The sequence below is a fragment of the Brevibacillus porteri genome (assembly GCF_003013475.1).
Classification (GTDB): Bacteria; Bacillota; Bacilli; order Brevibacillales; family Brevibacillaceae; genus Brevibacillus; species Brevibacillus porteri.
The window spans coordinates 1-40,624 of sequence record NZ_PXZO01000056.1 but is presented as its reverse complement, the minus strand read 5'-3'; the positions used below and the strand labels follow the sequence as shown (position 1 = coordinate 40,624).

The 40,624-nt window shown below is 45.7% G+C and carries 38 protein-coding genes and 2 pseudogenes; 28 read left to right on the top strand and 12 right to left on the bottom strand.

Translation table 11 applies throughout. The annotated features are described in order from the left end of the window. Window positions 1-21: 21 nt before the first annotated feature. Window positions 22-1,734: a methyl-accepting chemotaxis protein gene (locus C7R92_RS26195; protein WP_106836165.1), complete on the bottom strand. Its 1,713-nt coding sequence runs from the start codon at window positions 1,732-1,734 to the stop codon at window positions 22-24. Window positions 1,735-2,907: 1,173 nt separating this feature from the next. Here C7R92_RS26195 and C7R92_RS26185 point away from each other — a divergent pair. Beyond that, window positions 2,908-4,704 (top strand): FG-GAP-like repeat-containing protein, encoded by a 1,797-nt coding sequence (locus C7R92_RS26185; protein WP_244195833.1) that lies wholly within the window; start codon window positions 2,908-2,910, stop codon window positions 4,702-4,704. 60 nt (window positions 4,705-4,764) lie between these two features. Here C7R92_RS26185 and C7R92_RS26180 read toward each other — a convergent pair. Both C7R92_RS26180 and C7R92_RS26175 read right to left on the bottom strand, forming a co-directional pair. Continuing rightward, window positions 4,765-6,384 (bottom strand): annotated as a pseudogene (locus C7R92_RS26180) (APC family permease). Between the two features lie 210 nt (window positions 6,385-6,594). Next, window positions 6,595-7,485, bottom strand: coding sequence for a hypothetical protein (locus tag C7R92_RS26175; protein WP_244195832.1), 891 nt, complete (start codon window positions 7,483-7,485; stop codon window positions 6,595-6,597). Window positions 7,486-7,612: 127 nt separating this feature from the next. On the opposite strand from C7R92_RS26175, the gene C7R92_RS26170 reads away from it, so the two are divergent. Beyond that, entirely contained in the window at window positions 7,613-8,206 is a 594-nt protein-coding gene (locus C7R92_RS26170) for a YdeI/OmpD-associated family protein (protein WP_106836163.1), read from the top strand. 78 nt (window positions 8,207-8,284) lie between these two features. Here the strand turns inward: C7R92_RS26170 and C7R92_RS26165 are convergent, their stop codons facing one another. Then, on the bottom strand, window positions 8,285-8,884 hold the full coding sequence (locus tag C7R92_RS26165; RefSeq protein ID WP_244195831.1) for a DUF2785 domain-containing protein: 600 nt from the start codon (window positions 8,882-8,884) through the stop codon (window positions 8,285-8,287). A 351-nt stretch (window positions 8,885-9,235) separates the two neighbouring features. Between C7R92_RS26165 and C7R92_RS26160 the strand changes: the two genes are divergently transcribed. From C7R92_RS26160 to C7R92_RS26150, 3 genes are all read left to right on the top strand, one after another. After that, window positions 9,236-9,811, top strand: a complete 576-nt coding sequence (locus tag C7R92_RS26160) for a sigma-70 family RNA polymerase sigma factor (RefSeq protein ID WP_106836162.1) — start codon at window positions 9,236-9,238, stop codon at window positions 9,809-9,811. After that, window positions 9,801-10,862 carry a hypothetical protein gene (locus C7R92_RS26155; protein WP_106836161.1) on the top strand — a complete coding sequence of 354 codons (1,062 nt, stop codon included), beginning with the start codon at window positions 9,801-9,803 and terminating at the stop codon, window positions 10,860-10,862. The genes C7R92_RS26160 and C7R92_RS26155 overlap by 11 nt, the downstream gene beginning before the upstream one ends. A 169-nt stretch (window positions 10,863-11,031) precedes the next feature. Further along, entirely contained in the window at window positions 11,032-12,417 is a 1,386-nt protein-coding gene (locus C7R92_RS26150; RefSeq protein ID WP_106836160.1) for a YcdB/YcdC domain-containing protein, read from the top strand. Window positions 12,418-12,495: 78 nt separating this feature from the next. Here C7R92_RS26150 and hcp read toward each other — a convergent pair whose 3' ends face one another. Beyond that, window positions 12,496-13,791 (bottom strand): hydroxylamine reductase, encoded by a 1,296-nt coding sequence (gene hcp, locus C7R92_RS26145; RefSeq protein WP_106836159.1) that lies wholly within the window; start codon window positions 13,789-13,791, stop codon window positions 12,496-12,498. Between the two features lie 146 nt (window positions 13,792-13,937). On the opposite strand from hcp, the gene C7R92_RS26140 reads away from it, so the two are divergent. After that, window positions 13,938-15,437 (top strand): nitrate/nitrite transporter, encoded by a 1,500-nt coding sequence (locus C7R92_RS26140; protein ID WP_106836158.1) that lies wholly within the window; start codon window positions 13,938-13,940, stop codon window positions 15,435-15,437. A gap of 82 nt (window positions 15,438-15,519) precedes the next feature. Here C7R92_RS26140 and C7R92_RS26135 read toward each other — a convergent pair whose 3' ends face one another. Next, entirely contained in the window at window positions 15,520-16,227 is a 708-nt protein-coding gene (locus C7R92_RS26135) for a Crp/Fnr family transcriptional regulator (protein ID WP_017251308.1), read from the bottom strand. 185 nt (window positions 16,228-16,412) lie between these two features. Here C7R92_RS26135 and C7R92_RS26130 point away from each other — a divergent pair, with 185 nt between their 5' ends. From C7R92_RS26130 to C7R92_RS26085, 10 genes and pseudogenes are all read left to right on the top strand, one after another. Further along, the gene (locus tag C7R92_RS26130; protein ID WP_106836157.1) at window positions 16,413-17,453 is read left to right on the top strand and encodes a hypothetical protein; all 1,041 of its coding nucleotides are present in this window, start codon (window positions 16,413-16,415) and stop codon (window positions 17,451-17,453) included. Further along, window positions 17,440-19,614 (top strand): molybdopterin oxidoreductase family protein, encoded by a 2,175-nt coding sequence (locus C7R92_RS26125; protein ID WP_106836156.1) that lies wholly within the window; start codon window positions 17,440-17,442, stop codon window positions 19,612-19,614. The genes C7R92_RS26130 and C7R92_RS26125 overlap by 14 nt, the downstream gene beginning before the upstream one ends. Next, complete coding sequence (locus tag C7R92_RS26120; RefSeq protein WP_017251305.1) at window positions 19,607-20,176, top strand: 4Fe-4S dicluster domain-containing protein; 570 nt, start codon at window positions 19,607-19,609, stop codon at window positions 20,174-20,176. The genes C7R92_RS26125 and C7R92_RS26120 overlap by 8 nt, the downstream gene beginning before the upstream one ends. Before the next feature lie 16 nt (window positions 20,177-20,192). Next, entirely contained in the window at window positions 20,193-20,726 is a 534-nt protein-coding gene (locus C7R92_RS26115; RefSeq protein ID WP_069848604.1) for a Rieske (2Fe-2S) protein, read from the top strand. Next, complete coding sequence (locus C7R92_RS26110; RefSeq protein WP_069848601.1) at window positions 20,710-20,913, top strand: hypothetical protein; 204 nt, start codon at window positions 20,710-20,712, stop codon at window positions 20,911-20,913. The genes C7R92_RS26115 and C7R92_RS26110 overlap by 17 nt, the downstream gene beginning before the upstream one ends. 28 nt (window positions 20,914-20,941) lie before the next feature. Further along, complete coding sequence (locus tag C7R92_RS26105) at window positions 20,942-21,259, top strand: hypothetical protein (protein ID WP_069849126.1); 318 nt, start codon at window positions 20,942-20,944, stop codon at window positions 21,257-21,259. A gap of 57 nt (window positions 21,260-21,316) precedes the next feature. Then, window positions 21,317-21,829: a hemerythrin domain-containing protein gene (locus tag C7R92_RS26100; protein ID WP_244195830.1), complete on the top strand. Its 513-nt coding sequence runs from the start codon at window positions 21,317-21,319 to the stop codon at window positions 21,827-21,829. A gap of 164 nt (window positions 21,830-21,993) precedes the next feature. Further along, the gene (locus tag C7R92_RS26095; RefSeq protein WP_069848597.1) at window positions 21,994-22,278 is read left to right on the top strand and encodes a DUF4183 domain-containing protein; all 285 of its coding nucleotides are present in this window, start codon (window positions 21,994-21,996) and stop codon (window positions 22,276-22,278) included. Between the two features lie 107 nt (window positions 22,279-22,385). After that, a complete protein-coding gene (locus tag C7R92_RS33190) occupies window positions 22,386-22,787 on the top strand; it encodes a DUF4183 domain-containing protein (protein ID WP_069848595.1) in 402 nt (133 codons plus the stop codon). Window positions 22,788-22,949: 162 nt separating this feature from the next. Beyond that, a pseudogene (locus tag C7R92_RS26085) lies at window positions 22,950-23,847 on the top strand (SDR family oxidoreductase). Between the two features lie 7 nt (window positions 23,848-23,854). Here C7R92_RS26085 and C7R92_RS26080 read toward each other — a convergent pair. Together C7R92_RS26080 and C7R92_RS26075 are read right to left on the bottom strand one after the other, a co-directional pair. Continuing rightward, window positions 23,855-24,454, bottom strand: a complete 600-nt coding sequence (locus C7R92_RS26080) for an undecaprenyl-diphosphatase (RefSeq protein WP_017251298.1) — start codon at window positions 24,452-24,454, stop codon at window positions 23,855-23,857. A gap of 142 nt (window positions 24,455-24,596) precedes the next feature. After that, on the bottom strand, window positions 24,597-25,274 hold the full coding sequence (locus C7R92_RS26075; protein ID WP_244195828.1) for a hypothetical protein: 678 nt from the start codon (window positions 25,272-25,274) through the stop codon (window positions 24,597-24,599). Window positions 25,275-25,537: 263 nt separating this feature from the next. Between C7R92_RS26075 and C7R92_RS26070 the strand changes: the two genes are divergently transcribed. The 9 genes from C7R92_RS26070 (at window position 25,538) to C7R92_RS26030 (ending at window position 35,100) form a co-directional block, all read left to right on the top strand. Next, a complete protein-coding gene (locus C7R92_RS26070) occupies window positions 25,538-26,383 on the top strand; it encodes a MurR/RpiR family transcriptional regulator (protein WP_106836168.1) in 846 nt (281 codons plus the stop codon). A 129-nt stretch (window positions 26,384-26,512) separates the two neighbouring features. Beyond that, the gene (locus C7R92_RS26065) at window positions 26,513-27,844 is read left to right on the top strand and encodes an ABC transporter substrate-binding protein (RefSeq protein ID WP_069848587.1); all 1,332 of its coding nucleotides are present in this window, start codon (window positions 26,513-26,515) and stop codon (window positions 27,842-27,844) included. Window positions 27,845-27,873: 29 nt separating this feature from the next. After that, window positions 27,874-28,821, top strand: a complete 948-nt coding sequence (locus C7R92_RS26060; RefSeq protein WP_017251294.1) for a carbohydrate ABC transporter permease — start codon at window positions 27,874-27,876, stop codon at window positions 28,819-28,821. 17 nt (window positions 28,822-28,838) lie between these two features. After that, a complete protein-coding gene (locus C7R92_RS26055) occupies window positions 28,839-29,666 on the top strand; it encodes a carbohydrate ABC transporter permease (RefSeq protein WP_069848585.1) in 828 nt (275 codons plus the stop codon). A gap of 23 nt (window positions 29,667-29,689) precedes the next feature. Continuing rightward, a complete protein-coding gene (locus tag C7R92_RS26050; RefSeq protein WP_106836153.1) occupies window positions 29,690-30,652 on the top strand; it encodes a GNAT family N-acetyltransferase in 963 nt (320 codons plus the stop codon). 30 nt (window positions 30,653-30,682) lie between these two features. Then, a complete protein-coding gene (locus C7R92_RS26045; RefSeq protein ID WP_106836152.1) occupies window positions 30,683-32,296 on the top strand; it encodes a glycoside hydrolase family 3 protein in 1,614 nt (537 codons plus the stop codon). Between the two features lie 38 nt (window positions 32,297-32,334). Further along, a complete protein-coding gene (gene murQ / locus C7R92_RS26040; RefSeq protein ID WP_106836151.1) occupies window positions 32,335-33,249 on the top strand; it encodes an N-acetylmuramic acid 6-phosphate etherase in 915 nt (304 codons plus the stop codon). A gap of 174 nt (window positions 33,250-33,423) precedes the next feature. Continuing rightward, complete coding sequence (locus C7R92_RS26035) at window positions 33,424-34,359, top strand: cation diffusion facilitator family transporter (protein WP_069848577.1); 936 nt, start codon at window positions 33,424-33,426, stop codon at window positions 34,357-34,359. A 123-nt stretch (window positions 34,360-34,482) separates the two neighbouring features. Then, on the top strand, window positions 34,483-35,100 hold the full coding sequence (locus C7R92_RS26030) for a DUF3267 domain-containing protein (protein ID WP_069848575.1): 618 nt from the start codon (window positions 34,483-34,485) through the stop codon (window positions 35,098-35,100). Here the strand turns inward: C7R92_RS26030 and C7R92_RS26025 are convergent. After that, a complete protein-coding gene (locus tag C7R92_RS26025) occupies window positions 35,097-35,438 on the bottom strand; it encodes a DoxX family protein (protein WP_106836150.1) in 342 nt (113 codons plus the stop codon). The two genes, C7R92_RS26030 and C7R92_RS26025, sit on opposite strands and share 4 nt — an antisense overlap. 109 nt (window positions 35,439-35,547) lie before the next feature. On the opposite strand from C7R92_RS26025, the gene C7R92_RS26020 reads away from it, so the two are divergent. Then, on the top strand, window positions 35,548-36,252 hold the full coding sequence (locus tag C7R92_RS26020) for a Crp/Fnr family transcriptional regulator (RefSeq protein ID WP_106836149.1): 705 nt from the start codon (window positions 35,548-35,550) through the stop codon (window positions 36,250-36,252). Between the two features lie 103 nt (window positions 36,253-36,355). Here C7R92_RS26020 and C7R92_RS26015 read toward each other — a convergent pair whose 3' ends face one another. Further along, on the bottom strand, window positions 36,356-37,024 hold the full coding sequence (locus C7R92_RS26015) for a hypothetical protein (RefSeq protein WP_069848570.1): 669 nt from the start codon (window positions 37,022-37,024) through the stop codon (window positions 36,356-36,358). A gap of 174 nt (window positions 37,025-37,198) precedes the next feature. Further along, window positions 37,199-37,393, bottom strand: coding sequence for a YgaP family membrane protein (locus tag C7R92_RS26010; protein ID WP_069848568.1), 195 nt, complete (start codon window positions 37,391-37,393; stop codon window positions 37,199-37,201). Window positions 37,394-37,544: 151 nt separating this feature from the next. Between C7R92_RS26010 and cuyA the strand changes: the two genes are divergently transcribed. Beyond that, the gene (gene cuyA / locus C7R92_RS26005) at window positions 37,545-38,543 is read left to right on the top strand and encodes a D-cysteate sulfo-lyase (RefSeq protein ID WP_106836167.1); all 999 of its coding nucleotides are present in this window, start codon (window positions 37,545-37,547) and stop codon (window positions 38,541-38,543) included. Between the two features lie 63 nt (window positions 38,544-38,606). Here the strand turns inward: cuyA and C7R92_RS26000 are convergent, their stop codons facing one another. After that, window positions 38,607-39,131 (bottom strand): DinB family protein, encoded by a 525-nt coding sequence (locus C7R92_RS26000; RefSeq protein ID WP_106836148.1) that lies wholly within the window; start codon window positions 39,129-39,131, stop codon window positions 38,607-38,609. Window positions 39,132-39,290: 159 nt separating this feature from the next. Between C7R92_RS26000 and C7R92_RS25995 the strand changes: the two genes are divergently transcribed. After that, window positions 39,291-40,589, top strand: coding sequence for a hypothetical protein (locus C7R92_RS25995; protein ID WP_106836166.1), 1,299 nt, complete (start codon window positions 39,291-39,293; stop codon window positions 40,587-40,589). Window positions 40,590-40,624: the final 35 nt, after the last annotated feature.

Sequence of the window (40,624 nt, the reverse complement as noted above, 5' to 3'; positions counted from 1 at the left end):
GTTCTCTAGGGGGCTATAGAGCTATGCTAACTTAAATGTACCTGTAATTTCCTGAAGCTCCTGTGCCAGTATATTTAGAGATTGGGTTGAAGCTGAAATTTCCTCCATTGTAGCCAACTGCTCCTCAGAGGAAGCGGCAACCAACTGTGAGTTCCCAGCTGTTTCTTTGGAAATCCGCCCAAACTCAGAAACAGTAGCAGAGATCTCTTCGGAACTAGCTGACATCTCTTCTGCCAAAGCTGATACCTCTTGAATTTGATCGGTGACGTGCTGGATTTTGTTTACTATTTTCTGGAATGATTCACCTGCCTCGTGGACGACACTGATCCCAGATTGAACATTTTGGTTTACTTTACTCATCGTGCCTACGGCATGGTTCGTATTGTTTTGAATCTCGTGAACCAAGTGTGCAATCTGTTTTGCTGATTCCTCCGATTGTTCAGCAAGCTTTCTTACTTCATCAGCTACAACAGCAAAACCTCTTCCATTCTCTCCCGCTCTGGCAGCTTCAATCGCTGCGTTTAACGCCAATAAATTGGTCTGCGAGGCGATGCCGGTAATCACATCTACGATTTTGACAATCTCTTCAGAGCGTTCACCCAAGAATTTTATGACATTGGTTGAGGTATCTACAGCCTCCTTGATTGAGTCCATCTGCTCGACAGCTTCTCGAATCGAAGTATTCCCTTGGATCGCTTCCTCCGAAGCCTCTGTGGAGGAGACAGACACCGTATAGGCTGATTCAGCAACTTTTTGGATGCCTACTGCCATTTCTTCCACGGAATGCGCACTCTCCTCTGACCCGTGAAGCTGTTGCTCCGCGCCATTGGCTACTTCCTGAATCGCCGTTGTAATGACAGTAGTGGCTTCCGCTGTTTGTTCCGCGCTAGCTGCCAACTCTTCCGAGCTCCCTGCCAAGGAAAGGGCATTGTCGTTAATTTTGCTGACAACGGTACGCAGTCCAGCGATCATTTGATTAAAATCTTTGGTAAGTGTCCCAATTTCGTCCCTGGATTGATATTCTCCGAATACGGTTAGGTCGCCAGCTTGGGCCCGGCTCATCAGTTCCTGTATTTTTTTTACCGGTTTTGTAATCATATTGCTAATGACAACACCGATTACCGCTAGTAGAATAACAAACACGATGACAGCAACAAGCATGAAAGTAGCTTCAGTTTCGGCATTTTGCTTGTTTTCTGCATTGACCTTCCTTGTATCATCGCTCATGTAGTCCGAGAATTCCTTCATCACATCGAAGGTATCTTGCTGCACAGCGTGGACTTTTGTTAGGTAATACTGATACGCTTCCTCGTTCCTATTGGTTGTAGCAAGTTCTATTGTTTTATTTCGTTCAGTAACGTAAGCGTCATACAATCCCTTGAATTTCTTGAACAGCTCGCTTTTCTTCTGATCGAAAGCGATGTTGTCTAGATCGGCTATTACTTTTGCATTATCATTTTTCACTTGTTCAATATTGTCTATTAATTCTTTATTCCTTTTCTGGTCTGTGGTAACCATTAGTTCCATAAAATAAGAGGCATTGGTCTGCATATTGGTGCGGATCTTGCTAATCGACTCGACAGCATAAAAGTTTTCGTTATACAACGTTTCCGAGCTTTCGGCCACATCTCTTGTGGAAATGTACCCAACCCCTCCGACTGCGATCAACATCATTAATGCTAGGACAATAAGCGTAAAGATTTTGTAATACAACTTCAAATTTCGAAAGAACATTCGCTCTCACCTTTCTTATGAAAATACGATATGCTTGTTGTTTTCCGCTATTTTTGAAACTTTAAACATATTTCGTAGACTGCTAAAGTCGATAACACCGACGGATAGAAGCAAGGGCTGACCGAGGAGAGCACTTTTTTACCTGTTTAATGGTTACACAAGTATATGTACGGCAATCCCTGGAAAGAGCAGAGGTTTGCTTGGGATTGATTTGGGAAAAGAGGCGGTGATGATCCGCCTCTTTTTTGTTTTAAAGGATTTAATTTCACAAGCTACTCGTCTTATTCCATCTACGGATTCGCCATACGAGTCTATGACAAATAATAGCCGCCTAATCATACGGATATATGTAAGGTCATATGAAATATAGTATAGATTCACAAACGAAAAATCCGCCCAGAAATCTGAGCGGATTCGGCTGTCTAGAAAAACACAGTCAGGGGTGCTTTTTTATCATTTCTTGGACTTATCAATAGGTGAAATACCCCAATATATTTATTGGGAAAGATGAATTATTTATATACTTCACTGTGTATGTTCCAGGCTGAAGGCAAAAGTTTTTCTCATACGTGCCTATCCCAGTTATCCCGTCAAAGGAATAGATTTGCCCATTGTTCCCTAGCAGATTAACCGATGTGTTTAAAAACCCGCTATTTTGAAAATTTGCTGGAACTTGATTGACATTTAGCTTCCCACACACAGTTGAATTGATATTCACCTGAAAAGGGGCATCCTTCCAATAGCTGTTGGCTTCCAACCATTATGCCAAAAATTAAATAAATAATTTTGATTTGCCTGAACTTTATTTGGCTGATTAACCTTGTTTGCTTCATTTGATGCCGCTTGTGTTGAACTAGCTAGTGTAAATACCATCATTACTGCCATCAACTTTATAAATATATGTAGAAACGTTGTCCAGCTCGCTTCAAGTTTCGTAACTGGACAAAGAGTGGAATGTTACGCTCTCCCGTATTCGTCGATTTTATTTTAGATTGCTAGAAAATAACCCGTCCCTTTTTTGAGGAGACGGGTTTATTGAGTTGAAGAGGGGCGGGAAACCCCTCTTCATTTGTTTTATTAAATTCACATTCATGCCTAAACAGCCATATCATGATCAAAGGCATTTGCATAGTATGCACCACGTGCATTTTTTAGCCTTTATTGGTGTTTGGAGTGAAGCATTTCGATCAGGGAATGGCCGTCTGTATTCCTGTAAGAAAGGGTGAATCCAATTTGGCCTGCCCATTTTTTCAGCCATCAGTCGAATATAATACAGGAGGAACATCTCCTTCCAGCATTACTTCTGCTGATTTTAACAAAGACGGTCGCATAGACTTGGCCGTGGTGGATATTGGGTCCAATGATGTTTCCATTCTTCTGAACAATGGGTCCGGCGTATTTTCCGTATCACAAACGATACCCTTCAGTACTTTGTTTCCAGGGTCTGTACTAGGTCAAATTGCAGCAGCTGATTTCAATGGAGATGGTTCTAGCGATTTGGCTGTTACAGATCAATCTTCCAATAACCGCGTTTTTATCCTTTTCAATAACGGGGATGGCACTTTTGCTGCACCTGTAGCCTACAGTACTGGTGTGTTTCCTGTTGTTTCCGAATCCTTTGCTATTGCTATAGGTGACTTTGATGGGGTGAACGGTTTAGACTTAGCCATAGCAAATAGGGGCCAACTTGCAGGAACTAGTTTTATTACGGTCTTGTTGAATGATGGATCAGGTGTATTTAGCATGGCGCCAGGGAGTCCTTTTGACACGAACCCTGGATTGGCCCCAACTGATATTGTAGCTGCTGACTATAATGGAGATGGCAAGCTTGATCTGGCCACTGCCAATCGAGACACCAATGATGTAACCGTGTTTAGCGGGAATGGAAACGGCACGTTCCAAACTCCTGGTGTGAGTTTCTCTGTTCTTCCCGGTGGCTCATCCCCCAGTAGCCTTGTATCTGCTGACTTAAATGGTGATGGGGTTCCTGATATTGCTGTCGCAAATAACGCAACGAGTAATGTAACCGTCTTTCTAAACGATGGATTCGGTTCTTTTACAGAACCAATGGGAAGTCCCTTTTCCTTGGGAACGGATGCATTTCCTTTTGATATAGCAGCGGCTGACTTTAATTGTGATGGATTCATTGATTTAGCTACCCCGAATGAAGGCTCTGATAACGTTTCTGTCCTCATCAATGACGGGACGGGAGAGTTCTCGACTCCCTTTCAGTTCCCTACAGGAGCAGGTCCTTTCAGTATTACAGTAGCTGATTTTAACGGAGACGGAAGAGTTGACATCGCTACTGCAAACGAGGATTCGAGCAATGTTTCTGTTTTGCTCAATGGATGCGTGCAGCCACCAACCTGCCCACCTGACATGGTAGTACCCTGCCCTATCGTAAACTATCCAACACCTGTATCTCTTTGCCCGGGAGTTACCGTTACCTGTTTTCCGCCTTCAGGATCCCTTTTTCCTGTGGGAGATACTGATGTCACCTGTACGGCACAAGATATATTTGGCAATACGGAAGTATGTTCATTTACCATCACAGTTATGGACGAACCTCCCACCATCACTTGTCCTGAAGACATCACAGTCCTTGTTTTACCTGGGCAAACGTCCGCTACTGTTACCTATGAAGTCACTGCCACTGATATTTGTGGGGTAACCTCTATTACCTGTCATGGGATCACACGGTCCTTTTCTCCTCCTGCCCCAATTGCAGTTGCAACCTTTACCATGGACTTTCCTGTAGGAATGACGATGCTCACCTGCACAGCCAGAGATCAGTCAGGAAATATGGCCTCTTGCAGCTTTGTGGTTACCGTCACTTCTGGAGTCTCCAACAGTATTCAGCCAGAAATCATTCGAGTAAAAAAAGTGTATGATTGGGTAGTCTTTCAATCTAATTTTAGGCTCATACTGGATTTAAATCGTAGTCATGATGATCAAGGAAATCAAAAATGAACCCGTCTCCTTACAAAGGGACGGGTTTTCTTAGTTGTTTATGGCTTAATGGATACTGTTTCATTTCTTTAAGCGATATGGAACCGTAGCGATTTTTACATCTTGGCGGGCAAATAAATACGCGCGGATCAATAAACTTGTCTGGTTATGAAGTAAGTTATGCCACCAACGCTTGGTAATAAACTGCGGAATCATGACAGTAACATGATCCGTTTCTGCCTTTTTCCACTCAACCGTGTCAATAAACTTAAACAAAGGTCTTATGATACTGCGATAATGTGAACGCAGGACAATCAAACGTACTCCGGGATTCCAAAGATCCCATTTTTCCTCCATTTTTTCATGTCTTCATCACTGAACCCGACGTAGACAGCGATAATGTCATCTGAAAATGATTGCGCATAACTAATGGTGTTTTTCACCACCTGCGAAATCCCTGCCACAGGAATAACGATTACACTCCCTTTGGGTTCGGGTTTGTCTGTTTCCATATCAAGTCGTAACTCATTTGCTAAATCTCTATAATGCTGATTGATCTTCCTAAAGATGAAAATGACAATAGGAAGGAAAATAAAAATCGGCCAAACCTGAGAGAGTTTTGTAATCAAAAAGATGAGGCAAATGGTAAGGGGCGTTAGCATTCCTAACGTATTGATAACAAAAGGTAGTAGCCACAGGGATTAAGTTTTCCGTTTCTCCTTTAAAAACAATCACTAATAGTGCTGAAAGAATAGCCAAGAAAATAATTCCGTTTAAAACCCAAGACGATCTCCCCGAACCATGAACATATTTGGCATAAATCTGTCTCTGGCTAACATAAAGGCGAGTAAAGGAAAGGCTGCAAAAGCAGTATTAGCGGCCAGGAATAAAATAAGGGCTGTAACAGCCTGAATCGAGTAATACACGATTCCTCGTCCAAAAACAGCAGAAGCAATTTGAGATACCACCGTTTCCTTTGGATTCGGTGAAATACCAAACAAATAAGCCAACAGGCTAATGCCCATGAACATAACACCGAGGATAAGTCCCATTATGATTAGCGTTAATGCTGCATTTTTCGGTGCTGGGTCCCTGAAGTTGGGAATCGCATTGGATACGGCTTCTACCCCTGTTAATGCCGAACACCCTGAACTAAACGCTCTCAATAGCAGGAATAAAGTTATTCCCGGAACAACTGCCCCATATTCTGGGGGATGAGCTCGAACATTTCCAGCCAACCATTGAAAACCGCCGCCAATAATTAAGACGAGGATAGCGACAACAAACGAACGCAAATTTAATATCGTAACGATTGCAATCATGAACAAGGCAAGTAGAACGCGATGTTCATGAAGCACTGGAAATGCCGAAGTAATAGCGTCTGTAGAAGCAGACGTACTAACAGCAACCGTTAGAATGTAGTCCACGAGCAAAGAGCCACCTGCAACCAGTCCAGTAGTGGTTCCTACATTGTCCTTTGCGACAATGTATGCTCCACCACCTGTTGTATAAGCAAAGATGGTTTGACGGTAAGACAAAATGAGTATGGTTAAAAGACCAACAACCGCAATGGAAATGGGGATAGAAAAGAGCATCAGATGAAAGAACCGCCAAAGCTTTTACTTTATTTAACTTTTCTTCGGCAAGTTCACTTGATTTCATAGGTCTACCGAGTAAAAATCGCTTGAATTCTGAGATCATGTGTATTCCCCTATCTGACATTTCTCGTTAGTTTTCCCACAGCTACAAAAAAATGAGTCCATTTCTTTGTTTCCCATGGATTGGCAACTATGTAAGTGGGTAGGCTAAAAAAAACGGGTTCTTGTCCTTTAGCTTCATGCTTTTGGACAAAACCCGTTGCAATCATGTAATTAGAGTCTTTTACAGGAATGACTCCTCGGAACAAGTCATTCACAGAATACGTTGAAACAATCGAAAATCGGATGGACTGCACCCTGCCATACGGTAAAGTCTCAGATAACTGTACGCGTATTTATAAAAATGGCCATGTCTGCTTTCAGCTAACGCCTGTTCCCAGTAAGAAGGTTCTAATGGATTCAACTCGTTTGCCGTAATTGCCGACTCAGATTCAACCCGATTTTCCTCGAGTGTATTTGCATAAGCCAAGAGGTTGATTCTTGCGTAAAAGGCCGGATCGAGATTGTCGTGTACATCATGGCGATAAGCTTGTTTCATTTCTACAATGGCGTGACCATGCGTAAGGATATGCCCCAACTGCATATCGCCTTTCTCCATTTGCACCGGTCTCTGAAAGTTATGGAGTAAGTCAAGCACAGTCTCCGGAGTCAGCTGTAATCTTACACCAGTATATGGTACGCCGTCAGGATCAATGATGATATTCTCTCCATTCACAGTAACAAAACCAGGACCTGATGCTTCGAAGTTTCCAACAATTTTCCCCATGGCATCAAACAATTCGGCAGTTGCCGGAATAGCGGAACGAGAGAGCATGCTCAGCAAATAGAACGTGTAAATCACGTCATGACCAAGCGCATGGCATGTTTGGTTCTTTTGGACAAGCAGTCTCATCATTTGAGCAGGAAAGTCCTCGTATTCGTTGTTTGCCCGATACTGCTGTTCGTTTGCATGTTCTTCCACAATTTTATCAAGATTTTTACGAATCAACTCTTCCAACTTGGCAGGTACAAGTTTTTCTTCCAAGAGTTCAGTCAAGGCGATAACTGCACACGCCCAATGTCCTTCCCACATATTGCTTTGTGACGATTCGATCATTTTTTGGCAAGCCCATTTCCTATAGAAATCGATATCCAAATCAATCACCTCTCAATCTGATAGAGCTTATTCTTTAAAAGAAGGAACCTGAATACATGATGATAGAATAATACAAATACCATAATGTCAAAACTAAAAATTGACATGACACCAACTAGATGAGAGGTGTTCCTTGATGACAACAAGTAAAACGAATCCTAAGGTTGATGAATTTTTAAGCAAGGCGAAAATGTGGAAGGCTGAATACGAGAAGTTGAGAAGTATTGTCCTTGACTGTGAGCTGACTGAAGATTTTAAGTGGATGCATCCTTGTTACACGTTTGAGAAAAAAAACATCGTTTTAATACATGGATTTAAAGAATATTGTGCGCTACTGTTTCAAAAAGGTGCCTTGTTAAAAGATCCAAATGGGATTCTCATTCAACAAACGGAGAATGTACAGGCCGCGCGCCAAATCCGGTTCACCAATGTGGACGAAATCATGGAAATGGAAGCTATTTTGAAGGCCTATGTTCAGGAAGCCATTGAAGTTGAAAAAGCTGGCTTGGAAGTGAGCCTGAAAAAGCATGAAGAATACATCATTCCTGAAGAATTGCAAAAGAAAATGGATGAAATCCTTACCTTGAAAACTGCTTTTGAAGCATTGACTCCGGGACGGCAAAGAGCCTACATTCTTCATTTTTCAGCACCCAAACAAGCCAAAACGCGTGAATCAAGGGTTGAAAAATGCATGCAGCAAATTCTCGATGGAAAGGGATTAAATGATTAGTATATTTGATGAGGAAATGGTGAAGAAGAGGCGGGAGAACCGCCTCTTTTTTGTTTTTGTATTCGTTTCAGTCCTCTATCAGGAATAGTATACTTTTTCTATTTTATATAATGTCTGCTCGATGGTTAGGCAGAGATCGGCATCTTCTTTGTAAAATTTCAAACGAAAGTACAAGCTCTTCAAAAAATTCTTTATATTGATTTTTTGTTTAAAGGCAGGCAGAAATTCGGAACTCTTATCTACATCTCCAAAACTTTGAATCCATTGCTCTACATAACTTTGGCTAAGCATTTTTCTATTCAGAATACTAACAATGGCTGTTACCATTCTCTCATCTTCCCCATCGGAGTAAATTCGATCGGTTATGGTCATCTTTTCGTAAACCAAATCGAGGATGGTTATGAGGGCACTTTTATCCAACTCGGAACATTGAGCTAAATCATCTAATGCATCCGCTGCATGGGCTATGGCATGAGCCCAACCTTTTTCTTCATCATATCCTCGGTAATCTCGCTCTTCACGTACGTTGAAAAATACTTTCTCTTTTATCGCATGGATGTTCTCTCTGGAGAGAAAGGGTGATTCTCTATGCCGCATGAGGAGTAGGGGGATGACTAGCATAGAGAAAGAGCGGGTAAAGACAGAGTCTGTATTTGTTTCACCAAGCTTAAAAAGCAAATGGTTTTTATCTAGAATGATTGGTATCAGTTGTTCTAGTTCGTTTGCAGTTAGAGAATTACCAGGAATCCAATGTGATAAGGTTGTATAAATGTGCTCCCACTCTTTATTCTTCGAACTGACTTTGTGGCTTTACTTAGTGATTATTGTCATTTTAGATTTCGACATAAATAGGTTATCAACCTCCAAAACATGAGCAGTTCTGACTGTGGTGGGGTGAGATGTAGCAGTACGAGCACGCACAGGGATCCTAGGATACTCACCTTTTGCAAAAAAAATAAGAAGAGGACCGAACCTTTTTCCGAAAGAGAGACAATATAGTGTGTAAGCTTACTCAGGAGGGCCCTCTGAATGGAAAATGAAGAGATGTATCAATTACTTATAAAAATGAAAGAGGGTGATGAACAGGCATTTCATACGATGTATGATGCCACCTTTCAGGACGTATACCGGACCGTCTCCTTTCTGGTGGATCAAAAGCAGGATCGGGAAGATGTCATGAATGAAATCTATATGCAAATGTGGACCTCACTTGCTAATTACGATACGAACCGTCCTTTCCAGTTCTGGCTGCATGGCCTGGTAATCCGTCAAGTGCAGAGATTTCGGGTCAAGAGCTGGAGGAGATTCCGCATTTTTGAACGCGTCCGTGCCTACTCCCACGAAGAGTCTTATTGGGATGAACATACTGCGTTGATGGATGGTACAAACCAAATGATATCCCAGTCCATACGAAGACTGACCGACAAACAGCGGACAGTGATTATCTTCCGCTTTTATCACGACTATACTCTTGAGGAAATTGCGACTTTGCTCGATATTCCGCTGGGTACAGTCAAGTCCAGATATCATGCTGGCCTCCAGGCGCTTAGAAAAACCTTAGGGAGTCTCCCCCTGGAAAGGATGGAAAAGATCAATGACTATTGAACGCAAAATCCGTGAACATCTGCACGAAGAGGCAGAAACGATGGAGTGTCCGCCGGCCATTTCCAAACGTATAGAACAATCCTATTCTCACTATTTGCAACGAAAAAGGAGCGAAATAACGATGAAAAAACGTTTAATTGGTGGATTAGTTGCTGCTGCGATTTTGATTCCAACCGCAGCATTTGCGGCCCCTGTTGTGATTGACATGCTTACTCGAGCACCAATGACTTCTGAACAAGTCAAGCTGGATGAGGTTGGTAAGGCAACACTTGAGAAGCTGTATGCTGCAATTCCCGAAACAAAATCGTTTGAGATTATTGATGCAAGCTACCTTGGAGACCCCAATGATTCAACCAAAAAGGTCCAACTAAGCATCGTCTTGCAGGAAAAAGGGGGAACTGGCAAAAAGATTACCCTCCATACAAACGGTATTACGGATGAGATTCAAGACCTGACGCAAGAGAATTGGGAGCCTAAGGAGAAGCCACTCATTACTTTGCCCGATCAGGAAATCAAGGCGAAGGTGGATCATCTCATTGATAAATTGTATGGCAACATCAAAGATTATGAGGCTGCCATGGAGCAAATGGACAATCCAAATCAGAAAACATTTATCTTGAATTACACGAAGAAGGGATCAGAGGGAGAGGGTTACCAAGCATTTGTTCAAGGTAATACGATTAGTCTTTCTCCGTTAGCTCCTGCACCATCAAACAAGGAAGTAGAAGGGTTCTTCTCTTTAAATGGTAAGCCTGATTATACTGCTGATTACTTCTTAAACGATGAAAAACTGTTTTCTTTACTAAAAATGAGCCCGACAGAGTTAAAAGAAGAACTAGCAAAAGGGAAATCTGTTGTGGAGGTTGCAGCATCGAAAAATATCTCGAAACAACAAGTAATTGATGTGATTGCAAGAACACAGGCTGAAGGACAGCTTCAAGATGGAAAAAATAAAGTAACGATCAGCGATGATTTACTGAAACAAATGATGAAAGAAGTTGAACCAAAAGTCGTACACATAATTGAACACAAAACGGAAACGGAATGGTAGAAATAGCAAGTCAAGGTGGAGGAAAAAGAGGCGGGAAACCGTCTCTTTTTCTGTTTTACAAAATATGTATATTGATATAAAGTTAACAAAGAATGGAAAAATATCAATGTGATGAAATCCGTAATCATCCGATGAAATCAATGGGAATAGATAGAGGAGGAACATGTGTATGAAGCAAAGGAGTACAAAAGGATTTTGGAAACGATTGTCGATTCTCTTGCTTTCATCCTTACTCGTACTAGGCAATATTGCAGATGAGAGTACACTGGTACAGGCGGCAGCTGAACAAAAATCAGAAAAGATTCTTTCAGAACAAGAGGCTATTGAATACGCCAAGAAATGGGTGACTATTCCCGAAGGTTATGAGTATGGATATGGAGAATACATCGAACCGCATGATGACTTTACACCTTATGCGGGATGGGGCCTTGGTTGGCATCATTCAGATAAATCAAGTATCGGCTATAAAATTCATCCTGTCTCAGGGAACCTGTTAAAATATCTATATCATGACAATCACAGCGAAGCCCCAGGCCCTGCTACAATGAATAGAAAGCAGATCGCTCTTGAGGGAGTAATGCAGTTTCTCACAAAAGTCATTCCTCCTGAAGAACGTGCGAAGCTAACAGAGCCAGATGAAGTCGATTACAAGAGCGACGGTACGTACTATTTTAAATTTCAGAGAGTAGAGAATGGTATTCCTTTTATGGATAATTGGATCGCTGTAACCGCGCGAGGAGACGGAAAGGTTCTGCGATTCAATCGATTATGGTATGAGGGAGAGTTGCCTGACGCAAGCCAAATCATATCGGAAAAGGAAGCGCGCGAGCTGTTGGAACAAAAAACGGAGCCAACCATGTATTATAAGAGTTTTTACGGTGAAGATCATAAGCAGAAATACATGTTGGTCTACGATTACCTACCAACCGATCCGCAAATGGTAGATGCGATCTCAGGCGTGATGATCGATGGCAAAGGGGCGGTGGCGAAACCAAAGCAACCGATCAAGATTTTGAAGGAAATGCCCTCTGCTTCAGCTCCAAAGGCTGGGAGTCAGAAAGACGGAGGTTTTACCCGCGAGCAAGCGGAGGCAAGCGCAATCCATCTCCTGCAAACGACGCTCCGTGATCAGTTGGCAGATATTTATATGCTTGAACCACAGCCGTATGATGGAGGTCTGAGGGGGAAGGAGACGAATTGGCGGGACTATAAAGTGCATTTTGGATGGTTGAAAAATGGTCTTCTGATTAAGGACGCAAGATTTGAAGTAGCTGTCAACCCGTACTCAGGCAACAGTATTATAGGGGATGATGAGCTCCCCTCGCCAGTGATTCTTGACAATAACATGCAGCGAGTAGACCTCGCCTTTGCGAAAAAAACGGAGCAAGCCGCAAAAAAATCGCTCGAACTCTACTACTTGCTACCGGATATAGACTTTAACGAGGTAGAGCAACCAAAACCGCGGCTTGTTTACCGCCTCAGCGGAGATAAAGGAGTTGTCGACGCACACACAGGAAAATGGATCAGTTTTTTAAAACGTGAAGAAAGCAAATGAGCAATCGCGAATGAAAAAAACGGCTGTCAGAGGTTAGTCTTACAACTAACCTTCTGCCAGCCGTTTTTTCTATTTTGCCTACTGAGTGATTCCCAGCATTTGTTTCATATCTTCTTGGGCATCACCAATCAATTGGATATGGAACAAGTCTTGTAGTACTTGCAGAACACCGGGCTGAATGAACTCAGGCAATTTTGGACCGATCCGTATATCTTGTATCCCCAGGCTAAACAGACCGAGCAGGATGGCGACCGCTTTTTGTTCAAACCAGGAAAGAACGATACTTACCGGCAGCTCGTTCACTTCACATTCGAAGGCATCGGCTAATGCAGCTGCAATCGTAATGGTAGAAACCGAGTTATTGCACTGTCCCAAATCGATATACCTTGGGATGTCGGTACCTGGCACGATGCCGAAATCTACATCGTTAAAACGGAATTTTCCGCAGGAGGTAGTAAGAATGACTGCTTCTAGCGGTAAGGACGTAGCCAATTCACGATAATACTCGCCTCCCTTGCCAGGAGCGTCACAACCAGCGATGACGAAGAAGCGTTTGATCTTTCCTTCCTTGACTGCCTGAATGATTTCAGGGGCGATGCCGAGGACCGTTTTGTGATGATACCCGGTCGTCAATGTCAGTTCCGATTCGATGGAAGCCTCAGGAAGAGACAATGCTTTTTCAATGAGTGGCGCAAAATCGTTATCTACAATTTTCGTCACGTTCTCCAATCCGGTTATATCATACGAAAAGAAACGATCGGCGTAGCTGCCTCGAATGGGCATCACACAGTTTGTTGTAGCCAGTATGGCGCCGGGAAATTTCTCGAACAATTGACGTTGATCGTACCATGCTTTCCCGATGTTTCCTTTCAAATGAGGATATTTCTTCAGTTCGGGATAGCCATGTGCAGGCAGCATTTCGGAATGCGTATACACATTGATTCCTTTACCTTCTGTCTGTTTTAACAGCTCTTCGAGAGCAAACAGATTGTGCCCCGTAACAATGACGCACTTTCCTTCTATTTTATTTTGCGAGACTGTGATTGGCTGCGGGACTCCGAAATGATCCGTATGAGCCCGATCCAAAAGCTCCATGACTTTGATGGCGGCTTTGCCTACTTTCATGGCCATTTGCAAATGTTCATCCAAGTTAAAATTCACATTCGTCAATGTAAAATAGAGAGCTTCCTGTGTAATCCCATCTACTTCAGGATCGATATAGCCTAGTTGACGAGCATGTGTTGCATAAGCGGCAATTCCTTTTAAAGCAAAAATAATGGTATCCTGAATACTCGCAAGATCTTCATTCTTTCCGCAAACGCCGATGACCTTACAACCACCTGATGGAGTCTGTTCACATTGATAACAAAACATGTATAATCCACTCCTTCGATTCAAGATTTCGCTTTGATTATAAGCGGATTGCCTGGAAGGAGGCTGTGATTAAAATCACAACGGGAAAAAACATTGCCTCTTATCATAGTGGATGAAGAAGATTTCCCAAGTGAGGGGTGTTGTTTATGGTACGAAAATGGCAGTTGCCGTTACAGACGTTGAGTCTTACGGTCGGTTTCATGGTATGGGTCATTCTGTCATCGCTCATGCCTTTTATCAAAGAAACCGTACCCATGAGTGCAAGCGAGGTGGCGTGGGTGACAGCGATTCCAGTCTTGCTGGGATCGTTGCTGAGAATCCCCGTAGGATATTGGAGTAACCGATTTGGCGCGAGAATATTATTTAGCATAAGCTTTCTCTTGCTGCTGGCTCCTGTTTTTTATATTAGCCAGGCGACCACTTATACAGATTTGTTAATAGGCGGGCTATTTTTGGGGATAGGTGGAGCGGTGTTTTCCGTTGGTGTCACGTCTCTCCCTAAATACTATCCGAAAGAGAAGCATGGTTCTATAAACGGAATCTACGGTATGGGGAATATTGGTACAGCGATAACCACTTTTGCAGCGCCAGTTCTGGCTAAATCGTTTGGATGGGCAAGTACTGTACAGATGTTTCTGTTATTGCTTGCGGGATTCGCTGTACTTACCTTCTTGATGGGGGATAAAAATGAACCGAAGGTAGTGACTCCTCTTGGTCAGCAGATCAAGAGTGTCTACAAAAACGAAAAGCTATGGTTAATCAGTTTGTTTTACTTTATTACATTTGGTTGCTTCGTCGCTTTCACCGTGTATCTCCCGAATTTTTTAGTGAGCCATTTCCAATTGGATAAAGTAGATGCAGGTATGAGAACAGCAGGGTTCATTCTTTTGGCGACACTGGCGAGACCATTGGGAGGATGGCTAGGTGATAGGTGGAACCCCTTCAAGGCATTGATGATTGTGTTTGCCGGGCTCGCCTTGTCTGGTATTGTCTTATCGTTTTCGCCATCGATTTTCATGTACTCGGTAGGGTGCTTGTTGGTAGCGATATGTGCCGGAATTGGTAACGGTGCCGTGTTCAAATTAGTGCCGATGTATTTCTCGCGACAAGCGGGGATTGTAAATGGGATCGTATCTGCCATGGGGGGATTAGGAGGATTTTTCCCGCCGTTGATCTTAACGCTGCTGTTTAATCTGACGGGGCATTACGCGATCGGTTTCATGGCGCTATCGCAGTTTGCACTGGCAAGCTTGGTCTTGGTGATGTGGATGTTTTATCAAGAAAAGCTGCAGCTCGCCGCCACCATTATGGAAAAGACGGGAGAGGCGATACTGATTACCGATACACGCGGAGTCATAAAAAGTGCGAACCATGCTTTTACGAAAGTGACCGGTTATGAGATGAATGAGGTGATTGGCAAGTCACCCAATATTTTAAAATCAGGCAGACAGGGTGCCGACTTCTATCAAAAGATGTGGGACTCGATCAAGAAGAATGGCTATTGGCAAGGAGAGATCTGGAATCGCCGGAAGAATGGGGATCAGTATCTCCAATGGTTAACGATCAGCGCGATTCTGGACGATGCAGGAGACGTCGAGTACTATGCGGGCATGTTCAGCGAGCTTGCGGAGCAAAGACATGGATAAAGAAGCTTGAATCACTTATGAAAAAAGTCTTGGACGGACAAGTCCAGGACTTTTTTCGTGTAGATATGTATGTAGAGTTTGCTCACATTTGGCAAATATCAGGAGGGCAGTCATCACAAAAAATGGCTTCTTTTAAATAGGCAAGGTCTTTAATCAAGATAAACCCCTGAGGAAGCAGATCAATGGTGTCCTGTTTTTTCAGATCGGAAAGCATCCGGTTGACACTTTCTCGTGTCAGACCAATGAATTGTGCCAAATCACGATTGGTAAGGGAAAGATCGATGAGGATTCCTTCGGGGTGTGGCTTGCCGTACGTGTTACTCATGCGGATTAGCGTTGAATACAAGGCGCCGATTTTGCCATTGAGTAGCAAATCACGAAATTTAGACTGCATCCGTCTGTTCATCAATCCCATCCAACGCAGGAAGTCTACGCAAAATTGACCGTTTTTGATGAGCATTTTTTCCAACCCTTGTCGCGGGATGATCCATATCTCACCCTCCATCAACATGGTGCCTGTGGAGGTGTACGTCAATTCCTGTTCGAAGAGCCCGGAGACGCCGACTAGCTCTCCTGCACCAAACACTTGCAGAGTAAGTTCTTTTCCATCGTTCGTGTTTTTTGTGAGCTTAATTTGGCCCGACGAAATTAAGAATAGCTGATCGGCTCTTTCACCATCCAAAAACAGAACGGCTCCGGGAACGAAATTTTTCCTAACAGAAAACGTTTCAAGGCTATTCACAAAATCGGAAGAAATCTGCTGTACAAACGTTGTGCCATTTCCGGTCATGTGGTCCCTCCTACAACAAGGATACAAAGGTAACTCATTATATCATCTGAAATTGATGGTTTGGGAAGAGGAAATCGTCCTGATTGTGGCAAGGGTGTGAGGTAAATCACAACCTGGGTTACGAGCCATTGCTACAATGACCTCAAGCGAAAGGAAAAAATGAGCAGCAGCAGGGAGGGTGTTGTATGAACTATCTATTTGCTTCCAAGGTGGCGAAGCGTGCTTTTATCATCATTGCTTGCTTGTTCGTCCTAAGTTACGTGGGAACACGTTTTTTCACGCATATTGATCTGGCGCTTTACGGCTATATGGTGGGGACTCTTGTCTTTATTGGAGGCTTCCTATACCGATTTTCTGCGTGGGGAGATCGCCCGCCAACGAATGTCATTTTGAAAAAGGGGCTACGACTTCTCTTTCGTAAAAGCACGGCGAATACAACGGTAGATCATCTGGCCATCTATCGCTTTATTTGGAATCGGGGATGGTACCGCTGGACACAGCACATTTTGCTGGGATGGGGATGCATCTTGGCCGCGTTTGTCACCTTTCCGTTAGTTTTTGGCTGGATGTATTTCACGATGACGGACAACGGCTACTATCAGGTCGTGTTCATGGGTGTGGATGTTCTGACCGTACAAGCGGATGGCTGGGTTGCCTTTCTCTTTTACAACGCACTGAACATTACTGCTTTTATGGTCATCGGTGGAGCAGTCATGGCATTGTATCGCAGATTCAAAAACATGCAGGCACGGGCTGAACAATCCTTTGTCTACGACTTTTTACCTTTATACCTGCTACTGTTTATCAGTGTGACAGGCTTGATGTTAACCGCAAGCAACATGTTCTTAGGGGGCTTTGGGCACCCGGTCATATCCGTCACACATCAATTCGCAGTGATTGTGACCTTGATTTATCTGCCATTCGGAAAACTGGCTCACATACCGTTCCGCCCGATGAGTGTGTTTGCACGTAATTATCGCGAACACTATGGCGAGCAGGGAATGAAAAAGTGCAAAGTGTGCAGCAATGAGTTTGTTTCTGCGGAACAGTCGGCAGATGTGATCAATGTACTGGGTAAAAACGAAATGGCTTTTCAAATGGAAGAAGGATTCCACTTGGCTGAACTTTGCTTGCCGTGCCGCAGAAAATACCGGATGTTCCGTTTCACAGGAGTTCCTACGCACGAGATCAATGCCAGGGAGGCAAATCAACATGCCAAAGGATAAATTTTTTAAAGTGATTGAAAATAAGATACATCCGAACGAGAAATTGGTCAGCACGCACTGCTGCTACTGCGGTATGCAATGCGGGATGAACCTGCGTGTAGATACAACGACGAACAAGATTATCGGCGTGGAGCCACGGTACGATTTCCCTGTCAATCTGGGTAAGATGTGCCCAAAAGGGGTGACGGCTTATCAGCAGGTGAACCATCCAGATCGGATACAGCGGCCGTTGATTCGAACAGATGCATCTTTAAAAGGCACGGCGGAAGGATTTCGGGAAGCGTCATGGGAGGAAGCACTAGACTTGATCGTTTCCAGGTTCAAGGAATTGCAACACAACTATGGCAAAGATACTTTGTCTGTTTACTCTGGCGTTTCCATGACGAACGAAAAATGCTACCTCACAGGTAAGTTTGCACGGGTCGCCTTGCAAACCCGCTATATCGACTACAATGGCCGCTTTTGTATGTCCTCCGCTGCGGCAGGATTGAATCGAAGCTTGGGGATTGATCGCGGTTCTACCGTTCCCTGGACGGATATTCATCAAACAGACTGCTTGTTTTTGGCCGGTTCAAACGCGGCAGAGTGTCATCCAACCAGCATGTTTCGTATTTGGGAAGTGCAAAATCGAGGCGGTTATCTGATCGTAGCCGATCCACGGGAAACGCCTTTGGCACGTCGAGCTGATATCCACCTGGATCTGCGGCCCGGTACAGATTTGGCATTGGCAAACGGAATCGTTCATCTCCTGATCAAGAATGGGCATATGGATGAAGACTTTATTCGAAATCATACGAATGGTTTTGAAGAAACAAAAGAAGTGGTTGCTACCTTCACACCGGAGTCTGTCAGCGAAATAACAGGGGTTTCGGTGGAGAAGATTGTGCGGGCTGCCGACATTTTCGGGAGGGCACCCGATGCGATTGTGATGTTTTGCCGTGGTGTGGAACAGCAGTCGAAAGGGACGGACAACGTATCGGCCTATACCAACATGTCGCTCGTCACAGGAAAGATTGGCCGTCCAAAATCAGGTGTTGCAACCCTTACTGGTCAAGGGAACGGTCAGGGGGGGCGGGAACACGGGCAAAAAGCCGATCAATTGCCTGGCTACCGCAAGCTCGACAATCCTGAACATGTGCGTGAAATAGCATGTGCCTGGGGCATTTCCCCGGAAGAGATGCCGCAGAAAGGTGTCTCTGCCTATGAGATGTTCCAGCTGATGAAGGATAAAACGATTCGCAGCTTATACTTACTCTGCTCCAATCCGGTTGTAAGTGCGCCAAATCTAAACCATGTTCGAGAATCCCTGAAAAGTCTGGATTTTATGGTTTGCTGCGACTTTTACTTGTCCGAATCAGCTGAATACGCCGATGTCGTTCTTCCTGTTACGACTTGGGCAGAAGACGATGGAACGACTACCAATCTCGAAGGTCGCATCATTCGTCATCGTCAGGCACAGGAATGGTTTGCCGAATCCAAGCCTGACTGGTGGATTCAAATAGAAATCGCCAAAAGAATGGGGCGCGGACAATACTTTACGCACTTGAAGTCTCCCGAGGATATTTTCAATGAAATACGTCAGGTCTCCAAAGGCGGAATAGCTGACTACTACGGGGTCACCTACGAGAAAATTGATCAAAACAATGGTGTTTTCTGGCCGTGCCGCGAGGAGGGCGACGAGGGACAGCCCCATTTATTCCTGGATAAAAAATTTTATCACCCGGATGGCAAAGCCAAAATATGTGCGCTGCCTTACCGTCCGCCAGCGGAGGAGCCGGATGAAGAATATCCTTTGCGGCTAACGACGGGACGAGTTGTGTTCCACTATTTGTCCGGGAACCAGACAAGACGAATCCCGTTTTTGACGGACATGTATCCAGATCCTCTGCTAGAGGTTCATCCAAAGACAGCGACTCGTTATGGCATTGAACACGATGAGATGGTCACTCTGAAAACGAGAAGGGGCGAGGCTCAGTACCGTGTGAAAGTGATCGAGGCCATTCGAGAGGATACGGTGTTCGTTCCGTACCACTGGGGAAAAGCGGAGTCTATCAACCTGCTGACCAACCCAGCATTGGATCCTTACAGCAAAATGCCCGAGTTTAAAGCTTGCGCCGCGAAAATCATCAAGCACAAACATGGAGGAGTTCGCCATGGGTAAACAAGTCTTATACATCGAAATGGACAATTGCATCGGTTGTCGAAGCTGCTTGGCGGCGTGTACACAGTGTGGAGGTCACGACAACCGAAACCGAAACTACGTACTGGATGTGGACCCGTTTATCAACAGACAAACGATTCCTCTCATGTGCTTCCATTGTGTTAATCCTGCTTGTGCCCGCAGCTGTCCTGCTCAGGCGATTCAAATCGCAGATAATGGGGCCGTATTGTCAGCTTTGGTAGAGAAATGCATCGGTTGTCAAAATTGTACGATTGCCTGCCCCTATGGAATTCCCAAATTTGATGAAGAACAGAATCTCATGTACAAGTGCGATCTATGCTACGACCGTACGAAAGAGGGAATCCCGCCGATGTGCGCTTCGGTTTGCCCGACAAACACCTTGCAGTGGATTGAGGAAGCAGAGCTGGAAGAAAAACGGGCACAGATTCCTTTGGCCAATGGCAAATGGACTGCCAGCCACGACCCGGATGTACTGGAAGGCGAAACCAATGTGAAAATTAGCCTGCCTGGCATTCTGCAGGGCAAACAGAAGCTATTCTAGAGGGGAGAAATACCTTATGGAGAACGAGAAAACCCGCCCAATTCCGTTGAAGGATGACAATTATACACATAACATCAATCGTTCCAATGAGCGTAGTCTGGATCGACGGAGTTTTATGAAAACAATGGTAGGAGCAGCCGGGCTTTTCGCGGCATCTACTCTACCATGGGGGGCATTAGCTGCCAAGGAGCTGATGAGTTCATCCAGCAAGTCGTATCCCACACAAAAAATCGCGAATCTCAGCGATATAAAACCCGGAGATGCGATCGAGTTTGCTTATCCAGGAGAGCATGACAGCGCGTTGTTCGTATATGTGAAGGAAAAAGAATACAAGGCGTATCAAAATGCATGTACCCACCTGCGTTGTCCGGTATTTTGGGACCGAGATGAGAAAGAGCTGCTATGTCCTTGCCATCATGGGAAATTTGATATCGCCACAGGTAAGCCGCTCGCTGGTCCCCCAAGAAGACCACTTCCGGAAATTGTGCTTCAAGAGAAAGATGGAGCCGTATACGCTGTAGGGGTGAAGAGATATGAAGAGCAGCTATAGAGGTGTCATCCTATTAGTATTGATCTTGTTCGCCAGCATTGCTTGCACCCAGTACACAGTCAATATGTATTTTGCACAGCGATATATGGAGGTGCTATTGCTCAGCGGTGCAACGGTAGTGTTGTTCCCACTGGCATGGATGGTATTTAGAAAAGACCAGCGGGATCGAAGAGAACAAGGGAAATAATCTGGGGAAGGGAGTGTGATCAGTGACCATGAATCCTAGTAAGAGAACGATTGTCGAGCTTCACCAAGAGCTGCCTGCCTTGGTGGATAAAAAGATGGGGATACTCATTCAAGATTTGGCGGATAATGCCGAACCACACAGTCCAGCTCTCTTGGAAAGGCAGCTGGCAAAATGGGAGATCACGGAGGATGAGGAGCATCTGCGGCTCTATTTTAATCCTTGCCAGTTTGTGGCGATTCCCATCCAGAATGGACCGGTTGTTTTTTCGCAAGAGGATGACTGTATTCAAATGGTTGCTAGGGACAATCGGGGACAGCTAGCGTATCGCATTTCTTTTGGTAACTAACTCCCACTAGTAGATGGAGGGATTGTAATGGGACCACCGCCTATAGGATGTATGGGGATGATGCAGGAGTTTGAAGGGAGAAGGAAGCTGTGTCCAGCTCTGGAAAAATTGAAAGAGGAGCACCTATCATTAGCTGAGCAGATGAATGAGCTCGTACATCTAGCAAATAACCTGAAATCTACAGCAGAACCTACTAGAAGAAAAAAAGGCTTAACAGAGCTTCATGAGCTGGCGTCCTCGTTTCGGGCAGAACTGGAGAAACACTCCAGACGCGAGGAGGAAGACCTGTATCCCCTGATGGCTAACTATATCGAACGGGAGATGGGACCGATTGCTGCCATGGAGGAAGAGCATGATCTCATTCATGAAAGCCTGATGTCGTTCATGCGAATCGTAGAAAAGGAAAAGTCTGAACCTGTTGAAGTAGAAGCTGTCCACACACATTTGCTGAAGTCAGTAGAAATACTCATGGAACATTTCTTTAAAGAAGAGAGTGTGCTGTTCCCGATGGCAGAATATGTATTGAGTGACGCAGAGAAAGAGCAGTTGCGAGTACTGTTTCAAGAGTAAAAATCATGTAGCCCTCCTACTGAAAAAGTGGGGGGGGTGATTTCATTTTCCAATTATTTTCTTTTGAGGGGAAATGTGCATATTTCTACTGTCATTTGTCGGTTTCAATCGGATGAAACTGATCATTTACTAGTAGGGATTAAATAGAGAAGGGGGTGTTTTAAGTGCCGATTATAAAACCTTATCTAACCTCATTGAGATTTACGTCCACGATGAGTGCTGGAACTGGTACTGGTGCAACGTTTGCCATTGCGGCAACTGCATTTACCACTGACACTGGCGCTGCTGCGACAGCATTTCCTAGTACGTTTGCTTTTTACAATCTCTACGTCAATGGAGTGCTTCAGGCAGGTAATACTTCCACAATCACAACGACAGCGATCACGATCCCAGATGGAAATGCCGAAAACGGTGGTACACCCGTAGTTGTAGAATTTGTCGTTAACTAAGGTGAATAGGTTGGTGGCCCCAGGTGGATGAAATGTGCCTGGGGTTCACTCATGTGTGTAAATCGGAGTGAACGGTCGAAGCACTTCGAGAAAGGACGAGTGATTTCATGAGGCGAAATGTCACACAGTCATACACAGTGAGGAGACAGTGTCTGCAAATCGTCCCGCCATTAGGTTGTCCCGGGATTTTTCCAGTAAAACCCTCCCCAACTTGTCCTCCCTGTCCCCCATGTCCATGTACTCCTGGTTTAATACGAACAGAAACCTATCAGTATACGGCCATTTCAGATGGAGTCAAAAACATGTATACCAACAGTGATGCTGTCATGCACTTCAGTACTTCTGGCATTCTGGACCCGAATGAAGTTTCTGTTGTGAATCTATTCATCAATGGAATGCTACAGCCCCCCAATTTATATGTTATCCAACCGGGAGTTTTGATTCTGAGTGACATTCCTGTACAAGGAGTTCCTCTTATTCTTCAGTTCATTAAGATGATTGTTTCATAAATGGTTGCTTCCATAATGGGAAAAGGTCATGTCATACATACATGTCATTTTCCTTGATCGGCTCGACAGACTGGGGAGGTTTGATGGCGTACACGGCGCACGCGGTGAAGGGTAGGCGAATATCATGGCGATATCGACTGAATCCGTACAGGAGGTATTTTTATGTATCCGAGATACCCATATTACAGTTACAAAACTACTTGCGAAGAGACTCCCCTCACGTTTCCGCCGCAGCATCAGGATCGACAACCGGGGATGGAATACTTGATGGTCCCGACCGATTTTCGATAATCCTGACTATATCGGAAGCGGAAAGCTTCGGGGAAAGGTAGCGATCATAACTGGTGGAGACAGTGGGATTGGCCGTGCTGTAGCCGTTGCGTTTGCGAAGGAGGGGGCAGTTGTAGCGATTCCTTATTTGGATGAGCACATCGACGCCGAGGAGACCAAGCAAGTCGTTGAATATTACGGAGGGCAATGTTTGCTGCTGCCGGGAGACTTGCGCGACGAGGATTGGTGTCGGGAGGTTGTACGCCAAGCGGTTGCCTGTTTCGGCAAATTGGATGTGCTTGTCTTGAATCAAGGTGTACAGTTTCCACAATCTAGCATCCTCGATATAAGCCGCGAGCAACTGGAAGACACGTTTCGCACCAACCTTTTTCCCCATTTTTACATCACACAAGAGGCGTTGCCGCATTTGCAGCCAGGCAGTTCCATCATTAATACGGCATCGGTTACTGCCTATGCTGGTCATCCGCATTTGGTTGATTATTCAGCAACCAAAGGGGCTATCGTCTCCTTTACCCGCTCGCTGTCCCTTCAATTGGTCAAGCAAGGTATCAGGGTGAATGCAGTTGCTCCCGGCCCAATCTGGACGCCGCTGCAAGTATCCAGCTATTCCGCAGAGTACATCACGACTTTGGGTGTCGACACACCGATGCGTCGCGCAGGGCAGCCGTTTGAGCTCGCTCCGACCTATGTTTACCTGGCCTCGGATGATTCGGGATATGTCACGGGCCAGGTATTGCATGTTAATGGTGGAACGATGACAGAGACATAGCGGTGAATCAAAAGTCTCTCGTCTTCGATTTGGCTGGCAAGATCGCTTGCTCTCCTTTTTCATACAAAGCAAGTAGCGTATGGACAAAGCTCAATCTCGGCACAATCATATAGACGGCCAAGGCAGACCCAATGCTGATCAGGGCACCCACGATGACATCTGCTGGATAATGAACGCCTACCAAAATGCGAGAGAGGCCGACACAAGCAGCAAGCAGCATCCAGAGTGGCCCCGTTGTCTTTTTAAAAAGCCAGTAGGTCATGCAAAAGGAAAAAAACAGGATCGTATGGTCGCTGGGAAACGAATTGTCGACCGCTTTTTGTACCAATTGATTGACGTCAGCAAGCTCTGCGAATGGCTGATTATTCGCATGAAAGCTTCCGGCTACTTTCCCGAATAGCTCGGCGATGACAAACGTAAACGTCGCACAAACGACCATGATGCGATTCTCATGTTTTCTCGTAAACCAATACATCAAAGCACTCAACGCCAGAATAAACACCGTATATTCTGCTACGTAAAAAGCCACAGGATTGAGAGCTGGATACTCTTTCCCTAAGTCATTAATCAAGCGAAAGTAGTGAATGTTAATTTCCATGCCATTCATTTTTGGTGATCCTCCTTTACATATAACAGGAGAATCGTAATCGATAGGAGAGAAATGGGAAATTGATTTACCTTACAAAATATTACGGGGTTGTAAGGTTGGTTTCATAGCATCAAAAAAAAGACGTCAGAACCGTCTCTTTTTAATTGGATGAAAGGTGCTTCTTATTTTTTTTGCCTTCTAATTCTGCTTTGGGGTAGATATCTTTTTGGATAGCCTTTAATTTTCCGACACGATCCAAGGTCACGTTGATGTAATGATCCGGAGAAGTGTAAATCACGAGAATCTGTGTCTTGTTATCCTGGACAGTAGAGGAGAGGATCTGTGAGAACTTGTATTTTTCTGCTTGCTTTCCAAACAAAAGTTTGAGGTGCTCCTTGCCTTTTTTGATCGCTTCCTCATCACCTATTCCTTTCGAAGAGGAGAGTCCGTTTTGAAGGTCGATGCTGATCAGCTCTCCTGTACTTGCGTTTACATGGACAACTCCGAAGTCTGGGGTAGTACCCTCTGGTGTGCTCGACAAGATCACTTCCAGACGTTCGATAGGACCAGAAGTGGTGACGACATTCTCTTTTACGATAGAGGCGATGTGATAGTTCTTCAGGTCAGGGATGACTTCTTTGACGTGATTCAGAGTCGCTTTTGCTTTTTGATTCAGATCTTTTATGGAAAGCTCTTCTAACTTGCTCGCAGTTACAGTTGCTTTCGTTTTGTGGGAAGAGGCTGCTGCGGCTTCGCTTGACAGAATAGGTGTGTTTGGCAAAAGGAGTGCCGCTATCAGGGTGAATGCTAGTGTCTTACGTTTAGTCAATTTGATCATCCCCATTATTTTTCAATTGGGTGTACATGGATTAATACGGAAAGGGATTCGTATAAGTAACTGTAAAAATTGTGAAATATTTATAACAGGACGAACATGGGAGAACGTGTCGAAAAATAGTTTTGAAATTTTATTTCAAATCTGACAATTCATATTGATATTTTATTTCAAATGTCTATAATACAAAATATGTAATGAATTACCAAAGTCATACTTGAATGTAAGCGCTTAACAAATTCGTGGACTAAAGGGGTGGTATCGTGTTGAATGGCGGGTTGCTGCGCATCCGCGAATCGTTGCACAATATCAAGCGTTCTGAACAAAACGCAGCGCATTACATTTTAGCCAATCCGGATGAGGTGATTCGACTTTCCATCAAGGAACTCGCGGAAAGAAGCGAATCCAGCACAGCTGCCATCATACGCATGTGCAAAAGTATCGGTGTAGATGGTTTTCAGGAGTTGAAAATCAGAATAGCGGGTGATCTGCAATCGTCTACCGCTCAGAATGAATACAAAGAGATTCTTCCCGATGCTGATAGGTACACCTTGATTGAATCGGTTTCGTTCAACAACATCCTCTCCTTGCGGGAAACGATCAAAATTTTGGATGCAGAAGCAGTGGAGCAGGCGATTGGTGAGCTGTTCCGAGCTACTCGGATTGACTTTTACGGAGTGGGTGCTTCGCAATTGGTTGCGCAGGATGCCCAACATAAATTTTTGCGCATCAATAAAATGTGCACGGCCCATTCAGATTCCCACTTGCAGCTTACTTCGGCAGTCACCTTGACGGCTGATGATGTGGCAGTCGGCATCTCGAATTCGGGGGAAACCTCGCAGATCATAAGCACGATGAAACAAGCCCGTAAATCGGGTGCTGTGACCATTGGCATTACCAAATACGGCACAAACTCCTTGGCGGAATGCGTGGATATTCACTTAACCACGTTTTCAACAGAAGCGGATGAACGCAGTGCCGCCACTTCCTCACGAATCGCACAACTCAATGTGATCGACATCTTGTTTAGAGGTGTTGCTGCCAAAAATTACGATGTCTCTGCTGCGTACTTGCGCCAGACGCGTAAAGCTATTCGGGAGCAATACAAATAAGCAAATCCTCCTTAGCATACACAAAGTCCTGCCTTTATCCTTCTATCCTTATCAGTAAAGTACGTTAGGCGTTTGGAAATATCGTTAGCTATGCAAGCTTTTTACTTATTGCAATCGGGGAGGTTTTCCATGAAAAAGAGAAGGTTTCTCTCAGTACTCGGTTTGATTGGCTTAACCGCGGCATTGCTTATTTCTGGATGTAGCAGCCAGTCCTCCACACAGCAGGGGGACAAAGTCGAATTGTATATGGGCTACAGCTCTGATCCACCTACGAAGAAAAAGATGGAAGAAATTATTGCAAAATTCGAACAATCACATCCTCATATCAAAATCAAAACGATGACGGCTCCTTATGATGACTTCTATCAAAAGCTGACGACTCAGATCGCGGCCGGGAATGCGCCTGATCTTTGGCAGAGCGACGGGACAAAAGTATTTGGTTATGCCCAACGCGGCGCGATTCTCGACATCACCGACTACGTCACGAAAGAAATCAACAAAGAGGAGCTCAACGGTCTGGAGTTCAACAAAGACTCAGATGGGAAGTATTGGGGTGTGCCGCAGGGCATCCAAGTGGGAGCCCTTTTCTACAACAAGGATTTGTTCGACAAAGCTGGCGTACCATATCCTACGGCTGACTGGACCTGGGATGATTTGAAGGCGGCTTCCGTCAAGCTGACCCTCGATGCCAACGGGAAACATGCAGACGATCCTGCTTTTGACAAAAAATCAGTGAAGCAGTACGGCTTCGCGTTTTTCGGTAGCTCACGCGGTGCGTTTAACATCTTGAAAGCGTATGGTGGCGGGGTATTGGACCCGACGTTGAAAAAATCGATTATCAACAGCCCGGAGAACAAAAAAGCGGTCGAGTGGATGGTCGACGGCATGCAGCGCAAGCTATTCCCGAATCCGGCTGATTTGAAGGCGTTCCAGAGCAACTTCAAAGCGTTTTTGAGCGGGGCTGTAGCGATGCAAATCGATATTTACGCAGCAACAACCTCGATGAATGGTGCAGGGTTGAATTATGATGTCGCTCCCATGCCAAAAGGACCGGACGGCAAACGCTTCGCACCTGTAATCGCCAACTCATGGGTCATCAACAAAAAAGCAGAGGAGCAGAAGGTCAAGGCCGCTAAAGAATGGATCACCTACTGGACGACATCTGATGAAGCACAAAAAGAGTGGACAGAAGTAGGGGAAGCCATTCCGGTGAAAAAATCAGTGGCGAATTCCGAAATGTTCCTAAACCCAGCCACGAAGCCAGAAAACAAAAAAGTCTTCCTCGACACCTTGGAGTTTGCGGGCACGATTGATACCAACGCTGTCTTTACCGAGTGGGTGAAGGTGTTCACGGATAATCTGGCGGAGCTGTTCATGGATAAATACGGAACGGATGAATTCATCACGAAAACAGACGAAGGCATTCAAAAAGTTCTGGATGACTTCTTCAAGAAGCAGTAGTCATCAATCAGTGAGGATGTGTGCCAACCATGCTAGAGCTGCAAACCAAGCAACAGGCGAAGCCTGCTGTGAAAAAGAGAAAATGGTTGGATAGCGAGGGGAGATGGGGACTGCTCCTGGTCTCCCCTTATCTCATCCACTTTCTCGTATTCGTCGTGGGAACATCGGTCGCGTCATTGTACTTCAGCTTTTCGGACTACGATATTTTAAATCCGCCCAAATGGACTGGCTTGGACAACTATGCAAAGCTGTTTGAAGACCCGCTGTTTTATCGCGCGTTATGGAATACGGTCTATTTTACGATCCTGTACGTTCCAGCCAAAACGTTTTTGGCGTTGTTGCTAGCAGTTGCCTTGAATCAAAAGCTGAAGGGCCTGAAATTTTTCAGGATGGTTCACTTTTTGCCGGTTATCTCCTCATGGACGGTGATCGCGTATGTAGCGGATGCGGTGTTTAACCAGCGGATCGGTTTTGCCAATGCTTTTCTGTCTAAACTTGGGCTAGCCCCGCAAAACTGGCTGATTGATGAATTCTGGGTCATCCCGGTCTTGGTTCTCATCGCCATCTGGAAGTCAGTCGGCTACATGATGATTATTTTTCTCGCTGGGCTGCAAGGAATTTCTTCTGACATGTATGAGGCAGCCTCGATTGATGGAGCAAACGCCTGGCAAAAGTTTTGGCGGGTGACAGTCCCGATGATTTCCGGCACGACGTTTCTGGTCGTCATCTTGAATACGATTTACTCCTTCCAAAACTTCGAGCAGATTTTTGTCATGACCGGGGGCTCTACGGAGGCAGGCTCGACAGGCGGTGCGAACAACGCCAGCCTCGTCCTGATGCTGTTCATGTTCCGCCAAGCATTCAGCTTTTTCAAAATGGGCTATGCTTCTGCCATTGCGTGGGTGTTGTTCCTTATCCTGCTTGCCATTACGCTCATCCAATTCAAGCTGCAAAAGAAATGGGTTCATTATGATTAAGGGGCAAGGAGGTAGCCATGCAAAAGCGTTTTCCTCTAAATAAAATCGTTGGATACCTGTTTGTCATAGCGAGTGCGTTGATGATGCTGGTTCCGTTTTTAACGACCGTGTTTAACTCGCTGAAAACTTACAAGCAGTACATGCAATTTCCGCCAGAATGGCTGCCCAATCCAACACAGTGGAGCAATTATACAACCGTGTGGGAACAGGCGAATTTTAGCAGCTATACGATCAACAGTCTGATTGTCGCGATTCTTTCGGTTATCGGAGCCTTATTGTCCAGCTCAATGATTGCCTTTGCTTTTGCCAGGCTGCGCTTTCCTTTCCGCGATACGCTGTTCATGATCGTGCTGGGAACGATGATGATCCCGGGGATCGTCACGATCGTCCCACAGTTTATTATCTTTAAAAATTTGGGACTGCTCGACACTTTGGCTCCGCTTTGGATATTGGAGTGGCTCGGACAGCCGTTTGCCATTTTTTTAATGAGGCAAGCATTTTTGAACATCCCGAAAGATTACGAGGAAGCGGCAAAGCTGGATGGTTGCAATCCGTTCCAGATTTATTGGCGGGTGTTTTTGCCGATGTGCAAGCCTTCCTTGGCCACACTGGCGGTCTTTACGTTTATGGGGAAGTGGAATGAGATTTTGGCGCCCGTCATTTACCTCATTTCGGATGAGAACTTTACGCTGCCGATCGGAATTTTGTCTTTGAGCGGTCAGTACAAGACAGAGGATCAACTATTGGTAGCGGGGGCCCTGATTAGCTTGATCCCGATTTTGATCGTGTTTTTGTTTGCGGAGAAATATTTTGTGGAAGGCTCCAAAACTTCTGGATTGAAATAGGGCGTAAAGGAGGCAAGCATCCTATGCAATACGTACCTTGGGACGATCTATATGCGGACGCTCTGTGCGAGCTGTGGAATCAGGAGTTGGGTGATCGCTTTCCCATGCGGCCTGCGCTCATGCGGCAAAACAGCTTCGAGGATCAGAATGTAGTCAAAGCCGGGTCGTGGATTGCGATAGATGCAGTGACGCAGCGTCCCGTCGGTTTTGTCGTGGCCAAATGTTGGCAGGAAAAGCTCGACATTCAGTTGGGGAAAGGCATTGGTTGGATACAGGTCTTACTCGTGTCTACAGCACATCGCGGGCAGGGGATCGGACGTGAATTGCTGGCAAGGGCAGAAAATGCGTTGCGAGAGCAAGGCGTGGAAAAGGTTTTGCTGGGGCGCGATCCGTATCATTATTTCCCGGGCATACCCGATGAATCTGCGGACGTAAAAGCGTGGTTTGAGAGGCAAGGGTATCATTCGGAGGATCGATTGGAGAACGATCTGTTATGCCAGTATCTCGAACCAGCGGAGCTAGAATTACCAGAGGTACCAGATGGCCACTTTCGACTGTTGACGAGGGCGGACCAAGATGCCTTTTTGGCCTTCTTGCATCGATGCTTTCCTGGAAGATGGGAGTATGAAGCCACTCACTATTTCCAGCGGGGAGGAACCGGACGCGAATTCGTCGTGGTGGAGCTGCACGGTGAGATCGTCGGTTTTTGCCGGATCAATGATGCCGACTCCCCGTTTATTGCCCAAAACGTATACTGGGCACCTTTGTTTGCGGATGGGCTGGGCGGTATCGGTCCATTGGGCGTGGATGCGGAGTATAGAGGACGAGGCTTGGGACTGGCGATTGTGGAGGCAGGCATTGTAGCTTTGCGGAACCGGGGTATCCCAAACATTGTCATTGATTGGACGACGCTGGTCGACTTCTATGGGAGGCTCGGGTATCACAGCTGGAAGCAGTATGCGAAGTACGGCAAAGCATTCTCTTAACAAGAGCAAAGAGGTAGAGAGGAGGATTCCATGCAAGCCGAACATATGACAGTGGAACAGAAGGTCGGGCAACTGCTGATGATCGGGTACCCTACGCTGGATATTCCCGAAGAAATGGAAGCGTGGATCAAACAAAAACAGATTGGCAACGTGATTCTTTTTAGCCGCAATATCGGGACACCGGAGGAGACCTATCAACGGGTACAGAAACTCCAGAGCTGGGCGTATGAGTCTGGGCATCCCTATCCACTGTTGATCGGGACCGATCAGGAAAATGGCGTGGTCTCCCGTCTGCAAAAAGGGGCGACGCGCTTTCCTGGAGCGATGGCTTTGGGTGCCACAGGCAATCTCGATCAAGCCAAGCGTATCTACCAGGCAACAGGTGAGGAGCTGCGTGCAGCAGGGATTTCAGTCAATTTCGCCCCGACGGTCGATGTGAACAACAATGCGGACAATCCGGTCATTGGGGTGCGGTCTTTTGGAGAAGCACCAGAGCAGGTGGCGCGGTTTGGTGAGGCCGCCATTCAAGGCTTGCTTGCGAGTGGTGTCATTCCCGCTATCAAGCACTTCCCCGGTCATGGTGATACGAGCATCGATTCTCATGAAGCTGTTCCTGTGCTCGAACATGATCGGACGCGACTGGATCAGGTTGAGTTGGTCCCATTCCAATGCAGTATCGCGGCAGGAGTCCCCATGGTGATGGTTGGACATATCAGTTTGCCGAGAATGGATGAGTCGGATTCTCCTGCTACGTATTCCAAGGAGATCGTGACGGGAGTATTGCGTGAGTCGCTCGGATTTGATGGGGTCGCAATAACGGATTGTATGGAAATGGCGGCCATTGCGGGTACCATCGGGGTTCCAGAAGCGGCGGTGCGTTGTGTGCAGGCTGGGATCGATCTTGTTCTGGTTTCCCACACACATGAAGTTCAGCAAAAAACGTATGAACGACTCGTTGCGGCCATTCATTCGGGGGAACTATCAGATGAGCGGCTCAACGAAGCTGTAAATCGCGTGCTTCAATTAAAGAAACGATTTCTTTCCTGGGAGCATTGCTTGGGAAAAACAGGCCCTTCCTTCGATCGTGTCCAACATGCAGACATAGCGAGAAGTGCGCTCGCGCAAGCCATAACCTTGGTGAAAAATGAGCATCAACTGCTTCCTTTACAGAGAAGCACACAACCGCTCGGTGTGATTTTTCCGGGGATTGCCAACCTTACGTTGGCTGAGGATGGGCAAGCAGCTTCTGGCGATTTAGTCGCACCATTGAGAAAATATCGTGAAGTTGAATACCATATGGTGTCGACGCTCAACCCGACAGAGGATGAAGGGGAGATGGTGGCGAATGTGATGTCGGCCATGGAGCAAATCGTCGTTTTTACGTACAATGCCCATATCTTTAGAGGCCAATCGCTTCTGGTGAACCGGCTCGTTCAACAGGGGAAAAAGGTCGTGGCTGTCGCCCTGCGAAACCCGTATGATCTCTTGGTAATGCCCGAGGTCGATGCGTATCTCGCCGTTTACGACCATACGCACCAAGCGATAGAGCTTGTGGCAGACATTTTGTTCGGGGAACGAAAGGCTGCTGGACATCTTCCGGTCAGTCTGTTTCCATCGGAGAAAAAGCAGCATGGTGTGGGGTAGAAAGAGAAGAGGAGTGTAGATGGGTGGGAGGTAACTGGATGAAGTTTCACCTGCGTGACTTAACGACAGAAACAAGAAATGGGAATACGGAAGAGCTGGATAAATTCTCTACGATGGAAATTATCCAGATTATGAATGAAGAGGATAAAACAGTTGCGTTTGCCGTTGAAAAGGAGCTGGCTTCGATTGCAGCGGCCGTTGACTTGATCGCAGAATGTCTGGAAAACGGTGGAAGACTCTTTTATTTTGGAGCCGGAACAAGTGGGAGATTGGGCTTGCTCGATGCTGCTGAATGCCCACCAACCTTTGGGACGGACCCCGCATTGGTGCAGGGCATCATAGCAGGCGGGGAAAAAGCTATCGTCAGGGCAGTCGAAGGAGCCGAAGATGTGGAGCAGAACGGCAGAGAAGATGTGATCGCCTATGGCGTAAAGGCGGGGGATGCCGTGGTAGGAATTGCGGCGAGTGGTCGGACACCCTATGTCATCGGAGCATTGGCGGAAGCCAGAAGGCAGCAGGCGAAAATCATTTCGTTGTCCTGCAACCAGGTGGCGCAGATCAGTCAAGGTGTGGATGTAGCGATTAATGTGGTAGTAGGGCCAGAGGTGGTAACCGGATCGACTCGCTTAAAAGCAGCAACGGCGCAGAAGATGGTTCTCAATATGATTACGACCGGATGCATGGTGCGGTTGGGGAAAGTGTACAAAAATTTGATGGTCAATGTGCAGGTAACCAATGAGAAACTGAAGGAACGGGCAAAACAAATCGTGGCAGAAGCGACCAATGTCTCCACCGATGAGGCGGACGTACTGTTGCATAAGGCAGACGGTGACGCAAAACTGGCGATCGTGATGCAAAAGACCGGATTGCCAGCAGAGGACGCAAGCCGTTTGCTCACGCAGTACAAGGGGAATATTCGACGGATTTTAGAAAGGAATCACAATCAGGAATGATCAGCCTAATCCTTTTGGATGAGGCTTTTTTTGTCTTGGTACGACATAACTGGTAATGAAAATCACTTGTATGATCCATAAAATGTTCATTTGAATATTGTCGGAAAAGAGGATATGATTACATTAATTCTTAGATTATAATTTTTATAATTTAAATGGACAGAGGTGATACGTATGAAAAAGGGTGATTTTCATCATCTTGATCATGTGAAAGAACAGCAAACATCGAAGAGAACATTGTGGATCACGCTCCTATTGACGTTGTTTTTTACGATCGTGGAGGTTGTGGGAGGCTTGATGTCCAATTCACTCGCGCTCCTGTCCGACTCCGCCCATATGATTTCTGACGTCTTTGCTTTAGGGTTGAGTATGACCGCTATTTATATGGCGACACGTAAGCCGAATAAGAAGTATACGTTCGGATTTCTCCGTTTTGAAATTATTGCTTCGTTCTTGAATGGCTTGGCTCTTGCCGTGATTTCGATCGGGATTGTGATTGAAGGGATCAAGCGGATGATCAATCCGCAAGACGTTGATTTGCAGTTGATGCTGACCATCGCATCCATCGGTTTGGTTGTAAACATCGTGCTGACCATCGTACTTTCCCGCAGTATGAAGGAAGAAGACAATCTCAATGTAAAAAGCGCACTATGGCACTTTATTGGAGATTTGCTCAGCTCCGTCGGTGTGATTACGTCGGCGATTCTCATTTACATGACGGGCTACTACTTGTTCGACCCATTGATCAGCTTAGTGATTGGTGGAATTATTTTTACAGGTGGTGCCAAAATCATTCGTGAGTCGCTGCTCGTGTTGATGGAATCTGTTCCAGAGCAGTTTGATCTCGAGCAAATCCGTCAGGACCTCAGTGAAGTAGAGGGCGTGGAGGATGTTCATGAGCTGCACCTGTGGGCGGTATCCACGGAACATTACTCCCTGACAGCGCATGTGTTCGTCCGTGAAGGCATCCAGCCGTATTGTGTCATTCTGGCGATCAATCACATTTTGCAAACGAAGTACGGAATTGACCATTCGACAATTCAGATCGAGCACCCGACGATTCTGGATCACGGGGAATACGGCAAGCAGTTTTTGCTTCAGCAAGCATAAATACCCATGAGAAAAAGGCTAGTCTCCAAGAAAGCTCAGGAGACAGCCTTTTTTATTTCCTTCGCCTTAGAGAAACTGAACACATAGGGTGAACGTCTAACTAGAAAGGAAGGAGGTTTTATTATGAAAATCACAACCAAATTGCCACAGTATCTTGAAAATGTACATGTCGAGTTGATAAAAAAGGAATGGGTTCCCCTGAAAGAACCACAGAGCTTGGGCAGGGCAACTCTTTTATCGATTCCTTTCATGCTGATTAATGCATTCATTGCCTATGGGATCATCTATATTTTTTCGCCAATAACCTTTCAGGAATTGGGACTGACATCCGGCTCTTTTTCCATATCCATCGACTTACGTGTGATTTTGTTTCTACTCGGATTGGTTATTTTTCATGAATGCTTGCATTTGATTTTTATCCCTAATTTCATGAGATCAGAAAAAACATGGATGGGGCTTACCTTGTTTGGAGGGTTTGTCGCAACGGAAGAAAAGATTCCAAAATCAAGATACATACTGATTACCATCGCCCCATTCATTATTCTTTCAGTTATGTTACCAGTTCTTCTAGGTTTTTTTGGACTGTTCACTACCATGTTGAAATTTTTGATTTTGATAAACGCTATCGCTTCATCAGTCGATATGCTAAATCTTTTCCTGGTGATGAAGCAAGTTCCGAAACAGGCGATCTTGATCAGTAACGGACAGAAGACGTATTGGAAAGCGCTTGGAAACGATTAAAGCCAAAGAAGTAGCAACGAACAAATAAGCATAAATACCGCATTTAGAGCCATGACGGGCTCATGTTTTGCCCGGAAAAGATGGGCATGGATAGCCCCGAGCATGAGGATGGCGAACAGGATGCAAGCGAGTGTTAATACTCTAGGAAACCAAAAGGAGCTAATCACACCGATGACTCCGACCAGCTCAAGTGAGGCAATCACGTCCATGAACCAAAGTGGGTAGCCATATTCCTTCCAGTGCTGGAGCATAGAGCTTGCGCGTAAAAACTTCAGTAACAGAGAGATGGAAAACATCAAAGCCAACATCAGTGAAAGAATCATGATGAATGTGTTCAACCGTTTACACTCCTTCGTTCATTCGAAATCCATTGCCTAACGAGGAGTATAATGGGAGTGATCCCTACAATATGTAGTCCAGCCTACAGTGAGCAGGAGGAAGTACATCGTGATCGAAAAGGAGAAGCTTTTATCCCGCATCAATTTGTTTCAGTCGTTAAGTGCAGCGGAGCTAGCCCAATTGGAACCGGCGACTCCTATGGAAGTGGTCAAAAAAGGAAAGCTAATTTCCTCCCCTCACCTGGAGCAGAAAAGGCTGTTTTTGATCAAGGCTGGGAAGGTTCGTCTATATAAGCTTTCGGCTGACGGCAAGGAGCTAACGATTGATTTGCTCGGAACAGGCCATGTGTTTGGCGAGATCGGCTCGTTTACGATTAGTTCAACCAATATGTATGCCGAAGCGTGGGAAGATTCGGTGATTTGTTCGATTGATAAAGGACAATTTGAGGAGCTGATGCTAGAGAAACCGAGGCTTGCCTTGCATTTTATCGAGATTGTCTCGAATCGTTTGCAAGAGGTTGAAGAGATGATGGAGCTCATGGCGTATGGAAGTGTACGACAGCGTCTTCTGTATTTGCTGGGCAAGCTGTCAGAGAAATATGGAAAAAAAAGTCAGGCTGATGAACCAGAATGGATCGAGCTGGCAGTGAACCTGACGCATCAGGAGCTGGCGACGATGATGGGGTGTATTCGTGAGACCGTAACAGAAACGTTCCATGAGCTAACAGTAGAAGGCATGGTGAAGAAGGCGGGATTGCGTAAGCCATTATGGGTGCATCGGGAGCGATTGAGAGAAGCATTGGCGAGAGTGTAGATACTATCGCGGATGGAAATGGAGCCAACAAAAATCCCGTTGCCCTATTAAAGGGGACGGGATTTTTGGTATGGCTAGAAATGATCGTGCTCGATATTATCTTTTAATCCGAAACAACGATCTCGACTGCTTCAGAGACCTCATCGTATTTGTTCTTGGCAGTGATATTGATTGTAAATTTTCCAGCTTTTTCAGCTTTGAAGAGTACGACTTTCTTGTTTTCATTGCCGACTCGCTTAGTGTAAAGCTCAGTAACCTGTGTACTGTAAGTGAATTGAGGAGTGGATTTTGAACTGTATGTGATGAGGATAGGCACTTCTTTGCCTTTTTTGACATGGACGGTGTTCGGTGTGACATTCAAGGTGATTTTATTTGGATCCTTGATCGAAAGAGTTGCAATGAGTTCTATTTTCTCTTCTCCTGCAATGCTTTTAAGAGTAGCTTGGTAAGCGAGCAAGTAGATACCTTTGGAGGTAGGCTTTAGGTAACCTGTAGTCGTATAGGTAGCTTTGGTTTTGCTATGGGTAGTTCGGACACTGGTGACCTTATCCTTCTCATTGCCACCAATGGTTTTCAGCACAAACTTGGCGTCGGTAATTTGCCCAGCTGTTTTTGTTTCTACGGATAGCTTAATCGATTCACCAGCATTGTAAGTTTCCTTTAATCCTACAAACTTCGCCTCGTAAACGGCAGGATTTGGAGCAGCAAAAGCACCGCTTGCCATGGTTAACATCATGGCTAAAGCGATGGCAATTCGCAGGAGTGTTTTCATAGATTTCCCTCCACGATTGAAATTGGGTTACAGTCTATCGAGTATATTATCCCTGCTGTTCCTTATATTTACAATTAGAAAATATTTAAATTTTCGACAAATTTTTTCGAAAAAATGAACGCCCCAAAAAGAGGCGCTCTGAGTTCGAGCTATTCAACTTTCGTGACAGTTGAATTACGACTTAACCTTGCAGGAATTCATACCGAAAAGGCGGTAAAGAAAGCATTGTTGGGTCAGTGCAGTATAGAGTAAGGGAACGCCAATTAATGCGAGGTACTGCAAACCTCCTTCTAGAAAGAAGAACAAGGAGAGAAACGCTAGCCCAGCAACGACTCGAAATATTTGATCAAATTTACCTACGTTTTTCATGATCAGCCTCCCGATTACTGTGGTTTACGAGACTCATTGTATCGGGCAATCTTATATTTGCCTGTAACAAAGTCACATAATGCGAAGGAATTCGTACACCGCAAAGCGTATGAATACCAAATCACAATTCAAACCGAAGGGAACGAAGGGCATGAACGATATCCGTTACCAGCGTAAAATTTACACACACGGACCTACACCAATCGAAAGGATGGAGCGACTGTCTAGGGAGTTAGGTGGTCCGAGCATCTCTATCAAGCGAGACGACATGCTTGGTTTGACAGCAGGGGGAAACAAGACGCGAAAGCTGGAGTATTTGGTGGCAGAGGCAATCGAGCAAGGGGCAGACACGTTGATTACATGTGGAGCTGTCCAATCCAATCACTGCCGGTTGACTCTGGCGGCGGCAGTTCGCGAAGGTCTGCACTGTCAGCTCGTGCTGTCCGCGCCTGAGACGGGGGACTACCAACCGCAAGCGAGTGGCAATCATCTGTTGTTCCACTTGCTCGGAGCAGAAAAAATCGAGGTCATTCCCGCAGAGGCAGATTTGCTTGCAGCTATGGAAGAGCTCGCTGAAAGTCTGCGAAAACAAGGCAGAAAACCGTATCTGATCCCGGTAGGAGGCTCCAACGAAGTCGGGTCTTTGGGGTACATGGCGTGTGCGGAAGAAATCGAGCAGCAGGCTTGGGAAACGACGACTCCGTACGATTATGTCGTGACGGCAACGGGAAGTGGCGGTACGCAAGCAGGTCTGCTTGCCGGTTTTATGGCGCGTCAGTCCAACACAAAAGTAATCGGGATCAATGTCAGTCGAGATCGGGCTGCACAAGAAGCCAAGGTGATGGGGTTGCTGTGCAGTACTGCTGCACGGATCGGTTTGCAAGGGGACATGCGAGCAGAAGCTGTGCTTTGCGACGACAGATTTGTCGGGCCAGGCTATGCGATTCCGACGGATGGCATGATCGAAGCCGTTCGGCTGGTCGCTCGGACAGAGGGAATTTTACTCGATCCTGTCTATACCGGAAAGGCGATGGCAGGGTTGATTGGCTTGATTCGTGAAGGGCATTTTACCAAGAGTGATCACGTATTGTTCCTGCATACGGGTGGTTCCCCTGCACTCTATACGGTTCCACAGTTGTTTTTGCCGTAAAAAAAGACAGGCAGTGGCAGCGATGACGTACATTTGCGTTCAGAGCTACCGCTGCCTGTTCGATTATTTGTTCAGGATGCCTAAATATTCGCTCCATGGCCCTACATCAGTCGTGTACCTTTTGGCCATGACCCGTACGATTTGCGCCGTATGCGTTAAATCATGAACGACCCACGTAGAGAGCAATTCCCGTACTTTTACGACCCCAAAAGCGGGATGGAGTCCAGTTAATTCCAGATGCTTTTCCGGTTCCACGAGCGTTCGCAGCCTGGCTATGTTTTCGGCACGAATCGTTTTGAATTCCAGCAGCTTTTGCTCCAACGATCTAACCGAGGCTTCTTGTAAGTGAGCGTAGCGATCAAATGGAGGAAACGGTTTACTCTCTCCCTTTTGAAGTATGATCTCCAGACGCGGGAGCCAATTCGTTTTCTCCGCCAGGGTCAGGTGTTCAATCACCTCAGTAGTATGCCAGGTGCCGTCGCCCTCATTGTGCAGCAACCACCCATCTGATAAGCCCGTTAACAAGGATTCCAATGCTTGTGGCATACGCTCTAGAACCTCAATCGCTTCATCCAGATTAAAATTCATGGTACGACTCCTTTCGGTATGGAATCCGGAGTTATTCGCCTTTCACCAATGTCATCCCTTCCAATTTGTTTGGAGAAGGGTGGATTTGTTTGCGTGAATACGTATAGAATGGTCGTAAGCAAGGCTCGTATAAATAGAAACGCAGAGGTTGATAAATGGATGTTTAAAATCGGCGTGGTTGGTCCCAAGCAATCGGTAGAAAGGATTCTAGCGGTTGCAAAGGAATTCGAGGAAGGAATGAATTTTGTTCCGTATCCGTATACAGAGACAAAAGAAACAGAAAAAATTGTCTTGGAAAATGACCAGTACGTGGATCATTGGCTTTTTTCGGGACCACTTCCGTACTTGATTGCCAAAAATGTCCTGGACGATGAAAAGCGGATGGAACATATTTTTCCGACGGAATCCAGCATCTATAAAGGCTTTTTGGAAATGGTGTACACACGGGGAGAGCTATTGGATCGGGTCAGTGTCGATATGCTCTCATCTACGAAGTTCATGGAAGATTCGCTGTACAACAGCAGCATATCCGTGAGCCAACTATACATGAAGATATTTGAGGTTACGATTGATCCGCAAGAGCTGCTGGCATTTCATCTCGATTTATGGAACAAGAAAAAGATTGATGCTGCGATGACCTGCTATCCGACTGTCTATCAATCGTTAGTAGATGCCGATATCCCGGCCTATTGGATTTCTCCCAGTAATATGGACATTCATCAAACAGTCCGCGTGTTTGTCGAGAAAGTACGCACATCCTACTTTAAGGATACACAAATCGGGATCGAAATGATCGAGGTCGAGCAATTCGACAGAATCAAGGAAAGCGCGAAGACCCCCTATCATTTACAATATTTGGAGCTGCGTATAAAAGAAGCCTTGATCAAACTGTGCGAGCAAGTGGATGGATCGCTTTTGGAGCAAGGTAATGGCAGATACGTCATCTTCAGTACGCGCGGAACCATTCACAGGGAGATTCCTACCTTGCAAAACACCGTAGAGTTTTTGGCGAAGGAAGCGGATACGACGGTCGCGGTCGGAATCGGGTTCGGAGAGACTGCGTTTGCAGCCGAGATGAATGCCCACCGAGCCCTGCGCCAATCAAAGGAAAAAGCTACACGAGATATCGTCATGATTCAGGATGACGGAACGATCGTAGAGTGGGTCGGTCAGGAAGAGGAGCTCATCTACTCGTATCGTGCCGACGATGATGAGATTTTGGAAAAGCTGAAAAAAGGGAACATCAGCGTCAAAAGCTATAAAAAGCTCGATGCCTTGCTGCAAAAAATGGGTTGGACCGATTTCACGACAAAGGATCTGGCCAAGTATTTGCAAATGAGCGAGCGAAATGCACAGCGAATCGTCGCGGATTTGTGCGCCGTTGAGCTGGCGGAAAGCTCCGGGGAAGAATCGCAATCAACGCGAGGAAGACCCACCAAACGATACCGACTTTTGTAAGCACCCTGCTACGGGTGCTTTTTTCAGTGCGCCCA

Excerpts from the sequence above, each read along its gene's own strand:
- C7R92_RS26195 (WP_106836165.1), bottom strand. The coding sequence starts at position 1,734 with ATGTTCTTTCGAAATTTGAAGTTGTATTACAAAATCTTTACGCTTATT.
- C7R92_RS26170 (WP_106836163.1), top strand. The coding sequence starts at position 7,613 with ATGACAACAAGTAAAACGAATCCTAAGGTTGATGAATTTTTAAGCAAG.
- C7R92_RS26160 (WP_106836162.1), top strand. The coding sequence starts at position 9,236 with ATGGAAAATGAAGAGATGTATCAATTACTTATAAAAATGAAAGAGGGT.
- C7R92_RS26155 (WP_106836161.1), top strand. The coding sequence starts at position 9,801 with ATGACTATTGAACGCAAAATCCGTGAACATCTGCACGAAGAGGCAGAA.
- C7R92_RS26150 (WP_106836160.1), top strand. The coding sequence starts at position 11,032 with ATGAAGCAAAGGAGTACAAAAGGATTTTGGAAACGATTGTCGATTCTC.
- hcp (WP_106836159.1), bottom strand. The coding sequence starts at position 13,791 with ATGTTTTGTTATCAATGTGAACAGACTCCATCAGGTGGTTGTAAGGTC.
- C7R92_RS26140 (WP_106836158.1), top strand. The coding sequence starts at position 13,938 with ATGGTACGAAAATGGCAGTTGCCGTTACAGACGTTGAGTCTTACGGTC.
- C7R92_RS26135 (WP_017251308.1), bottom strand. The coding sequence starts at position 16,227 with ATGACCGGAAATGGCACAACGTTTGTACAGCAGATTTCTTCCGATTTT.
- C7R92_RS26130 (WP_106836157.1), top strand. The coding sequence starts at position 16,413 with ATGAACTATCTATTTGCTTCCAAGGTGGCGAAGCGTGCTTTTATCATC.
- C7R92_RS26125 (WP_106836156.1), top strand. The coding sequence starts at position 17,440 with ATGCCAAAGGATAAATTTTTTAAAGTGATTGAAAATAAGATACATCCG.
- C7R92_RS26120 (WP_017251305.1), top strand. The coding sequence starts at position 19,607 with ATGGGTAAACAAGTCTTATACATCGAAATGGACAATTGCATCGGTTGT.
- C7R92_RS26115 (WP_069848604.1), top strand. The coding sequence starts at position 20,193 with ATGGAGAACGAGAAAACCCGCCCAATTCCGTTGAAGGATGACAATTAT.
- C7R92_RS26110 (WP_069848601.1), top strand. The coding sequence starts at position 20,710 with ATGAAGAGCAGCTATAGAGGTGTCATCCTATTAGTATTGATCTTGTTC.
- C7R92_RS26105 (WP_069849126.1), top strand. The coding sequence starts at position 20,942 with ATGAATCCTAGTAAGAGAACGATTGTCGAGCTTCACCAAGAGCTGCCT.
- C7R92_RS26100 (WP_244195830.1), top strand. The coding sequence starts at position 21,317 with ATGATGCAGGAGTTTGAAGGGAGAAGGAAGCTGTGTCCAGCTCTGGAA.
- C7R92_RS33190 (WP_069848595.1), top strand. The coding sequence starts at position 22,386 with ATGAGGCGAAATGTCACACAGTCATACACAGTGAGGAGACAGTGTCTG.
- C7R92_RS26080 (WP_017251298.1), bottom strand. The coding sequence starts at position 24,454 with ATGAATGGCATGGAAATTAACATTCACTACTTTCGCTTGATTAATGAC.
- C7R92_RS26075 (WP_244195828.1), bottom strand. The coding sequence starts at position 25,274 with ATGATCAAATTGACTAAACGTAAGACACTAGCATTCACCCTGATAGCG.
- C7R92_RS26065 (WP_069848587.1), top strand. The coding sequence starts at position 26,513 with ATGAAAAAGAGAAGGTTTCTCTCAGTACTCGGTTTGATTGGCTTAACC.
- C7R92_RS26060 (WP_017251294.1), top strand. The coding sequence starts at position 27,874 with ATGCTAGAGCTGCAAACCAAGCAACAGGCGAAGCCTGCTGTGAAAAAG.
- C7R92_RS26055 (WP_069848585.1), top strand. The coding sequence starts at position 28,839 with ATGCAAAAGCGTTTTCCTCTAAATAAAATCGTTGGATACCTGTTTGTC.
- C7R92_RS26050 (WP_106836153.1), top strand. The coding sequence starts at position 29,690 with ATGCAATACGTACCTTGGGACGATCTATATGCGGACGCTCTGTGCGAG.
- C7R92_RS26045 (WP_106836152.1), top strand. The coding sequence starts at position 30,683 with ATGCAAGCCGAACATATGACAGTGGAACAGAAGGTCGGGCAACTGCTG.
- murQ (WP_106836151.1), top strand. The coding sequence starts at position 32,335 with ATGAAGTTTCACCTGCGTGACTTAACGACAGAAACAAGAAATGGGAAT.
- C7R92_RS26035 (WP_069848577.1), top strand. The coding sequence starts at position 33,424 with ATGAAAAAGGGTGATTTTCATCATCTTGATCATGTGAAAGAACAGCAA.
- C7R92_RS26030 (WP_069848575.1), top strand. The coding sequence starts at position 34,483 with ATGAAAATCACAACCAAATTGCCACAGTATCTTGAAAATGTACATGTC.
- C7R92_RS26015 (WP_069848570.1), bottom strand. The coding sequence starts at position 37,024 with ATGAAAACACTCCTGCGAATTGCCATCGCTTTAGCCATGATGTTAACC.
- C7R92_RS26010 (WP_069848568.1), bottom strand. The coding sequence starts at position 37,393 with ATGAAAAACGTAGGTAAATTTGATCAAATATTTCGAGTCGTTGCTGGG.
- cuyA (WP_106836167.1), top strand. The coding sequence starts at position 37,545 with ATGAACGATATCCGTTACCAGCGTAAAATTTACACACACGGACCTACA.
- C7R92_RS26000 (WP_106836148.1), bottom strand. The coding sequence starts at position 39,131 with ATGAATTTTAATCTGGATGAAGCGATTGAGGTTCTAGAGCGTATGCCA.
- C7R92_RS25995 (WP_106836166.1), top strand. The coding sequence starts at position 39,291 with ATGTTTAAAATCGGCGTGGTTGGTCCCAAGCAATCGGTAGAAAGGATT.